Source organism: Streptomyces sp. NK15101 (assembly GCF_020400725.1).
GTDB lineage: Bacteria > Actinomycetota > Actinomycetes > Streptomycetales > Streptomycetaceae > Streptomyces.
This window is the reverse complement of record NZ_JAINVG010000042.1, coordinates 1-57,671: the sequence shown is the minus strand read 5'-3', so window position 1 is coordinate 57,671 and position 57,671 is coordinate 1. Positions and strand designations below refer to the sequence as shown.

Genomic DNA, 57,671 nt, shown 5'->3' with positions numbered 1-57,671 from the left:
CCGACGACGGACCACCGACCGGGGGAGGACGAGGTGCACAGGAGATGACGAAGAACGTCAGGATAGGCGCGGCCCTGGTAGGGGGATACCTGCTGGGAAGGACCAGAAAGGCCAGACTGGCCCTGGGATTCGGTCTGTTCCTCGCCGGCAGACGACTCGACCTCGACCCCCGTCGGATCGGCCGGGCCCTGGCCGCGTCGCCGCTCGTCGGCGGCCTGAACGACCAGGTGCGCAAGGAGCTGGTGGAGGCCACGAAGTCCGCGGCGACGGAGGCGCTCACCAAGCGGGCGGAAGGTCTCGCCGACTCCCTGAACCGGCGCACACGGGCTCTCGGCGGGTCCGGCGAGGCCCTCGGGGACGAGCGGGACGAGGAGGCCCCTGAGGACGACCCGGAGGAGCGGGACGAGCCTGATGCGTCGGACGAGCGTGACGACGGCGAAAAGGGGAAGCCGAGGCGGGCCGCCCGGAGCCAGGCACCCGCCAAGAAGGCCACGGGGCGGGCGAAGCCCGCCGACGGCACGGGCAAGCCGGCCGCCACGGCCCGCAAACGGACCGCCGCCAAGAAGACCGCGACCCCGGCCGGCCGCAGGACCCGAGGCGGTGGTGACCGTGGGTGACTCGGCACTGGGCAGGCTGAAGGGCGAGTTGGCCGACCACCCCGCCACCGACCGGCTCAAGGAAGAGCTCCACGCTTATCTGCGCGCCCGGGCCGAGCGCACCGTGACACGGTTCGGAGAGCGCCTGGGCGAGGGCGTCGCCAAGCTGGCGGAGCCCGGAGCGGGCACGGGCGGTGCGGTCGAGAGCCTGGCCAAGGGCGGCCAGGCCCTCCGCGAGGGCAGGTCGCCCGCGCAGGCGGCCGTGACCGCCGGCGTCTCCCACCTCAAGGACACCGTGAAGGACAAGGTCAAGGGCCTGTTCGGCAAGGGCCGCAAGTCGGGTGGCGGCAAGGCCCGGAGCGTGACGATCGTCGAGGACATCGACGTCGGCGTGCCCGTGCGCGAGGCGTACGACCAGTGGACGCAGTTCCAGGAGTTCAGCACCTTCGCCAAGGGCGTCGTGAGCGTCGAGAAGGCCGACGACACGACGAGCAACTGGAAGGTGAAGGTCGCCAAGTCCACGCGGAGCTGGCAGGCGAACGTCACGGAGCAGGTGCCGGACGAGCGCATCATGTGGACCACGGAGGGCGCCAAGGGCACCGTCAAGGGGGTGGTGACCTTCCACCCCCTCACCGACGACCTCACACGAGTGCTGTTGGTGCTCGAATACTTCCCGAAAGGGCTCTTCGAGAAGACCGGCAACATCTGGCGCGCCCAGGGGCGTCGGGCGCGACTCGACCTCAAGCTCTACCGCAAGTTCATCATGATGCGCGGCGAGGCCACGGACGGCTGGCGCGGGGAGATCCGCGACGGCGAGGTCGTGGTCGGGCACGACGAGGCGATCGAGGAGGAGCGGGAAGCCGCCGAAGAGCAGGAGGAGACCGGCGCCGAGGACGGCCTCGAGGACGACTTCGAGGACGACTTCGAGGACGCCGACGACCCGGACGACCCCGATGAATCGGGCGAGTCCGGTGACGCCGACGAGGACGCGGCGGACGAGTACGAGACGGGTGACGACGCGGCGGCCGAGTACGAAGAGCCCGAAGGCGAAGAGCCCGACGACGAAGAGCCCGACGACGAAGAGCCCGAAGGCGACGAGCCCGACGACGAAGAGCCCGAAGGCGACGAGCCCGACGACGAAGAGCCCGACGACGAGTACATCGACGAGAGCGAGGCCGAGGAGGACGACGAGCTCCCCGACGAGCCTGACGAGGAGCCCGGGCCCGCCCGTCGCTCCCGGCGTCGCACCGCGGCCTCCGCTCGCTGACCGACACCGCAGCACAGGACAGGGGAGACATCGTGTCCGATTCACTGGCCGGCCGCATGCCGGGCTCTCCGCGAGCCGCACCGGCTTACGGGGCGCAGGGCCCGTCCGCGAACCTCGCGGACATCCTCGAGAGGGTGCTCGACAAGGGCATCGTCATCGCGGGCGACATCCAGATCAACCTGCTCGACATCGAACTGCTGACGATCAAGCTGCGCCTCCTGGTCGCGTCCGTCGACAAGGCGAAGGAGATGGGCATCGACTGGTGGGAGCACGATCCCTCGCTCTCCTCCCGGGCCAGACCCGCCGGGTCCGTGGCGGGCGCTCCGGCCGCCGGGGGCGAGTCACCGGCCGAGGAGAACGAGCGGCTGCGGGCCGAGCTGGCCCAGCTGAAGGCGGCGGCCGGAATATCCGGCCACTCGTCCGACGCGGCGCATGCTCCCCGGCAGGAGGAAGAGGAGGAGACACGGTGAACCCCGACTCGCGGCCCCGCCGGACGGACGAGCCCCTCGACGCCGCTGAGGAGATGTCGTACGTCTACGCCCTCGGCCGTGTCGACGAGCCCGCCCTGCGGGATGCCGTCGCCCGCCTCGCCGGTGTCGACGGAGGGGCTCTGCGGCTGGTCGAATCCGCCGGCCTCGCGGCGGTGGTGTCCTCCGTTCCGTCCGATGCGTTCGGGGAACAGGGGCTGCGCACGCAGCTGGAGGACATGGCCAGACTGGAGGCGGTCGCACGGGCTCACCACGCGGTGGTCGACGCCGTGTTCGCGGGGGCGACCGTCCTGCCCCTGCGGCTGGCGACCGTGTACCTGGACGATGCCCGGGTGGCCGGGATGCTCACCGCAGGACGCGTCCGCTTCCTGGACCTGCTGGCCCGCCTGGACGGCCATGTGGAACTCGGCGTGAAGGTGTACGCGGACGCGGGCGTGGCGGCACCGCCGGAGGCGGAGGTGGTTGCGGAGAGCCCCGGGCGCGCCTACCTCCAGCGGCGCCGGGCTCAGCGCCGCAGCACCCAGGATCTCTACCGTGCCGCCGCGGGTGTCGCCGAGGAGGCGGCCCGGGTGGCGGAGGGGCTCTCCCGCGCGCGGGTCGTCCACCGGCCGCAGCAGGGCGGACTGGCCCCCGCCCGGGGGGAGAACATCGCGAACGAGGCGTATCTCGTGCCCGTGGGCGAAGCCGGCCGGTTCATGACCGCGCTCGGTGGGTCCGCCGACGCCACCCCGGGCGTGCGCGTCGAGGTGACGGGCCCGTGGGCCCCGTACTCGTTCGCCACGGTGACCGAGGGGGACCGGTACGGGACGGAGGAGGGTGGGGAGCGATGAACGGCACGCGGATCGCAGGCGGCGACGTCACCGCCGCCGATTCCCTCACCGGACCGCCCGTCGCCCTGATCGACCTCCTGGACCGGCTTCTGAACGGGGGAGCGGTGCTCACCGGCGACCTCGTCCTGTCCGTCGCGGACATCGACCTGGTCCACATCAACCTGCGCGCGGTGATCCGGTCCGTCACGGGAGAGGAGCCGGCGCCGTGGTGAGCCGGGACAGCGAGGTCTCCGCGGTGGCCCGGCGTCTGGGGACGGACCCGGACACGGTGGAACGGGACCTCGTCAAACTCGTCCTGACCATCGTCGAGCTGCTCCGGCAGCTGATGGAGCGCACCGCCGTGCACCGGGTCGACCGAGGAGACCTGACGGAGGACCAGGAGGAGCGCATCGGGCTGACCTTGATGATCCTGCAGGAGCGCATGGAGGAACTCTGCGACAGGTACGGCCTGTCGATGGACGACCTCAATCTGGATCTGGGGCCCCTGGGATCCCTGCTCCCCCGGAACGGCGACTGAGTCGGCCAGGGACCTGTGTCATTTCACACGGAACGGCAAGGAGGAATGTCATGACTGACGAGAGCGACAACACCAAGAATTCCGATACCGCGAACGCCAAGAAGACGGCCGGAGGCAAGACCGTCACCGCGGCCCGGCGGCGGACCGCGAAGCGCGCCTCCGCCGCGGAGAAGGCGAGCGGATCGGCAGGGGCGCGGAGCGCCGGGAAGTCGGCCGGCGAGGCCACGGAGCGCGCCGGCCGGGCGGTGGCCGGCGGACTCCAGAGCGGCCGGGAGCTGGTGACGGCCAACGTCGGCAAGGCGGCCACCGTGGCCGCCACGGCCTGGACGACCGTCAAGCACCGCAAGGCCGTGGCCGCCGGTGCGGCGGCCGGCGTCGCCGGTGTCGCCGGCGCCGCGTTCGCCATCGGCCGGTCCACGGCCAAGCCCCTGACCGGTCCGCTGACGGGTCCCCTGACCCGTCTCGCACGCGGCCGGATCTGAGTCGACAGGCGGCGCGGGCGGCAGCGCCCGCGCGGCCGTGGGGCACGGTGGTCCGCCCGGCAGGACCGGGCGGACCACCGTGCCCGCCGATCGCCTCGGGAATCCGGCCCGATGGGCTCGCCGCTCGGGACCTGCCGAGCGGGAGAAGGGGAAGAGGCTCCGGTCCTGGTCCTCGGACCATCGCCGGGCGCCGTGTGCCACGGTTGCAAGGCCGGTCCAGGAGCGTCCACCAGATCCACCGCAGGCGCGTTTTCCCATCGGGGCGGAGGTCGCGGGCGCGGCTGTCAGCGGTGCGGGTTCTCGGTGCCGGTGTCGTCGTTCGTGGCGGCGTCGAGCAGTTCGGGGAGGTCGGTGCCTTCGGGTCGCGCTGGTCGATCCACCACCCTGCGCGGGTGATCGTGCGGACCTTGTCCTCCAGGACGGTCCGGTCCGCCTCGTCCCAGGTGCCCTCGCCGACCAGGAGGCAGATGATCGCGGCGCACGGCGTCTCATCAGACGTGTCCTGTGTCCCGCCGCGCTGCGGCCGCACCCGAGAGAGCGGGATCAACGGCTTCGCGATCTTCCGCGGCCCGTCCGGAACAATCGCACTCCACGTGCCCGCTCCATGACGACCCCAAGGATCGCCTCACCACATAGGACATGGTCCAAGTTGCTGATTCCCAGCTGCTACGCCCGCCGGGAGGACCTCCTACTCGTATGTTTCCTTCCAGCGCACCCGATGCCGTCGGTCTCCTTGTCCCAGGCCGTTCACCGCACCGAGTGACAGCAGCGATGCCCCGTTGTTCCACAGCCCGAGATGATCGCGGTGGACAGCGAGGATGTCGTTCTCCATGGCGAACTTCTCAGCCGGCCCGCTGAAGTACGTCGTGGCCACGAAGATCGCCACGTCGACCTTGAAGTGCACCCTCGCGCCGAGCAGGTCCCGGATCTCCCTGCTGGGGATCTTGCTCTTGGGCGTGTACCGCTTGCACTGGATCACCATGCTCCGCCCATCGGGAAGGACCCCCAGGACGTCGGCCCCGTTGTCGTGAGAGCCGCCGACCCGCCGAACCCCGGTGCATCCGTCTCGCCGGCACAGGTCCACGACGAAGTCCTCGAACTCCGTCCCCGTCATCGCGTCGACCTCGGCCGGCGTCCGGTGGCCGGCCTTCACGGCCTCGTCATGCCGCCACTGCCGATCACCGCCCCGGACGGACCGATCGGTGCGCCACAACCACCACCCACCGCCGGCGACGCCTCCGAGAACGAGCGCACTCACGAGACAGGGCCAGATCACACTCCAGAAGGCCACCACCAGCACGACGACGCTCACGACCCCGGCGATGACGCCGACCCGGAGTCGTCTCTCTCGACGCTTCCGAGCCGCTGTTCCTCGACGCTTCCGTGCCGCTGCCATGGCGCCCCTCCCTCGTCCGAAGCAGCAGTCTCAGGAAGAGTGAGGTGCCCGAGGAGGGCGCGGTTCGGCCAATGGCCGGTCTCGTTGCCTGAGCTCCCAACCGGTGGATGACCGGCGGATGTCGTACGGCGCTGACTGGGACACGACACAATCGGATCGCACGCCTACCGGCTCGCACGCCTACCGGCTCGCACGCCTACCGGCTCGCAAGGACTACGGCATACCCGAGCTGCGGAAATGGCTCCGCGGTAGACGTGTGGGCGTCCCTGTCGCACGCAAGGGCATCGAGTCCAGTCAACGGCTCGGGCGCCGCAGGTGGGTGATCGGGCGGACCTGCCAGAGCTGCGGGTCCAGGGCTTCGACCCGCGGCAGATCCGTGGTGCGCGCGCGGTAGTGTCCTGATCGGCCGGTGCCAAGCACCGCGTCGGCAACGAGCGAACGAGCGTTCGAGGACTCGGCGGTTGAGCTGAGGTGGGGGGTTCACGTGAAGCGGGCCATCGTCATGGGCGGGAGCTACGCCGGACTCTTCGCCGCCCGGGTGCTGAGCGACTACGCCGAGGACGTCGTGGTGATGGAGCCCGACCTCATAGGGGACGACGGGCTCGGTCGTCGGACCCCGCAGCGGCACCAGCTCCATGCCCTGCTGGCCATGGGGCACACGCAGCTGGAGCGGTGGTTCCCCGGGATCACCGACGAGCTGGTGAAGGGCGGCGCCCTCCTCGGCGAGGGAGACGACGTGCGGTTCTATCTGGACGGGCGGCTGAAGGCCCCGGTGGCAGAGGCGCGCATGTTCGGGGCCACCCGGCCGTTTTTGGAGAGCCACCTGCGGCGCCGGGTCGCCGCCGTCGAGAACGTGCGGTTCTGTCAGGCGCAGGCCACCGGCCTCGTGCTCCGGGGTGACGGTGTGGCCGGCGTGACCACGGCGGCCCCCGAGGCCGAGGGCGGTGAGACGTTCGACGCCGAGTTCGTGGTCGACGCGATGGGACGGAACAGCCCGCTGGAGGACTGGCTCGCCGAGCACGGCTGGGACACGGCGCCTGTCGACCGCATGAGGATCGACCTCGGATACGCCACCGCAGCCTTCCGCCGCGGCGACGAGCTGGGCAGCACGGTCATCGCCCACTCCAGCCCGGGGCCCGCCAGCGACTACCAGCCCACGCTCACGGAGCCCGGTGCCCTGGCCGCGGTGGAGGGCGACCGCTGGTCGGTCGTCCTGGCCGGCTACGCCGACCACCGTCCCGGGCCCGACCGCGAGGAGTTCCTCCGGCGGATGCGCCGCTGCGTCGACCCCATCCGGACGGTGGCGGACGTCTCCGAGATGATCGGCGAGGTCAAGACGTACCGCTTCGTCGAAAGCCGCCGACGGGTGCACTCCCGCCTGAACCGCTTCCCGGGCGGCCTCGTCGTCGTGGGAGACGCGCTGGCCAGCGTCAATCCGGTCTACGGCCAGGGCCTGACGCTGTCGGCGCTGGCGGCCAACGCCCTCGGCGCCTACCTGCGCTCCGCCCCCTCTCCGCGGGATCCGGCCTGGGCCTATTTCCGCCTCGCCGAAGCCGTCGTGGAAGGCGCCTGGCAGCTCTCCACGGCCGCCGACCTCGCGCAGCCCCACGTCACCGGCCCGTACCCCCGCGGCTACCGCGTACAGAAATGGGTCGCCGACCGGCTCGCCGAGGCGTCCGTCCGCGATTCCGCCGTGAACGCCCAGTACATGGGAGTCGTGAACATGCAACTGCCGCCGAAGGCCCTGACCAACCCCCGATTCCTTGCCCGGGCCGCCCGCGTGCTGCTCAGCAGCTGAGGAGGCCGAGCATGTGGCAACGCGTCCTCGACCGCGCGGGCATCCGGAAGCCTGCCGGGGGTACACGGCGCAGCGCCGTCCGGCGCTGCGGTTCGCCCCGGCCGAGTACCTGACGGCACGGCTGCTGTTGCCCGCACCGCTCCAGCCCGATGTCATCGCCCTGGTCGCCTTCATGCACGAGACCGGCGACCGGTTCGACCGCGGGCGCCGCCTTGAGCGCGAGGAAGCGTTGCAGCGATGACAGGAACTCACGCAGGCCGGCCGGGAATGCCGCGATGGGCCAGTGCGGTACTTCCAGGCGATGGCCTCCAATGTTCGGCAGTGATCGGCCCACCGCCGACCGCGGACCGGATCGGCCGGCATCGGCGGCTCGATCCGGTCCCACACCGCATCAGCGATCACCGATCGGACGGACACAACTGATCAACGGCCAGCTGCTGAAAAGCGACGGGGGTCTTGCCGGCTGACGAGTCGGCTCGACTACGCGGCCTCCGGCCGCTCAGAGGTCCTGACAAGGGCGTTGGGCGTGTCGGTGGGTGATGAGGCAGCTGGCGAGGCCGAGGAAGGCTTCGTGGATGTCGTCGCGTCGTTCCCATCGGACGCGCAGGCGCCGGAAGCCGTGCAGCCAGGCGATGGTCCGCTCGACGACCCGGCGGTGAACACCCAGGCCGGAGCCGTGCGGGATGCCTCAGCGGACGATCACCGGTTTGATGCCCTGGGCCCGGACCAGGCGGCGGTACTTGTCGTGGTCGTGGCTCCGGTCGGCCGACCAGGCCGGCGACGGCGGGGACCTCGGCGAGCAGGGGCATCAGTTGGGTGATGTCGTTGTGGTTTCCGCCGGTCAGCGACACCGCGAGCGGAATGCCCTGTCCGTCGACCAGGACGTGGTGTTTGCTGCCCGGCCGTGCGCGGTCGACCGGGCTGGGCCCGCTTCGGGGCCTCTGCGGGCGGCCCGGACGTGGCTGGAGTCGATCACCGCCCGCGACCAGTCGAGCTGCTAGGCCGAGCGCAGCTTCTTGAGCAGGACCAGGTGCACCGAGCTCCTGGGGCAGGTACTCCCACGGGATGCCGGTGTGGAGCACGAACAGGATCCCGCACAGAGCCTGTCGGTCAGGAACCCGCGGCCGCCCCGTCACCGGCTTCGGCGCCGGGACCGGCAACAACGGCTCGACGAGCAGCCACAATTCGTCCGGCACGATCCACGGCCGAGCGTCCCTCTCCGCCGCGAACCGGCCGACGCCCACCCAAGCCGACAGTCGCGTGATCAACAGTTTCTGTTGGGACCTCTTACCACAGCGGTTCTCGCTCAACGCCGGCGATGACTGCGGTGACGACTTTGCGGACGTCTCCGTCTCCTGGTGGGGTGCCTTGTCGGTCGGCGAACAGCATGTGCGCGGCTCCGATGAGAGTGGGAGCGAGCGTGTCGACGTCAGCGTCCGCAGCGATGCGGCCGAGCTCACGCTCGGCAGCGAGGTAGGAGGCGATCGCGGTCGCGGCATCGGTCAGGATCGGGACGCCTGCGGGCCTGACCTCGCGCAGTCGGGCGCGCAAGGCGTCCCGGGAGGTGACGAGGCTGACGGCGGCCACCGCAACCGATTCGAACAGCTCCAGCAATGCCTGGGTCAGGTTGTGGGTGATGGTGCCGGTTCCGGCGGACTTGCGCAGGACGGCGGCCTGGTCGTCGATCCGGGCGATGCGGTCCAGGACGAGCTCGGCGAGGAAGGCGTCGAAATCGGCGAAGTGTCGGTGCAGGACCCCCTTGGCGCAGCCCGCCTCCGTGGTGACCGCCCGGCTGGTGAGCGCGCTCGGCCCGTCCCGGAGCAGAACACGCTCGGCGGCGTCGAACAGTTGGCCGCGCACGTCGCGGATGGCTACTCCCGTGGGCACCGTGCATCTCCTTGTTCTAGGTCAGCCCATTCGGGTTGACGAGTGGGCATGTGCCCACTAATAGTGGGCACATGCCCACTCTACCGCCGGGGCGAGCTCCTCGCCCCGAACGCGCATCCCATGAAAACCGACAGGTGGCAGAGTCGTTCGGCTCGGACGCCGAGCGCTACGACCGGGCTCGGCCCAGCTATCCCCAAGCACTGGTGGACCGGATCGTCGCCGCCAGCCCCGGCCCCGATGTCCTCGACGTCGGCTGTGGCACCGGCATCGTGGCCCGGCAGTTGGAAGCGGCCGGATTCCGGGCGCTGGGCGTCGACGTCGACGCCCGGATGGCCGACCTGGCACGCCGGCGCGGACTCGACGTCGAGGTGGCGGCGTTCGAGGCCTGGGATCCGGCAGGCCGAAAGTTCGACGCCGTCGTTTCCGGACAGACCTGGCACTGGGTGGACCCGGTCGCCGGAGCCGCCAAAGCGGCACAGGTCCTGCGTCCCCGCGGTCTGCTGGCCCTCTTTTGGAACGCGGGCCAACCCTTGCCCCAAGTGGCGGAAGCCTTCGCCGAGGTCTACCGCCGGGTGATGCCCGACTCGCTCGCCGAACGTCAATGGACGGTGCCGGCCGTGGACGGCTACACGGCACTGTGCGCCAAGGCGGCCGACGGCATACGGCAGGTGGGCGGGTTCGTCGCCCCCGAGCAGTGGCGGTTCGACTGGGAACGGGCCTATACGCGGGACGAGTGGCTGGATCAGCTACCCACCCAGGGCGCCTTCACCCGGCTTCCGCCGGCCAAGCTGGAGAAGGTGCTGGCCGGCGTCGGCGCCGCCATCGACGCCGCAGGAGGAAGCTTCAGGATGCGTTACGCCACCGTGGCAGTCACCACGATGCGAACCGACACCCCCTGACCCGCATCCACGGTCCGTCCCTTGCTCCCTGATAAGGACCTCCGCAGTCGACCCCAAAGCTCTGCCCTTCGGCGTGGGGCTTGAGGCCGCAGCCGTCGACGAAGCGGGCGCTGCCGTCGCCGACCTCGGCCAGGTCGTGTTCAAGACCGTGTCCCATGTGGTCAGGCGCAGGAGCCGCTTGTAGCGGCAGATGGCTGCGGCGAGGCCGAGAAACGCCAGGTAGCTGCGAGGGTTGTGCTCGTAGCGGTGGGCGAGCCGGCGTTATCCGGTCAGCCAGGAGATGGTCCCCTCGATCACCCGCCGGTGCCGGCCCAGGCACTCCTTCGACTCGGTGCCTCTGCGGGCGATGCGGGGCGTGATACGCGTGCGGCGGAGCCGTCGACGCAGGTCAGGGACGGCGTAGGCCTTGTCGGCGTGGAGTTTGCCCGGGTGGAAGTAATGGTCGCGGTTGCCTGGACATCTCCTGCTGAATTCGGATCCTTTTGTGGCGAGCATCGATTACCCGTCGAGTCGAAGCGCGGTAGGGGTCACAAAGGCGGGCTCGTTGTCGCAAAGAGCGGTAGCGTCCTCCCGTCGTGCGAGGCAGGTGTAGCCGTGGAAAGTCCCGCCTGGGACCTTCAGCGTTTGACGAGGAGATCAGATGGTCTACACAGAACCCATGGCTCGAGCCGTCGTGGAACCGGCCGTACGCGAGCTGATGCACCAGTGCGCTGACGGCCAGGAGCCCTCCACGACGGTCACCTTCCGCGGAGACGGCTTCAACATGTGTGCCCACGTCCGGGCACGTCTGACGGCACCCGGACGGATCAAGGTCGCGCTGGCCTGCTGGGTCGTCAACATGGACACAGCCCGCTACTTCGGCAGCAACCCACCGAGTGAGGACGAAACGCACCTGCCTCCAGAGGGCACAGCCGCACCGGACGAGTCACTCACCAGCCGCGTGATCGGCCACCTGGCCACCCGTATGAACGCTCTCGATATGCCGCAACCCGACTACGACGGACATCTCGCGATCACCGTCCCCCTCACCTCCCCGTAGCAGCCGATCAGAGACGGCTGCGTCTGGGACAACAACCCTGCTGTCCGGACCGCTGGTGCCGAACAGCCTGCCGGTTCGGCGACAACTGCGGTGCCTTGCCGCCACGGAGGCACAGTTCGGTCATCCCTGCCGATGACAAGCAGCGTGCCGGCTTTCTCCACGAGAACGGGTTCTGGCACGACTTCCGTACAGCGGACGCGGTGAGTGACGGATGCGCACGTCCACATCCGAGTCGGCCACGGTGTCGCCCGGCCCGCCGGGCGGCGCACTCGGGCTATGGCTGGAACGCGATCACTCATCCGCAGGACTTCGGCATACACGGCCGGTAGCCGGACAAGCCTTGCCTCGGCCGACGACGTCGGCCGAGCGATCCCCTAGATCAGGAAGTCAGCGATGAGCTTCATTCAGACCGGCAAGATCGACCTGAAGTCCGACAACGCGATCGAGACGGCCGGCGGCAACACGTCGACCTTCACCCGCGTCACGTTCCCCACCCCGTTCCCGCCCGGCTCCAGCGTCGTCGTTCTGCCCCTGACCCAGACCTTCAACGGTCCGGAGACGCCCGGCATCCGCATCCACGACGTCACCACCACCGGCTTCTTGATCCGTCTGAACGAGGTGTACGCCGGCGCCACCAAGAGCGACGGGAAGCACACCACCGAGACCATCGGCTGGCTCGCCGCAACCGTCTGATCCCGCTCCCGTCGGCCGGGCACCCCCGGCCGACGGGGCCGCGGTCGGCCACGGACCGCATCTGCGACGAACGCCGCATGCCTGAAAGGCCGTAAGAACCGGCCGTCGCGGATGGCGGGCGCTGCCGGTACGACGCATCGGGCGGACACCTGGTTTCATCGGTGGCCGCCCCCACGCGACGGCCCGGCGGCGCAGCCCGTAAATTCCTTCACGGCGCCTCACCGACGCCGCCACCGGGCTCCAGTCGGCCACTGCCGAAGTGAGCCGCACAGCGGCTGGACAGGCCCCTGGCCGGGCTGGGACCCGAACACGCGCAGTCGTTACTCACCGTGGCTGCTGAACGGAAGCTGTGCCAGAACCCGTCCTCGTGGACGAAGCCAGGCGGCGGCGAACGCGAGCAGGTTCGTCAAGTTCGACACCAACAGGAGCGGTTCGACACCAACAGGAGCAGCGAGGCGGTGTTCGACAGGTGGGCGCTCGCGTAGACGTGGGGCTTCGCCGGATGCCCATCCGGACGACGGTGGTGAAGACCACCGGGGTCAGCAGGACCACGGTGACGTCCAGGCTCTCAGTGCCGCCGTGACCGTGGAGGCGAGCACGAAGACCGCTCTGAGCGGGCGCCGTAGCCACTGCGCCGGCCGGGTCCCGTAGGCGTGGAAGAGCCCCTCGTCGTCGTACAGATTGGCGAGCACCACGACCGCGGCCAGGAAACCGATCACCGGCCCGAGCCGAGCGGCCTCGTCCCGTACGACGGCCATCGGGATTGCCCCGACGGCGACACGACAGCGGCGGGCCCCGCGAAGGCGGCCTCCGGCCGGCGGAAGGGACGAACCACGGCGCACACCAGCCCCACGACCAGAGCGGCGACGGACAGGAACTCCAACAGCATGGCCCCGATCATCCCGGCGGGTCATCGCGAGGAAGCGGCGCCCCTTGCGGGGACAGCGCGGAGGCAGGCCGTGCCCTCCAGCCGTTCATGTGGCGTGCGTCATGTTCCGCTCTCACCGTCTGGGCAAGACGCAAGCGAGAAGTAAGGTTAGCCTTACCTCATTCGGAGGGGCGTGGGCGCGCCGACGGATGGAGGCCGCCGATTCAGTCTGTCCCGCATGGAGGCCCGTTGAGTACCCACGTCACCGTCGCCGCTCCCCGGCCGACCGCAGCGGAGCATGTGCGCACCGTTCTCTCGCGCGCGATCTCACTGTCCCTCACGACCGCCGGACGGGACTACGACCTGATCGGCATGCACTCCGTCGGCACCGACGGCACCATCACGCTCCACCCTCAAGCCGGCAGCCTGCTGGCCCAGCAGATCGCCGAGGCGTCGGACGGCGGTCTGGCCGCCCTGCTGGAGTTCACCGACATCGCCCCGACCGCGGTCCGCAACCGCGTACGGGCGAGGGTCACGGTCTCCGGGCGGCTCACCCCGACGGACGGCGACGAGCTGCGGCTGGACTCCGCGCGCGTCCGGCTGGGCACTCCGGGGGGAACGGTGGACATCGACCCGGAGGAGTTCGCCTTCACGCAGGCCGATCCCCTCGCCGTCGAGGAAGCCGCCGTGCTGACCCATCTCGTCGACTCGCACGGCGAATTGACGGAGCAGCTGCTGGACCTTGCCGGGTCCCAGGTCCCCGGCGGTATCGTCCGGGCCGTCCCGTACGCCCTGGACCGACACTCGATCACGCTTCGCTGCGAGTACGCGGTCGGCCACTGCGACGTCCGTCTGCTGTTCCCGGCGCCGGCCCGCGACGCTGCCGAGGCGGGCGAGCGGATCCGGCAGTTGCTCACCGAGCCGTGTCACTGCCCGAACCACTCCCGCACAGACCCCCGCTCCTGACAGCGGCACCACCCATCCACTCCACGACCCCCTGGGGGAATCGACATGGGGCACGGCTGGCAGGGTGCACTGTTCCACGTGAGCTACACCGTGGAGGGCACGTGGCTGCTGCTGAAGCGGCACGGCTGGTCCTGGCAGCAGCCGGCTCGGCGGGCGATCGAGCGTGACGACGCGGCGGTCGAGGTCTGGAAGAAGGAGACCTGGCCGCGGGTAAGGGCACCGCGGCGGCGTGTGACGGCTGGATCGTCTTCGAGGACGAAGCCGGGCAGTCGATGACGCCGCCGCGCGCGAGAAGCCGGGGACGCAAGGGCTCAACGCCAGTGGTCCGGGTCCGCGGCCGGGGCTCGGGCCGGGTGTCCATGGCCGGGTTGACCTGCTACAGGCCGGGGAAGCGGTCCCGGATGTTCTACTCGGTCCGCGAGTACCGGGGCCGCAAGGGTGAGCCGAAGGACATCGGCTGGCGCGACCTGTGCGGCCTGATGGTCACAGCGCACATCCAGCTCGGCGGCCCGATCGTGCTGGTCTGGGACGACCTGCGCATGCACCTGGTCGAGGCGATGCGCCGATTCATCGCCGACCACGCGGACTGGCGCACCGTCTTCCGACTTCCGGGTTACGCACCGGACCTGAGCCCGCAAGAGGGCATCTGGTCGCTGGTCAAACGCGACATCGGCAACCTCGCCGCAGCCGGGCCTCGGCCAGATCACTCGCGCCGTCGAACGCAGGCTCAAGCAGATCCAGTACCGTCCGGACCTGGCCGACGGCCTCCCGCCCGGTCATCCTGACCCAATGGGAGAGAGAGCCAACGTCATCGTGGTCCGCGAGAACGGGACACACGAGTTGTACCGGACCGGCTGGGCGGTCGGAATCGACCTCGATCTGCTGGAAGGGCCGACGCCGGTTCTCGCCATGCTTCCCGGGCTCCGCCAGGACGGCTGGTGGTTGGACGACACCATGGCCCAGGGCGGGATACTGCTCGACCTCGGCCGGAAGGTGCTCCTGTTCTTCGCCTGGGAGGGGCCCAGCACTGAACTCCGCCACCGCGCGGCCGTGTTCGGGCTGATCCGAGCCGCGTGGCCGGGCTGGGAGGTCCGCTGGCTGTACGACGGCTCGGCCGAACTGCGTGAGTACGTCGGGCTGGACCCGGAGTACGTCCGCTGCCGCGATTCGGAGCCCTCTTTGGCCCCGCTCCTCGCCCCCGACGAAGAGGACTTGGCCGGGCCGGACCCGGGCGGTGTGGTGATCACGGTCAGCACCGGCCGCTGCCACGTCGCCTCTGACGCCTTCGACCACCCTGTCCGCGAGGGCGCCGCCCTGCTCGACCGCCTGGCAGACGCCCCCGGGCACGGAGGCTGCCGCCTGCACGTCAACTCCGGCATCCACCTCGACCCGGAACGTCGCCATCTGGGCTGGTGGTCCCTCTACTCCTCGCCGCGGGCCTACCAAGTACCAGAGTTGTGGCCGGGCTGGACGGTGGAGTTCTGGCAGGACGACTGGGAACGGCACGTCAGAGCCAGCGACCGCTTCTCTCCGGCGGCGTTCGACGCCGGAGAGGAAGCCAGAGCCGCGGTGCTCGCCGAGGCCGGGGAGCGCCGGGCTCTCCGGGCCCGCAACCGCGCCCGGGCCACCCGTCTACGGACCGCACCGGCTCGACCCCGGGTGGGATGACCGCAACCGGCCTGATCATGGACGACCGGCCGACATCACGCATTCAAGCTCAGCAGCGGACGAAGCCGGGGGCAAGGTCAAAACTGTGTCCGGCCCGGACCTGGGCGGCTGTGAGGAGCCCGGCTCGAAGAGCCGTCGCGCCTTCATCCGACCCGAAGAAGCCTGCTTCGGGCCGGTGACCGTGAGGCCCTGGCCGCGATCATCTTCGCGACGACGTCGGGCCGCACCTGGTGCCGGCTCCTGTCGGCATGCGGACCGGCCCACGGTGTCGGCGCACACGTGAATGTACTCAGTCAGGTAAGCGACTTCGTGCCCGCCTGTCCCTGGAGGACGCACGGGAACGGCACGACCGCGGAAGGCTAAGGGATGATCGGGTTCACGGCGACGGGTGGTCGGCGCGCAACGGCCAGCAGGTGCAGGCTGGACACCACGAGCTCCGGGTGGCCGTCGGTGAACCGCGCGGCGGCAAGGGCGGTTTCGAGCGCCTTCACGCCCAGGTTCTTTGTCCCGGTCCGGCGCTCCTCCGCTCTCAAGGCTTCGTAGGCGGGCCCGTGCAGCCCGTAGAGCGTCAGGTCGCCGAGGCCGGCTTGCCGGGCCTCGGCGCAGAGCTCCGAGGGGGCGTGGTAGTACGTGGTGGGGCCGTCCCGGCGGACGCGAAGCCCCGTCGCCGCGATGTCCAGGGCACGAGGCGAGTTCAGGTCCAGGAGCTTGGCGTACCGGTTGAGGGCGGCCGCGGCGACCAGACCACCGGGCTTGACCACACGATGGGCTTCCCGCCACGCACGAGCACGCCCGGTTCCGTCCGGCAGGTGATAGAGGGGACCGAGCATCAGCACGGCGTCGAACGACAGGTCTGCCTGCTCGAGCTGCCGCGCGTCACCGACGAGGGCAGCCAGCCCCTGCCGACGGGCCTGCCGTACGTGCTTCTCCACCGGGTCGACGACGAGAACCTGATAACCGCTGTCGGTGAGCCAGCGCGCGTGCACCCCAGGCCCGCCGCCGACATCCAGCACGGACGCGGGCGAGGGCGGCAGGTGCGCACGCAGGAGTTCCTGCGTCCGAACCAGCTCCACCGTCCCGATGGTGCGCCCGGAAACGAGACGGCCGGCCTCGTCGCCGGCCTCGTAGAAAGCGGTGATGTCGGGAAGGAGCGCCATGTCGACCTCCGGCGGGAAGAGCAGGGCTACCGATCGGAGGATGACATGACCGGCCGCACGGCCGCCACAACCGACCGGCTCAAGGGCCGGATCTGCTGCTGGATCATGCAGAAGCCGATGTCGACGTCGACAGACCTGGACAGCCGGCGGAGTGCCCGCGGCGTCCGGCTGGGCCTTCGGACGATGCTTGAGCCGCATACGTGCGTCCACTACCCCGGCCCCGGCTCCAGGCTGTCCCAGAACGGATGGGTAGAGACCCGGATCGACAACTCGCGGACGAGCGCCCACAAGCGAGCCTCCTCGGCAACCTGTTCAGGCGTGTAGCCCGGGGAGGCATCGTGGCCGCCGGTGACCTCATCGGTACGGGGATGCTTCGTGCCGGCCCAGCCGGGCAACGGCTCAACTGGAGAGGGAGGCCTGACGTGCGACCCTCAGCTACGGTCACCTCGACAGCGCACAAGATCAGGGCTGGGAAGCTTCCGGACCCCGGCAGCGGGGCGAGGCTGCCAAGAGACGCAGCCAGAGGCCTCGGGACGCGACTGGCATGGCAACAGCTGGTGCTTCATCGATGACCTGCCCAGATTCCTCGGCCTCCTGCTCGAGTCCGCCGACTACTCGGGCACCGGTATCCGAGGCGTCACGGACCGCGGCCCATGAGAGCATCCACCGTCTGGATGCGGTCGATCCCCCTTTGCGCCTGCGCCTGCGCCTGCGCCTATCGCCGGGGGTCTCGTTCGACCAAGACGCCTGACGCGTGGATGCCGGTGGCGGCGTTCCATGAGGAGGCAAGTGTGGTTGTGCCGCGGCCGGCGGGGTTGATCTCGATTCTGCTGGACGGCACTGCTCGTATCGACGAGCGTGACGATGCCGCGATGGACCTTGAGGCGTACTCGGGTGAGCACGTGGTGCAGGCGCTCGTCGATGTGGCCGGTTCGCCGGTCGAGGACGAGCTCGTGCTTGCCTCGGCAGCGGAGTCATTGGGGCGGATCCCGGCCCGGGACGGCGGGTGTCCTGAGGATCTGCTTCTGTCCCTTCGCCCTGACGCGAAGCGCATTGCGGAGGAAGTGCTGCGGGCGAGTCGCCAAGTGGAGTAGACGGCGGTGTCACTCGGGTCTCGGGGGCTTGTCGGCAAGGGATCCTGGTCAGAGCCATTCGCCGATGGCGGCGATGGCCACGGTGGCCTGGTAGCGGACGGCGAGCCTGTCGTACCGAATCGCGACCGCGCGGTTTCTCTTCAGCGGTTGATGCCGCATTCGACGGCGCGCCGGGCCTTGTAGTCCTCGCGATCGAAGGCCGGTGGACGTCCGCCGACAGGCCCGCGCAGTTTGCGGTTGCGGATTTGGTCGGCAGGCGCGGGGATGGTGCAAGCGATACCGCGCCGTCATAGCAGCGCGCGGTTCGCAGGTTCGCAGGTCCGCACGGGAGGAGTAGGTCTGGTCGCCGCGCACCGCCTCGTGCGGCTGCGCGGCCTTCCCGGACCGATCCTCAAGAGGCGGGTCGCATCAAGAAGGTATGTGAACATACGAGCTGGTGTGTGATAGCGGGTGAGGCGTCCGTGCTGGTGGGTGACACGATCCGGCTGTGGCGATCATGTTCAGTCGGACGGTTCTTGCCCATCGATTGTTCACGGGCATCTCCCGGCGTCGTCTCGCCAGACTGGTGACGGAGTTGGGAGAGCCGTGGCATGCCGGTGTCGAGGGGCGCCGTCACGAAGTACGTGGCGGGCCCAGGAAACGGGCCGCAGGCGCCGGTGCCCGGCACCAGTTGGTCTTCGTCGACCGGCTGACCGCCATTCTGATCCATCTGCGGCACGATCTCCCGCACACGGTCCTCGCCCTGCTGTTCGGTGTCGACCGTTCCACTGTCACCCGCGCGATCGGGGAGATACGCGGGCTCCTGGCCGAGCGGGGATGCGCGGTCCCCGACCGTCCGGGGCTGCGGCTGCGGACCCTGGCCGATCTGTTCGCCTGTGCCCGGGCCGAGGCGTGGAGCTGCGGCTGGCCGCCACCGAGGTCCAGGTCCGCCGACCCTTGGCCGGCCACGGCGGACGCCGCGCGTTCGTCTCGGGCAAGAAGAGGCAGAACACGATGAAGGCCACCGTCATCGCCGATGCCCGGGGCCGCACGCTGTAAGCCGATGCCCTGCGACCTGGCCGGATGCACGATGCGACCGCCGCACGCAACGAAACCCATCACCGTCGAGCACGCCCTGGCCGACCACAAGCGCTGGAAGCAGCCGCCCCGTTGGACCCACCGGCGCGAGGTCCTGCCCGACACCTACCGGGCCATCGTCGGCCTCGTCTCCGACCGCACCGCCAACGCGTGACCACGGCCCCGGCCAGGCAAACACAAATCCACCGCTGCCGCACACCAGCTCGTAAGTGTTACCGATGTGTCAGCGGGGCTGAGGTCGTGGCGCGAATTTTGAGACCCTGCATCTCCTTTCAGGTCCGGGTCATGTCGATGAACCGGGAGTAGCGGCCCTGGAGGCGGCAGTGATGGTGGCAGTGGGCCCTGGCACCGCTCGCCGAGCGGGGGCGCGCGACAGCCCCGGCGTCCGGCTGCGAACACTGGCCGAAGTCATCGACCATCCCGGAACCAGCGGGCAGACCGGGATCATCGACCGCACCGAGATCCGGGTCCGCCGACCGGCCGCCGGCCCGCCACCTCGGCCGTCGCGAGCGCATGAGCGACATGCTCCATTCCGTCGCCGGCTTGCTGTCTCACCAGCAGACCGCGAGCCTGGGACCTCGACGACAGAGGTGAACACCGATCCCCCGAAGCCCTCGACGGCACACCGCTTGCCGTGCACGAGGTCGTCAGCGCGCCACCCGGTGGCGGAGATAGACGACTCCCGAGTCGAAGGTGCGGGTCTCGACGAGTTCGAGATCCACCCGGCGCTCGTCCCGGGGGAAGAACGGGATGCCGCCGCCGACGAGTACCGGGTAGACCATGGCCCGGTACTCGTCGATCAGACCCGACGCGGCTGCCTCGGCGGCGAGCCTCGCGCCGCCGATGGCGATGTCGCTCTCGGCCGGCTCGGCCCGCAGACGTTTGATCTCCTCCGCCGGGCTGTCGGAGGCCAGGCGGGCATGGCCCTGCACCGCTGACAGGGTGGTGGAGAACACCACTTTGGGAAGCGGTTTCCAGAGTGCGGCCCATTCGAGTTCCGCGTCGTTGAGTGAGGGGTCCTGGTCAGCGGTCTCCCAGTACAGCATCGTCTCGTACAGCCGTCGTCCCAGCAGGTGGACGCCGACCTCTTGGATCTCGTCGATCCAGAAGCGAAAGACCTCCTCATCGGGCACCGTCCAGTCGAAGCTGCCGTCGGGCCCGACGATGTAGCCGTCAAGCGAGACGCTCATCGAATAGGTCACCTTGCGCATCAGCAGCCCTCCTCGGTACCGGGTTCGACAGTACGACGCCGAATGCCGCAGGATTCATCGCGGCTCGCGGGATCTTCCGGGTTACGGCGGTTCCTTCCGGACACGGCTGTTCCGGCGGGGCACCGTGGGCTGTCCCCGCCCCTGTGGGGTCGGTTGCCGGGAGTGAGACGCAGGCGCGAGTACGGAAGAGGACTCGGTTGCCGTCCGAGGAGTACCGCGCACCGTGTCGACGGCCGGTCCGTGGCCTGCGGTGATGTGTTTCGGAGCGTGGGGGTGGGGGAGACGCGCCCGGATGTGCCGGCTCGCCGGCCGGGGCCGCGTCCGAGGTGCCCGTCGGGGCGTTGCCGTCGCTCTCCACCAGAGGTTTCGCTCTAGGTTTCTGTGGGGTGTGGTGGGTGACGTGTGTGAGGTGGTGCGGGCGGGGCCGGGGGTCATTGCTCGGGAGGGGTGGTGGTGGAGGGTTGCCCGGGCGAGGGTGGATGTTCCGGGCGGCGTATGGCGCCGCTGCCGAGCAGGACGCGGGCCCGGATCCGCATCGGTTCGTCGCCGTGCCGGGAGAGCACGACCAGCTCGTCGACCCGGGCCGTCATGGGGGCGAGGAGGGCTTCTGCCTTGCGGGCGAGGTGGTGCGGGTCCGGGGTACGGCCCAGGGACAGGTGCGGGGTGTAGCCGCGCGAGCGTGATCCGCACAGCGGGAAGCGGAGCTCCAGGGATTCCCGCAGCCGCGCCCAGGGTTCGTGGCCGGCGGCGGCCGGGTCGAGCCAGACGGTGGCGTCCTGGCGGTGGCCGAAGCTGTGGATGCCCGCCAGGCGGGCGGTAAACGGCGGCGTCTCGGCGAGTGCCGCGGCGACCAGCGGCAGGGCCTGGGCGAACTCGGCCTCGGGGACGAAACCGAAGAGTACGTTGACGTGCGGCGGCCAGCGGTGGATCTGCCGGTCGTGTTCGCGGCGGATGTGCTGGATGGGCGGCCACAGCTCTGCCGGCGGCAGCCAGGCGAGGGCGCTGCGGTTGGTCGGCGGGACGGCGAGGACGTCGCCGGGTGTGGGGGCGGGGATGGGACGGACCTGTCCGAGGAGGGTCTCGTCGAGTCTGTCGATGCCGAAGGCGCGGTCCCAGACGACCTGACCGTCCGCCTCGAAGAACACCACGCGGTGCCAGGGGATCTCCCCGCCCGGCACGAAGTCGCCGAGCAGGACGCGCTTGGGCGGGGCCCCGCGCTCGGCGATCCCCATCACGAACCGTTCGGGGTCGAAGCGCGGGTCCCAGAGCACCCGGTGGTAGATCTCGTCGCTGGTGTGCACGTCAGCACCTGCTCTCGCCTATCAGGGTGCCGCGCGCCCGGTCGGCTCCGCAAGCCGGTGCCCGGCCCGCCCCCTTCGGTCCTCGCATGTGTGGGATGGCCTTCGGGTTCTTCAGCGCGGCGCCCGACTCGATCGCTGCTTTTGCGTCGTGGGTGTCGGCGACGGTCTCCAGCGGGTTTTGGCGCGGTTTCCGTGAAACCGTGCCGGCCGGGCTCGTGCCCGCTTGTGGACGAGCCACTGACTTGCCGGTTCACCATCGCCACAGGCCTCGGGGCACCGGGGGTCGGTTCGACTTCACGGAAGATGTGCCAGGACCCGCGGGCCGTGACAGTACCGGTTGTGGCGGTTGCCGGTGCTCAGTGACGGTACGCGGCTGTCGCGATCTCGATGAAAGATCGGATCAAGGGGTTGCTGTCACCCTCGTTCCACACCGCCACCACTCGGCTCGGCGGCATGTCGATCAGCGGGATCCTGGCCACCTGGGCGGGCAGGTCGTGTCCGAGGGGGCAGGCCGACCGTGCCGTTCCGCAGCACGGTCTGCAGGCATTCCTGGACGGCGCGGACCACTGGGCCCTGGCGTGGCCTGCCGCCGTTCCAGTACGACTGCCAGATGGGGTCGGTGCCCTGGGGAACTGGAACCAGCGGCGGTCGCTCAGCTCGGCCAGCCGCAGCCCGTCGCGGCGGGCCGGCGGATCGTCGGCGCGCAGGACCACGCCGACCGGATCGGCTCGCAGGGCGCGCACCGTCAGGGCAGTCTCGTCGAACGGCGCCCGGGTCAGTGCGACGTCGACCAGTCCGGCGCGCAGCTCGCAGGTCGGGCCGGTCAGATCGGTGTCAAGGATGCGGATGTCGGTGCCGGGGCGGCTTCGGCGGTGGGCGGCGGCCAGCCTGGCCACGCCCGGGCCGGTGCCGTCGCCCAGGATGCCGATGATGAGGGTCGAGGCGCCGGCCGCGGTGCTCACGCACACCCGGACGCGGTCGGCGTGGTCGAGCAGGGCCCGCGCTTCGTGGAGCAGTACCGAGCCCACCGTGGTGAGCGTGCCCCGTTGTCGGCGTCCACGTGAACGTGCCCAGTCACGTACGGATGAACGTGCCCACTTCATGACGTACCAAGGATTGATCGTGGGCAGTCTGCTGCCGGCCTGTGAAGGGTGGCGGAGGGCGGCTGACCGTGGTCTTGGACCCGCAACGACGGATGGAGCTTCGACGCTTTCGCGGGCTGTTCGAGTCCGGGGCAATGAGTCTGTCGGAGATCGCGAAGGACACGGGGCTCAACCGCCGCACCGTCCGCAAGTACCTGTCCCCTGAAGGCCCGGTTGCCCCGCCTCGTCGGGCTGCGCCCGGACATGGCCGTCGGCGGAAGGTGGACGAGGTCGCGCCCCTGATCGACGCGATGCTGCGGTCCGAGGTTCTGATCAAGGGGGCTGTGGTTCACGAGCGGCTGGTGGCCGAGTACGGCTTCACCGGCACCTACCAGCGGGTCAAGCTCTACATGCAGGAGGCCCGGCCTCGGATCGCGGAGGAACTGGGCACCAGTCCGGGCGAGCCGGCCGGTCTGCACCGCAGGTTCGAGGTCGTGCCCGGGGCACAGGCCCAGGTCGATTGGGGAGACGAAGGGCAGATCCTCGCCCACGTCGGTGTCCCGAAGGTCTACTCGTTCCACATGACCTTGCCCTATTCGCGGGATCCGTTCTGCTGCTTCACCACCGGCCAGGACCTGGCCACCTTCTTCGACTGCCACCGGCAGGCGTTCGCCCACTTCGGCGGGGTGCCGATGCCGATCGTCTACGACCGCACCAAGACCGCCGTCCGACGCCACGTCGCACCGGGCGAGGCCGTTCCGCCGCACCCGGAGGCGGTCGGGTCGCCGGGCGCTACGACTTCGACGTGCTGGCGGCCTACCGCCCCACCGGGAAGGGCCGGGTCGAGCGGCAAGTTCTGATCGTCCGCGACCACGTCCTGGCCGGACGGTCCTCCTCCTCCATCGAGGAGCTGGACTCCGCTTTCGACGCCTGGGTTCCGTTGCGCCGGGCGAAGTCCCACGGCATCCAGGGCGAGGTGATCGGGCACCGCGCGATCCGCGACCACATGGCCCTCAGGCCCCTGCCGGCGACACCCTACGTGGTCACTCAGCGGCACCTTCGCTACGTCGGCAAAGACTGTCTGGTCGCCTTTGACGCGAACCTCTACTCGGTGCCGGCCCGCAAGGTCCGCCCGCGCCAACTGGTGGAAGTCAGGGCCATGAAGTCCCAGATCATCCTGCACTCCACCGTCCCCGACGCCAACGGCGACACCCTGCTGGCTATCCACCCAAGGGCCGTCGGCCGCGGAGCCTGCGTCGTCGACGAGAAGCACTGGGACGGTCTTCCCGACAGTGGAGCGAGCCGGTCAGCACCCGCATCCGCACCACGGCCGCAGAGCTCGGCCTGCCTCACCTGGCCGAGAGCCTGAACCAGTACGCCGGCCGGGCAGACGAGGCCAGGATGGGCTACCTCGACTTCCTCGACCTGGTCCTGGCCGGGGAACTCGCCATTCGTGACGACCGGCGCTTCCGACAGGGCCTGCGGCTGTCCAAGCTGCCGCACCGCAAAACGCTCGACGAGTAGGACTTCGCCTTCCAGCCCGAACTCGACCCCCGCAAGATCAAAGACCTCGCCACCCTCGCCTTCGTCGAGGCCAAGGCCAACGCGGCCTTGCTGGGCCCGCCCGGGGTCGGGAAGACACACATCGCCGTCGCGCTCTCGGTCGCCGCCTGCCGGGCCGGATTCTCCGTCTACTTCACGACCCTCGACGACATGGTCCGCCGGCTCAAGGTCGCCGAGGCTGCCGGACGCCTCAACAGCAGACTCCGCACCTACCTTCGCCCCGGCGTTCTCGTCGTCGATGAAGTCGGCCACCAGCCGCTGGACCGGGCTGAGGCGAACCTGGTGTTCCAGGTGATCTCGAAGTGCTACGAGAAGGGCTCGATCATCCTGACCTCGAACAAGACCTTCAGCGAATGGGGGCAGGCGTTCGATGACGAAGCCCTCGCCGCGGCCATCCTCGACCGGCTCCTGCACCACTGCGACGTCGTTTCCACCAACGGCCCGAGCCACCGGCTGAAGAACCGGCTCGCCGCCATCGAGCGCGACACCAACGTCGCTTGATCGATCACCTCGCCCGGGAACTCAGGCCGCTGCCCACGGCTCAGCACGCCAGCCCGGCAGTTCCTTGTCCAGCCACTCCTCGACGGTCCGCCGCCAAGGGTCGGTGGAGTCACTGTCGACGACATCGGCCCAGGTGTCTTCAGCGACGTCCGGATCGACGACGAGGCTGTCGAGGTAGGCGTCGAAGTCGTCAGCGACTTTGGTGAAGACCCCCTTCGACAGGTGTCCCGGGTGAGGGATGCCACGCACGAAGGCATGGAGCCGGCCATGGGTCGCCGGGTTCAGGTCCAGGAACAGGCTGTCGCTCCCGCCGTTGCGGGCGATCGGGAGAAGGCCGGCCAGTGAGACCTCATGGGCGAGCCGCCCATCACGGCTGCGGCGGTACTCGCCCAGCAGGGTGCCCCAGCCGTATTCACCGTCGTTGTCACGGCCGAGCTGATAGAGGTCGTCGAAACTCTGGAGCGGCTCCGGGTCGCAAGCCGGCAGTCGGACCGAGTACGTGAGGCTCTCCCCGCCCGCCGCCTCCAGGAACGAGCGGTAGGAACGCGGCAGTGGCAGCCCGATCTCCCGTTCGAGACGTTCAACTTCACCGACCTCGAACGGCCTGAACGGCCCCACGACCAGACGGCCTCGATACCAGCGCGACAGTTCCTCAGACACGGCCAGATTGTCGCACTCCGTGCCGTCCCGAAATCCTCCAAGCCCCGCGTTCCTGAACGTCGAGCTGAGCACGTTCATCCGTACCTGGCTGAGCACTCCGACGAGTACGCGGACACCCGTAGGCGAGCGGGCGAACAGCAGGGCCCCGACATCGGCCTCCAACTGCTTGATCGCCCGGCTCAGCGGCGGCTGGCTCATGTGCAGGCGGGTGGCGGCCCGGCCGAAGCGGAGTTCCTCGGCGACCGCCACGAAGTAGCGCAGGGCCCGTAGCTCCACGCTGCCGCCGTACCCACGGGGTATCGGCGCCGCGGGACGGGTCTTGGACGGCTCTGGAGCCCTGAGGGTGCACTGGCGGGCATGACCGAAGAGACGAAGACCGACGAGCCGCAGAGCGCCCCCGCCGTATCGGGGGTGGGTCCCGGCGAAGGCGAGACGATCGTTCTGGGCACCACGCGCATGCGCGTTCTGGAGGACGGCAGCCACACCGGGCACCGTCTCGCAATCGCCGAGTCCGTCCTCGCCCCGCACCCAGGGATCGCCGCAGCCGACACGACAAGGGCTTCTGCGTCCTCTCCGGCACCGTGCGGTTCACCGTCGGGGACGAGGACTACGACGCCACGACGGGCACGCTCGTGATGGTTCCGCCCGGTACCCCGCACACCTTCGCCAACCTGACCGATTACGCGACCGAGCCCGCCACCGGCCTCACCTGAAGCCGACAGCACGGCACGGCACAGCGCGGCACGGCCCTGCCTCCCTCCTTCCGACCGGCAGGACGACGGCGCCGCCACCTTTCGACGCCCGACGCCCGACGCCCGACGCCCGACGCCCGGGCCCTCGCACGACGGCCCGGGCCTTCACCAGGGCTCTTTCGACGAGCGACGCGATCGACGGGCCCGGTGAACCGGTGGCCCAGGAACGGCAACGATGAACATCGCCTATGGGATCACCGCAGTACTGCTCGCGCTCTTCTACTTCTACGCGGGCGCACTGAAGATGATCGCAGCCGGGATCGGCTCCGACCGATGATGGCCTGGGTCGACCAGGTACCCCCGCCCGCCTCAGAGTGCTGGGGCGGTCGAGATACTGGGCGCGACCGGCCTGATCCTGCCGCCGCTGACCGACGTCGCTCCCTTGCCGGCGCCGGCCGCGGCCGGCGGCTTCACCCTCCTGCAGACCGGCGCGATCGCCGTCCACCTGAGGGGCGAAGACCGCCGGATCGCGCTCAGCACCGGGCTCACCATCACCGCGGCGGTGACTGCCTGGCTGGCCACCCGGCTGTGATCCAGCACCGCCCTGGAGCAGTGGATGCCACGAAAAGCTCCCGCCCCCCAGCCGCTGTCATTTCTCAGGTTCTGGCACAACTTCTGTGACTGCGTACCCTGAGCAACGGCTGGAGCGCCTCTGGATGTCGAAGAAATCCGTGAGAGAAGAAGCAGGATGGGGCCGACCGGATTCGAACCGGTGTCCTCCCACATGCGGTGAAGGCGCGACAACCACTGCGCTACGAGCCCCATCCCGTTCGGGATCATATGAGCCTCAGCACTCTGCCGCCTCGAATATTCACCGGTCGGCGGACTACTCGGTGTGACAACTTCCGTGACGCGCGTACGTTGAGTGACGCACTGCGCCGAGTGGGCTGCTGTCCCGCTGGGAGGTGCCATGAGCGGCGTCGCGGAGTGGTTGAAGCGAACCTGGCTGGACTGGGCGGTCTTCGTCTGCATGGTCGTGATCGCGGCCAGGTGCAAGAGCCCCATTGCGGCTGGCCTCTTCACAGCGCTCGCAGCCGCGGTGGCGCTCGTCGCCGCCCGCCAGAGCTGGAAGCTAGTACGTCGTGCTCATGTCGGGCTGACACCCTCTGCCACCGAGGCGGATGCCCACCACAGAAGTTGAGCCATTTCTCACGAACATCGAACACGCGCCTGCCTCCCACGCTGCTCGGTGAGCGGTGCGTCTGCTGTCGGCAACTGACGAACAGAGCCGGCCGTCTGCTTCCTGCACCCGCGGGATGCCCCTGGAGCGTGCGACACGCCCTGGTGTTCTGACCGGAAACCATCATCGGAGTGAAGTGAAGTGAAGTGAAGTGAAGTGATGGCTCGGCCTCCACGGCGGTGGATGCCGGGCAGGCCGGCTCAAGGCCGTGACACGGCCTGCCGGTTCTCTGCACCAGGGGCGCGCGCATGGCCGGGCCTTCCCTTCTGGCCGCTGTGCGAGAGTGGTACGACACGGTCGCCGCCGATTACGTCGAACGCGTGCCGCCCCCGGCCGCGAGGGACCCGCTGTCACGCGCGATACCCGTCGGGGTTCGCCGAGCTCGTGCGGACGGCTCCTCCGGGGCCGGTCGCGGACCTGGGATGCGGCCGCGGCCGTGTGACGGCGTATCTGGCCGGCCTGGAGGTGTCCGCCTCCGGCGTCGATCTGTCACCGAAGACGATCGGGTCGACTCGGCACGCCGGTCGGGACCTGCGGTTCACCGAGGGCTCGATGACCGCGCCGGAGATCAGGGACGACGAGCTCGGCGGCATCCTGGCCTGGTCCTCCACCCACCACCCACCCGCCCACCCGCAGTGGCTGCCGGCGGTGTTCGCCGAGTTCTGCCGCACGCTCACGCCCGACGGCTGTCCGCTCTGAGGAGACTGCGTCGGCGATGAACGGCTGCAGCCGGCCCACGGCCATGGCCGTCCGGTGGCCTGCGAGTCGTACCTCCTGCCCCTGGACCGTGTGGCCGGCCTGCTGGAGCAGGCCGGACTCGCCGTCACCGCGAGACTGGAGCAGGAGCTCGGCAAACTCGTGAACAGACCACATGCCTGCCTGCCGGCCCGCGAGCCCGGGCTCTGATGTTCGGGATGTCAGTCCCCGAACCCAGGCTGAGCGCATGGCGTCATCGACAGCGTCCCGCACCGAGTCCGACCGGACGCCGGCTGTGCCGTCCGGGCAGGAGTGGGGCGGCGTCGTGGACCGGCTTCACGCGGTGCCGACTCCGTTCGGAGCCGGTCGTCCCTCGGACCGGGCACGCGCGCGGTGCACAGCCCCGCCCGGGTGGGCCGCAATCACCCGCTGCCGGTGTCGGGACCAGCGGTACGAGGCGGGTCCTGAGAGCCATGAGGGGATCGGAAAGCGGCCCGGTAGGCCTGGGGGGAGACACCGGTGTGGCGGGCGAAGTGCCGGCGGAACGTCGAGGGGGCACCGAACCCCGTTTCGACGGCGATGCGTTCGATGGGGACCGCCGTGGTTTCGAGGAGTTCCTGGGCGCGAAGGACCCGGGCTCGCAGCAGCCATTGGAGCGGGGTGGTGCCGGTCTGAGCGCGGAAGTGACGGTTGAGGCTGCGGACACTCGTCGCACCGTGCCGGGCGATGGCCCCCAGCGTCAGCTGTTCATGCAGGTGGGCCTCCATCCAGTGCAGGACGGGCTGGAGAGCGGTGCCCCGACCACCAGGGTCGGGATGCTCGATGAACTGCCCCTGACCGCCGTCGCGCTGGAGAGGCATGACGGCACGGCGGGCGGTGGTGGCGGCGAGGGCCGATCCCAGGTCGCGGCGGACGAGGTGGAGGCACAGGTCGAGGGCGGCGGCGACTCCCGCGGAGGTGATCAGCGGGCCGTTGTCGATGTAGAGGCTGCGGCCGTCGACGTCGACGGCCGGGTGACGGCCGGCGAGTTCGGCTGCGTACTGCCAGTGTGTGGTGGCGCGGTGGCCGTCGAGCAGGCCGGTGGCCGCAAGGGTGAAGGCGCCGACGCACACGGACGCGAGCCGGGCACCGTTCCCGGCCGCCGCACGCAGGGCCGCCACCACCGCGGCGGGCGGGTCGTCCAGGAAGCCCGCGTGCCCGGGTATGACGACGGTGTCCGCCTCGGCCAGAGCTTCCAGCCCCCAGTCGGTGGAAAGGCAAAAGCCGCCGTACTCGGCGGAGGTCGCCACCCGCCGACCGGGAGCGCAGACCCTGACCTGGTAGTGGGTGCGGCCGATGGACTCGTTGGCCGTGCCGAAGATCTGGCCGGGAACGGACAGCTCGAACGGCACGACACCCTCGAGCGCGAGTACCGCCACAACAGTCATGGCCAGAACCTAGCGGACAGCGGCATTCCAGCCGCTGGTGGGGGTCCGCACGAGGCAACAAGATCGACACATCCGCCACGGTGCGTGCCGTGGACCGATGACCTGTGAGGAGCCGACCCCCGTGACACCCCGTACTGCCCAGACATACGCCGGCTTCGACCTCCCGGCCACCGAACTCGCCGTAGCCGCGCTGCGGTACGCCGAGAAGCTGACCGAGCCGTACGTCTTCCGGCACAGCGTGCGCGGCTACCTGTTCGGCCGTGCCCTCGCCACGCAGCGGGGACTGCGCCCGGATGCCGACTACAACGACGAACTGGTCTTCGTCGCGAGTGTGCTCCACGACATCGGGCTGTCGCACGAGGGCAACGGTGACCAGCGCTTCGAGGTGGACGGCGCGGATCTGGCCGCCCGGTTCCTGCGCGAGCGCGGGCTGCCCGAGGACGATGTCGCGATCGTGTGGGACGCCATCGCCCTGCACACCTCGGACCAGATCGCCGCGCGCAAAGGACCGGAAGTCGCACTCTGCCAGGCCGGCATCGCCGTGGACATCCTCGGCCAGGGCCGCACGGAACTGCCCGAGGGCTTCGCCGACCGTCTGCACACCGCCCTCCCGCGCGAGAACCTCGCCTACGCCCTGACCGACGCGATCGTGGCGCAGGCCCGGAGCAACCCGCTCAAGGCAGGCCCGCTGTCCTTCCCCGGAGCGCTGCTCCGCCACCGTCTGCCGCCTCGCGCCCTGCCCGACTGGTACGACCTCATCGCCGGCGCGGGCTGGGGAGACCGCTGCCCGAACGGCGGGCAGGACACGGCGCGCAGCCCGCGGGAACTGGCCGAACTGTTCGTCCGCCACCTGGCGGCCGGCGACCTGGACCGGCTCGCCGGGCTCTACGAGCCCGGCGCCGTGTTCACTCCCCACCCCGGCACGACGAGCACCGGCGCCGAGTCCGTGGACAACAGCCTGCGGCAGTACGTCAAGGACGGTGTACGGATCGGCCTCGAGCTCCGACGCGTCCACGAAACCGGGGACCTCGCGCTGCTGTCGTCCCTCGCGACCATCGATGCCCCGGACGCCCACACAGGACGACGCTCACCATCCAGGTCGCCCGTCGGCAGCCCGACGGACGCTGGCTGTACGCCGTTGACGACCTGGCGTTCAACGCCTGAGACCCCTTCCATCTCCTCCGGCCGGGGCCCGGCACGCTCGCCAGGCCCCGGCCCGACGAAGCAGCGCCCTCAACCATCCGTCCAGCGGCAGAACCGCAGCGCGGTACCGGCCAAGACCCATCCGCCTGACAAGACATACGACGAGCCCCCACAGACCGCTTCGCAGCAGGGCATGTCCACCGGCGCCCGTCCCATCACCGGCCCGAAGGCGCGCGAGGACTTCTCCACTCTCATCCCCTCCGCTCCACCCTCCACACCTGGCGGATACTCGTGCCCCAGGCCGATCCGACTCCCACGCCGACCGCCCCCGGCCGCGCCCAAGCCATCACCCGCGGCCGCGCCCAGGAGACACGGGCGCTCACCCCCCACGCAAAGGCCCGCGCGTGGGCGATGCCGGCGCCCACGCGAAGAACACCACCCATCCGGACCTGCACCAGCCGCCCACCTAGCCCCGGCCGCCGACCCCCTACGCCGATATCTGGAGCACCAGCCCCACCCTGTCCCACTCCCGCCCGCCACCGAACCGGCAGGACTTCCTCGTCGACACCTGAAACCCCACACCACCGACCCCTGCCCCCAACGCCACCGCAGTCACCCCCCCTTGCGAGGCCACCGGCGGATCGCACCCCGCCAGTCCCGGCCCCGGCCGGGACCCGGCCGCCACCGCGACCAGACCGTGCAAAACCCAGCAGGACCACCTGCCGGAGCACACCCTCGCCACCCAGCGCTGGACCCGCACCAGCGACGCAGACCCCGCCCCAACTGGCAAACGCGGCACCGAACCCCTCCACCGCATCGGCGACCTCGAAAGCAGGCCCGAAACCGGCCCCGCGCCACAGCCGGTGCTACCGGCCTCGACCGACCACCCGGCCCCCCGACGGCCGGACATCGATCCTGCCCGCCCTGACCGCCACGATCCCGCCCCCCGGCGAGCACCCCGTCCAACTCCTCACCGCGCCGCGTCGGGAAGCCCCTTCGTCTTCGCGTCGACCTTCGCACCCACCAGACGGGACCCGGACAGCCGCGCGCCCCGCAGGTCCGCGCCCCGCAGATCGGCACCGGCGAAATCGACGCCCCGCAGGTCCGCGCCGCGAAGGTCGGCAGACCTGAAAGAAGCCCGCGCCAGCTTCACGTCCGCAGTGATGAAAGAGGCGCCGACCCTGCTGAGCGTCGCACCGCTCAGGTCGGCACCGCCGAAGTCGGCACGGGTCAAGTCGGACCCGGCCAGGAACGCCCTGGCAAGTTTCACGCCCCGCAGATCGGCCCCGACCAGTTTCGTGTCCGACACATCCGCCTCGACCAGGATGGCGTCCTTCGTGCTGCCCGTGCTCTCATCGATATGACTGAGAACCGCCCCCGACAGGTCGGCACCGCTGAGCTGCGCTTGAGTGAGGTCCGCCCCGACCAGAATCGTCCGTGTCATCTTCGCCAGGTTGAACACCGTCTCACGCAGGTCCGACTCGGTCAGCTGCGCATCGGTCAGGTTCGCCTCCTCGAAGAACGACCGACGGAAGTCGTACCAGGAGACGTTGGCGTCGGAGAGATCGGCGCCCGCCAGATTCGCGTACTGGAAATTCCGCTTGGAGGCGAAGGGATCACCGAGGAGCGGTACCGCATCGCCCTCCAGCCCGCGCAGGTCGACCTGCCTGAGGTCGATCGTCAAGGGCCGGGCCGGTTCCTGCCGGTTGGCCAGGACGGTCAGTGCCGCGGCCACATCGGCGGGCGGCGTGGGCGTCCTGTCGCTCGGCGCCGGCTTCTTCGCAGGAAGCGGCGCCCGGTCACGGACATAGGCGGACAGCACGGAGGTGACGGCAGGATCGTCACGCGGGGAGTCCTGCACGATGCGCCCGAGAGCATAGATGCCACCGAGCCTGACGTGCAGCGACGCCGACCCCAGATTGCCGACCGCGGTGTTGAACCGGTCGGTGATCTGTCCGGCCTCGGCGATGCCCAGTTCCCTGCTCGCCTGGCCCACCTGCATCCAGGTGAACAACACGGCGGCGAGCGCGGCCAGACCCGGCAACGCAGAAGCGACCAGGGCCCAACCCTGATACCGCTTCCCGCCAGATCCTGAGCCCTGCTCCGCGGCCGCGCCCTGCTCCGCGGCCGCGCCCTGCTCCGCGGCCGCGCCCTGCTCCGCGGCCGCGCCCTGCTCCGCGGCCGCGCCCCGCTCCATACCACCGCCTGATCCCGGCCCACCGACAGCAGCTCCCGCCGACCCGGCTGCCGCACGGCGCCGGACGAGAACCCTCAACCGTCCCAGATCCCATTTCCACCGCACGTGGCCATGCCGTGCCACAAAACACGACCACGCCGCTCGATTGACAGGCCCAAACGAAAACCTCAATAGGTTTAGAGAGCAGCCGATGTCGGGGGAAGACGTGGGTCATGGGGACCCGGAGCAGAGGTGCGCCTCTGGGCCGGTCCGTCGTCGGGGCTTGAGGTTGCGGCGGCAAGGGTGCCTCTGACGAAGCGCGTGGCGTAGGCACCCACGGTTGCCGCGGAAAGACCGAGGCCTACTCCAATGAGGCATTTCGCGGAGAGGCCGGCGTTGGAGGCGATGGTCATGGCGAGGATCATCGACAGCTGTCCGAAGACGCCGAGGACGGTGAGTGCCGCGGAGGCGACGATGCCCCAGCCGTGCCCTGTGGCCTTGAGCCTTCGCGTCCCGGAGGTGTCGGTTTCCAGTGTGTGGATGCAGGAGGCGGAGTAGGCCACGGGGGCGATGAGGATGAGGCCGCCGAAGAGCAGGTTCATCGTCAAGAAATGCGAAAGGGAAATTCCGGGTAGCCATTCCTGGATGACGCCTGTTGCGGCCAGGAGTGTTCCCAGGAGCGCCCCGAGTGCCGTGATGTTGGTGACCCAGCTGTCCTTGGCGGCCCAGGGCACGTCGATCGCAAGCTCTTTCGCGTGCCAGCCCGGTTTGACCTCGGCCCACAGCCACCTGCCTGGAACGACCATGAGGAACAGCACGAGCAGGGTGAGAAGGGCTGCTCCGCCAAGGGCGTTCTCGTACTCGGGATCTTCCTCCACGCCCCGGACCAGCGAGAACCGGATGGTGGCCGGGGCGACTGCTGTCGCAGCACCCGTCGCCGACGTCGACAGGACGAGGGTTCCCTGCCGGTCGGCGCACTTGCGGTCGACCATGAGGTCCACGGTGACGACGGCAGGGGAGGAAACCCGCAGGGAAGCGGGGGAGCCGTGCAGCGTAGCCGTCGCTGCACTGCACGCGGCATCGGTGGTGTCGTTCACGGTGTCGAGTGGGGCTGTCGCCACGAGCCCCGTGGCAAGGTCGGCCGGAGTGGTGACAACCAGGCGGACGGTTCCCGTCATGAGGCCGGTGTCTTCATTCCTGTCCAGTTCGACCTCGACCGTGTCGTCCGGGCCGGTCACCGACAGACCGTCCGCAGCGTCGGCGGAGCCACTCGACAACGCACCGAAGGCCACCACGGCCAGGCAGAGACAGATGAGGCGAGGAGCGGTCATGGGCTCAGTCAAACATCTGGCGTCTCGTCTCCCCACGCGCCGTTCTGCGGATTGCCCGATTAGGACCACGCACTGTAGTGACGGGGCCTTCGCAACCGAAGTCTGGTGCACGGTGCGTGTGAATGGCGGCGGGACGTTCTCAAGTCGGTTGCGGAATGGTCGATATGCGTCACCCCTCCCTTCCCGGCCCCCGGTTATCGCACCGACTACCGCACTGCCCCGCCCGGACGCGAGGGGGGAAGCGCCGACGGGACTGGTGCCGGCCTCGACGCGGCACCTGCGGCCGGAAAACGCCGTCTGGACCATGGCCCGACGCCTGCTCCTGCTGTGCCGGGTCGTGCGCGCCGACCGCCATGCCTATGCCGTCGAACTTGACCACCTGCGCGCCGCCACTGCCACCCAGGCCGATCTCGTCCTGGACGAGGCCGAGGCGGCCGCCGCGCCACTGCGCACTCTCGACACGGACACCGACGGCGTCCATCGGCGCCGGGGTGTGCACACTGTAATCCCGCAGCCTTCCGATCAGACCGCCAACCGAAAGCGCCGCGGGAGTGCTGGAGGCAGGCCGCCCGTCTTCGACCGCGACGCCTGCAAGCAGCGCAACACGGTCGAGCGGTGCATCAACCGCCTCAAGCAATGGCGCGGCCCCGTCACCCGATACGACAAGACCGCCACCATCTACCTCGCCGCACTCCACATCGCTGGAATCTTCATCTGGTCCACGAGGTGACTCAACGCCTCAGGCAACCGCTCGAACAACCGCCAAGGCCAGGGCGATACCGGCCGTTGCACCCAACACCAGAGCGGTGATCGCCCCCGTTCGGCCGACGCCCTGCTCGAACGGGACACTCGGCACAACCTTGTGCAGCACAGGCGCAACTACCGCCATGAGACTGAAGCCGACACCAAGACGCCAGTACGTCCCGCCTGAGCACGAAGCGTGAAAGCGACCTCCGCAACCACTCGGTTCCACGGTGAAGCCCGTCACGACGAGGAACAACGCGCTGGCGTACACCGCGCCAAACAGCATCGTCACGCCGAAGTCGATACGCCTCGCTCTCGCAGAGCTGATGCCGTCACCTGCCACGTCGCCCCCAAGCTCGCTGAACCAAGAGCGCGGAGTCTACCGAGTGGGTGCTGCGGCCCGTCAGCGACGGAAGGTCCTCTGATCCGAAGGAAACGCCCCAGTCGTCATCGGGGTGCGCGCGGACGGCACCAAGGAGCTGGTCGCGATGGCCGATGGCTACCGCGAATCGTCCGAGGCCTGGGCCGGCCTGCTGAGCGACTGCGCTCGCCGTGGCATGCGCGCCCCGGTCCTGGCCGTGGGCGACGGCGCGCTCGGCTTCTGGAAGGCCCTGCACGAGGTCTTCCCCGCCACCCGCGAGCAGAGGTGCTGGGCTCACAAAAGCGGTCAATGTCCTCGCTCCCACGCCCAAGTCCGCGCAGCCGGCGGCGAAGAAGGACCTGCAGGAGACCTACAATGCCGAGGACCGCGAGCACGCGGCCCGGGCCCTCAAGGCGTTCGCCAGGCAGTACGGGGCGAAGTTCCCCAAGGCCGTTGCGAAGATCATCGATGATGAGGACGAGTTGCCGGCGTTCTACGACTTTCCGGCCGAGCACTGGATCCACCCGCGCACGACCAACCCGATCGAGTCGACGTTCGCCACCGTCCGGCTGCGGACGAAGGTCACCAAGGGAGCGGGCAGCCGGGCCGCCGGTCTGGGCATGGTGTTCAAGCTGGTCGAGTCCGCCCAGCACCGGTGGCGGGCGGTGAACGCGCCCCACTTGGTCGCCCAGGTCCGGGCCGGTGCCCGCTTCGAGCGCGGCCTGCTGGCCGAACCGGCCCCGGTGGTGGCGGCATGACCCGGCCGATCAGCGGAATGCTGCACCATGTTGAGATCTGGGTGCCCGACCTGGAGCGGGCCGTCGTCTCCTTCGGCTGGCTGCTGGAGGCCCTGGGCTACACGCTCTTCCAGAGCTGGAACAACGGCCGCAGCTGGCGACTCGCAGCGACCTATCTGGTCATCGAGCAGTCCCCCGCCCTCACCGCCGACCGGCACGACAGGTGCCGGCCTGGCCTCAACCATCTGGCGTTCCACGTCGAAGACCACCACACCGTGGAGACGCTGGCCTCCGAGGCACCGCGGCACGGCTGGAGCCTGATGTTCCCCGACCGCCACCCGCACGCCGGCGGCGCACAAACCTACGCCGCCTACCTGGAGAACACCGACGGCTTCGAGGTCGAACTCGTCGCCATCAACCCATCCGAACCAGACTGACGACGATCACCCATCCACAGGTCTTGAGGCCTTGACGATAGCTCCTGAACGCCGATGGCACCTTCGACCGCCTTCTGGTCGCAATCAGACCCGGGCGGAGATCGACTGGCTCGTCGCGACCGACTCCACGATTGTGCGAGCCCACCAGCACACGGCTGCCGAAGAGGGCCGGCCGGCATGCTGATGACCACGGAACGAGAACCTAGACCCGTTCCAGCGGGCGGTGGGGGAGGGGCGGGGGTTCGACCCGGATGGAATCGTCGGGGCGGACGGTCCCTCCACGCCGGACCACGGCCATGACGCCACACTTGAAGGTGAACTCGCCGGACAAGGGGTCCATGGCGAAGACCTCACCGAGCAGCCCCTTGCGGAAGTCGTTGATCTTCGAGCACGGGTTGCGCAGTCCGGTCACCTCAAGCATCGCCTGCTCCCCAAGATGGAGCAGAGCGCCGGTGGGCAGGCTCAACAGGTTCACTCCGCGCGTGGTGATGTTCTCGCCGAGCTGGCCTGCAGAGACGTTGAAGCCCTTGAGCGCGAGTTCGTCGAAGAGTTCCTCGTGCATCAGGTGGACCTGGCGCAGGTTGGGCAGGTCCGGCTCGTAGGTCATGCGGAACTGGTGGCGGATCGTCTCACCTGCGTGAACGTCTCCTTCCACTCCGATCCCCGTGAGCAGCGTGATGGAATCGCGATTGGGCTTGCTGAACGAGTACACCTCGTTGCGGCTCACCGCGGCGACCTGACCAGACATCACGCCCTCCACCCGTTGTCGTTCTGTGACCGGTCGATCATAAAGGCGGTGCAACCAGCCTTGTGAGGGCGGCGGGCGGAGAGCGGTCTTCATCGGACGGATGCGTCAGGTCCGGCACCCGACCGGCATCGTCCCGTCACTGAGCACCAAGGAGACAACTCCTAGCTCGAGGACTGTGGCGGGGCTCGGTCGGTTTTGGGCGGCAAGGACGATGCCGTCGTCGGCGAGGAGCGGGCGTTGCGACGCCTGGAGTGTGCGCTGCTCGTCGTAGGCCTTCCCGGTCGCCGGGACTGGGGCTGGGGCGGCGAGTGCGGGGCCGGAGTCCGGCCCGGTACCCGAGAAGGCGGGGTGTGGATCACGGAGCCGGGGGGCATGCGGGTCTTGAGCGCTTGGGGGCGCTCTGGATATGCGGGACCGGCCGGCCTTCCCCCTCCGGCTGGTCCTTGGGTGGAGGAACGGCCCGCACCGAGTCGGTGCGGGCCGTTCGGCGTGTGCCGGTGCGTGTAACCGCCGGAGAGGGCACCCGGTGATGCGTGCGGGGTCGGGAGAAGGGACAGAAACGGCAGGGGGCGGAGCGGCCGTTGCGCGGGTTCCCGTCGTAGACCCAGCCACTGCCACGGACGTACGACCAGGTGCTGCCGTAGCTGTTGGTGATGTAGCAGTTCGCTCCGGCACGATCGGTGGCTGTTCCAGTTGGGCGTGCCCGGGAGACTTTCCTTCGCGGCTTGTCACGGCGGTCAGGTCACGGAGTAGAAGCGGATGGCGACTTCAGAGTCGTTGCTGCGGGCGAGGCCGATGAAGACGGTGCGGGCGAGCCAGAGATGGGCGGGGGCGTCGGTGCGGAAGACGGGGGAGGTGCGGTAGTACACGCCTGCCTCGGACACCTGCAGGGCGCCGTCGTGCTGGGCGGGGGCGGTGGGGTCGTCCTCGTGGTAGTAACCGCGGTTGGTGATGTCGATGACCGCGCCGTCATCGGCTTGAAGGAGGTATCGGGCATCGAGCTGGTAGACCCCGCGGCGCCTGTCGCACCAGTCGCCGCCGCCGGCCAGGACAGTGCCGCGCAGGCGGGGGCCGTCGACAGTGCCGCCGGTGATGGGCACGTACTCGGTGATCTCGCCGCCCCCGTGCCCGATGTGCAGGGAGGGAGCGAGGAAGAGACGGACTTCGAAGGCGAAGTTGAGGGCAGGGGTGAAACCCGGCCCGACGGCGGTCTGCGGCTCTGGGGCGATCACGGCACTCCGTAGGGCTGCGGGGCTGGCGTGGCGGTAGGGCAGATCCTAGGCAAGCCACGCCCAGCCCGGTCAACGGCGTTGACATAACGCGGCTGACGGGCGTGCCGTGCGGCTGCGGGGGCGCCTCGCGCGGGGCACCCCCGAGAGGGCGCCTCGTATCAGCGGTTGTCGTGGAGTTCCTGGTACATCTGACGCTGGTCGTCCTGGCCCTGGGTGAGAGCAGCCTTCTCCATGTCGCGGAAGGCGGTGGAGGCGATGCCGAGGATCTCCTTGTACGGGTTGACACCGGTGGCCTTCTCCGCGCTGCCGCCGAGCAGCCCGCCGCCGAGGCCGCTGACGAGCTTGTGGCCGGCGGCGGCCAGGGCGCTCTTGGGGACGCCGGCCATGTCGGCGTACTTCCCGGTGAGCGCAGTGCGGATCATGGCGATGAACGCGTCGTGGGACGGGCCGGGGAAGAACTTCTTGTAGTAGTCCAGCGCCCGCTTGGTCATGGAGACGCCGTACTCGCTCTTCTGCCACTCCATGCCCCGCTCGGTGTTCCACACCTTCTCCACCGTAGCCGCGTCCTTGGCAGAAGCCACTTCTCAGGCATGCCGAGGTAGTGGTTGACGTAGTGCCAGGCGCAGATGAACTCCTCCGCGTCGTCCTTGGAGACGTCCCGACCCAGGTTGCGCATGCCCTGCAGGATCTGGGTGCTGAAGATGCAGGCCGCGCCGGTGGTGTACTTCCGCGAGACCGGCTCACCCCACTTGTCGTACTCCCACACGCCGGACTTCTTGTGGAGCTGACGCACCGAGGCGTGCACGAGGCGCACCTTGGTGACGTTGGCGGCCAGGGTGCCGTCGGTCATCGCTCCTTCCTTGTCCATGTCGACGAACAGCCGCGAGTGACCTTGTCCACGAGAACGGGTTCTGGCTCACTTTCCGTGATCCGCGCACGGTGAGTGATTTCTCTCTGGGAGACCAGTGGGACGGAAGGTGGGTCTCAGCTGCAGACGATGGGGCAGCTACGTCGGATCGAGTGCTGGGCAGCGCGCAGGAACAGTGCGACGTAGAAGGCTGTGTCCAGGCCCTTGCTCCACGGTCCTGGACGAGCGGTGGTCGGTTCCTCTGCTTGGTGCCTGAACCACGCGCTCAGGTCGAGGTTGTCGCATGTTGCCGGGATTTCGGGTGGCAGAGCGATGACTGTCGCCAGCTTCTCGGCGAGCAGTAGTACCTGGGGGGCGCCGGCGACCATGGAGTGGTAATCGCTGGATTCGATGGGCAACCAGATCTCCTCATCGAGCGAGACGGGCACGAGCACGGTCCAGCCGCAGAGGATCTCCGATTCCTCTTGTGACAGGTGCGTCTCGCACAAGGCGAGGAACCCGGTCATGGACGGGGTCAGCTTCTCCTCGAAGGCTTGCCCTGAGCCAGACGTGAAGCCCGTCTCCGGGGGCACGTCCTCGTAGGGCGGCAGGCCCCGCTGCCTGAGTTCAGCGTTGAGAGCCGAGGCGACCTCGCCCCACCCGTCTTCCTCGTCGCCGAACCATTCCTCCGCACCGACGCTCACCATGTACACACCCATGTGGGGAAGCTATCGCGCGCCTCTGACATCGCTCAGTCTTCACCGGCCCCCAGAGCGAGAGGTGCGTCGGACCTGGTCACGGGGCGTCGAAAACGGTCACGGCCAGCGCCTCGTCCCATCGAGCGGCGGCCAGGTCGTCGTGACGGATCACGAATTTCGTGTAGTACTCCGCGCAGCCCCGGGCTTCATTGGCGAGCGGTATCCATTCGCTCGCCAGCCGGAGCGCGTCCTCGTCCAGATAGGAAAGCCATTCTCCCTTCGCGAGGGTCTTCGCCGTAATGCTGCCGACCGTCGCCTCGTCATCGGCGTACCCGCCGAGGGCGAGGTAAGCCCCGGACGACCAGAGGCCGTGGGTCAAAGATCGAAGCTCGTCCAGGTGCGGCAGTTCACGCTCCATGTACCGGGCCAACTGCTGCTGGAAGGGTGACATGTCGTCCCACTCGAGATCCTCCCAGAACTCGTGCCAGCCCTCGTCCTCGTCGCCCTCCTCGAGCCAAAGGGGCAGATCGGCCCTGAGCTCGGCGCAGACGTCGATCCGCTCGCCGACACACGCGGAGTCGGGGGGTTTCGCGACCGCGGTTTCGGTTCCCTCCGGCACATACACAACTCGTGCGTACCGGCCTGGATCGGCCCGCGATTCGCCGAAGTCCATCTCTTGGTGAACGAAGAAGAGCAGCGTCCCGTCTGTCGGCAGGTCGAAGCCCTCGATCCTCGGCAGTGCTCCACAATCGACGGAAAGGAGCAACGGCAACGGAATGTTCCCGGCAGACGGCCACTTCATGCCCGCCGGCAGTCGGGGCAATCCACCGATGTGCCCGACCGGAGAACCCCCGCCACCCCCGGACAGTCCGATCGCCAAACGAAGGTGTTGGCTGAACCTGCTGATCTCGTCGTCCGGGATGCCCAACTCAAGCGCTGCCCGACGAAACTCTCCCTGGTGATCCATGTCCGAGAAGGTAAACCCTATCCAACCCACCTGATGCATTGGGGCGTTGGTGGGCATGGGTTGTACGTGACGGAGGCGAGCAGTCGGTCACCTTGGATCGACCCGGCGGCTCCGCTTCCAGAAAGCTGCGCAGCTCCAAGGCGAGGTCCCAACAAGGAACGACTCCGCCAAGTACCGCACCCGGCCACCAAACGGTCCCCACCCCACCCGCACGGCTTGACGATCGATAGGAGCATCAGCACGTATCGAGCGTTTCCGCGCCAGCCCCCGGCGTGCATTCGTACGACGAGGTGGCCTGGGAACCGCCGGCCAGTCCGCCTTGCCCGCTGACCGCACGTCGGCGGCCGGTGTGCGGTGGCGGATACGAAGGAGCCCCGACCGTATGGGGCCGGGGCTCCTCATAGGTCCGCACGCGACCACCATCGGTGCGGGCCGGTGTGGCACCGTGCCGGGCATGTGGGCAGGGGAGTCCCACAGTCCGGCGAGTGAGCGGGTCCCCTCCGCTCCACCTCTGTGTGCCCTCGAGGCCGGCCGTCACACCCCCGTGCCCTTCTCAGGAAAGCCTGGTGTGAGGAGTGGCTTTGCGGGCAGACGGAAGGCAGCGCCGTCGTCTGCGGATATCCCCCGCGAGTCGCGGGCGGTGGCGGCGATCGTGCACGCCCTGCCCGCGGTCTTCCCCTTCCCGCGGGCAGGGATGCATGAGGGGTACGGCACGTACGGGTGGCCATGGCCCGGAGTTGGACTACCGCCCTGAGCGTGACGCCGGCCGCCGAACCGGAGGAACCGTCCCTCCAGGGCAACCCCCAGCACAATCGCGCGAAGACGGTGCACACCGGCTGCCCGGTGCACATCGAGCACCAGGCAGAGGCATGGGACCACCGGATCGGGCTCAGCGTGGGGCGGCATGACCGGACGCGAGTGCCGCGCCCTGCTGCGCCGCAGGACTGAGGTCATCTCCTGGCGGCAGATCCTCGACGACGCCCGCCGCGCCCAAGGGCAGCCTTGCGCGAGCTGAGCCCCCACCACCTGTGCGTAGGACGGCCTCATGCCACGAGGTCGCTGGCCAGATGCAGGCGACGGACCGGGTGAGGTCTTCCGTGAAGCGGATAAAGGTGGGCTTCCTCTGTCCGTGAAGCGAGCGGGACGAGGAAGAGGACCGGATTCGGGCGGTTTGCCGGTTTCGGCGAAACTGGTTCAGCTGAAGCCGTATGTACGGTAGAACTGCAGGTCACAGAGTCTGCTCCCCGCACCCGCGGGGATGGCCCCGCGCGCTGCACCTCAGCGATCCAGTTGTACGCCTGCTCCCCGCACCCGCGGGGATGGCCCCGGGTCGGCCCGAGCTACTGCAGCCCGGGCGGTCTGCTCCCCGCACCCGCGGGGATGGCCCCACGCACATCGGCATCTACGCGGGCGACGGCATCTGCTCCCCGCACCCGCGGGGATGGTCCCGAGTACGAGAAGCTGCTGACCGTGCTGGACATTGTGACTGGACGACCTCATGGGGATCCCCGGGGCGGGCCGTCTCCCGCCCCGGGATGCTGCCTCGTTCAGAAGAGGCGGTTGTACGTGTTCCAGCCGCCGCCGACCTTCGTGCGGGTGGCGAACGAGGCGGCCGCGCTGCCGGTGCCCCGGTACAGCCACAGCACCCCGGCCCTGTCGCGGGCCAGCAGGTCGGCCCTCCCGTCACCGGTGACGTCGGCGCCCCCGGCGAGCCGGTCGTACACGCCCCAGCCGCCGCCGACCTTCACCCGGGTCTTGAACCGCGCACTGGTGAAGCTGCCGGTGCCCTTGTACAGCCACAGCACCCCGGCCTTGTCCCGCGCCAGCAGGTCCACGTACCCGTCCCGGTCGAGGTCCCCGGCGCCGTCGATCCGGTCGTAGACGTTCCAGCCGGCGCCGACCTTGACGCGGGGCGCGAAGGGGCTTTCGGAGCCGAGCCGGCGGTCGTAGTACCAGAGGGTGCCCGACGCGTCCCGGGCGACGAGGTCGCCGAGACCGCGCGTGACGGCGGACGGCTTCATGCCGGCCCAGTAGTAGGGGCCCTGCTTGTGCGGGGAGAGAGCGGTGAGGGTGTTGTAGGTCTGCCAGCCGGTGCCGATGCGGTAGGGATTGGCCAGGGGCGCCCCGGCTGCGCCGGTGCCGCTGTAGTCGAAGAGCGTGCCGGTGGTGTCGCGGGCCAGGAGGCCGTGGCGGGGAAGGACGGGCTTGCCCAGTGCGGTGAACGGGGCGCTCGTCTGGCGGACGTCGGAGTACTGGGTGCTGAAGTCGTAGATGTCGTACCTGGTGAGGGCCACGAGTTTCACCATGTACGCCCCTGAGGGTGTGGTGAGTTCGTAGCCGATGGTGTGGTCGCCGGGCTCGAGGCGGCAGTCGAGGTTCACCGAAGAGCTCAGGAGCGTAGTAGAGGGCTGGGTGCAGGTGGCTCCGGCCTCTGTGGTGAGCCCGCCGATGCGGATGTCGCCCGGATTGCGCCAGAGGTATCCGTCGGCCGGCCGGAACCGGAGGGTCAGGTTGCCGGCGTCGTTGGCGTGGACCCGGAGCTGCTGACGCGCCGTTCCACCGGCGGGGATGTCGGGCAGGTCGAAGGTGACGGTGTTCAGCGCGGCGCTCGCGGCGGTCTTGATGACCACCTTCGCGCTGCCGTGGGTGGCGTCGGCCGGTGTGGCACCGGCGGTGCGGGCGGTCTCGATGCCGGCGGTCAGGTCACCGCCCTTGGGGACGTAGGCGAAGCCCCAGTGGACCGCGGTGTCCGGCGCGTCCGTGGGCACGGTGAAGCCGGGGCGCAGGCCGGAGGGGCCGCACACGTAGACGGCGACGAGACCGGCCAGCTCCGTGCAGTCGTTGGCCTGCGTGGTGAATCCCGTCGGGACTCCCGCTCCGTCTCCGGCCGGTCCGGTCAGCGGCTTGGTGGAGAAGGCGATGACCGTCTTGCCGTCAGGGGTGCCGGACTCCACCCGGGGCGAGAGGCGCGGCGCGGTACCGGGAGCGGCGACCTGGTCGTGTACGGACAGCCGCAGGACATCGTCCTCGGCCATGGCCGTGCCCGGGCTCGCGAGAGTCGCGAGGGTCAGGAGGCCGGCGGCGGCGCTGAGGGCTGCGATACGACGTGCTGCTTGGTTCATGAGGCCCTTTTGTGTGCAGTACTGGATCGAGTCCTGCCGCCCCTTGGCGGGAGGCGCGCAGAGGGGGACCGTACCGGGGACGGCGATGGGTGTGGGTGCCGGCTCGGCCGGCGTGCCGGGGCAGGTTCTGGAGGAAAGGGGGCGACCGTGGTGTGGCCCCCCCCTTTCCTCTTCTCGTGCTTTGTGTTGGCTGGTCAGCCGATGGCGCGGTTGGTTGTCCAGCCGACGTCGCTGGCCATGAAGCGGGTGCCGTGCGTGTCGGGGGCGCCGGGGTAGAAGTAGAGCTTTCCGTCGGATGCGGCTGCCCACATGTCGGGGATGGTGTCGCCGTTGGCGGAGGGGGTGCCCATCAGCAGGGGCATGGAGTCCTTGTTCCAGCCGCCGGTGCCGTAGACCTCGTCCTGGCCGGTTTTGGAGTTTGCGCCGATGGCCAGGGAGGTGAGGTCGACACCCCCCTTCGCGCCGGGCTTTCCATGCCGAAGGAGCAGACCGCGTCCGGTTTCCTCGGTGCGGAAGAGGAGGTCGGGTACGCCGTCTCCGCCGATGTCCGCGACGCTGACGAGGTCGCGGGTGGCCCAGGGGGCGCTGGTGAGCATGCGGGCTTCGGTGAAGGAGGCTCCGTTGTAGCCGGTGAAGGCCCACAGTGCGTCGCCGGCGGTGGCGAACAGGTCCGGCAGGCCGTCGCCGGTGACGTCTCCGGTGGCCAGGATCTGGGTGTAGGCGAAGGTGGAGGGGGAGGGGGCGTTGGGGGGCAGCAGGATTTCACGGCGCTTGGTGGTATTGACGGCGCCGTAGCCGTCTCCGGGGTAGACCCACCACTTTCCGTCGACGCCCGCGACGATGTCCTGCAGGCCGTCGCCTCCGTAGAAGTCTCCGTTGTGGGTGATTTGGGCGCCGCCGAAGTGGTTGTTGAGGGGGCCGATGAACGTCTGTTCCTTGTCGCCGCCGTTGGGGTCCTTCGCGGGGTTCTCCCGGTAGGCGCCGGACATGGAGTAGTCGATGTCGCCGGTGCCCTTGAGAAGGTCTTTGTCCGCTTGCGAGGGGTAGAGGCGCAGGTTGCCGCCGGCGGTGATGGTCAGCATGTCGGGCAGCTTGTCGCCGGTGAAGTCTCCTGCGGCGTCGGCCTGGTCGCGGGGGGTGACGTAGAAGAAGTATTTCCTGGGTTCGGAGACGTGGTTGGCGCCGTCGACGACCCGCACATACAGCACGTTGGGGCCGGCGGCGGGGGGCTTGACGTTGCTGATGGTGGCCGTGAGGGAGGTCCCGGCGGCACGGGTCAGGGAGTGGGGGTAGCTGTTGGCGTTGAAGCCGTATTCGTAGCGGACGACGTCCGTGTTGAAGGCCTGGAAGGTGAAGGAGCCGGTGGCGCCGAACTTCTTCTTCGACCAGTTGGAGTCTTCGGGGGCGTTGCCGAAGGAGTTATCGTTGTCGGTGCCGTCGGCGTTGGGGAAGTCGGTGGAGGTGACCTTGGGGGTCCTGGGCGCGACATTGTCGAAGATGAAGCGGCAGGGCACCTTGGGCGTGTAGGCCGAGGAGGAGCCGGCGGCGTCGATGGCCCGCACGTTCCACGAGTAGGTGACGTTGTTGGTCAGGCCGCTGGTGGAGAAGGCGGATGTGGTGCGTGTGGCGTCGGAGGTGTTCGCGCCGACGGAGACGGTGCCGGTGGACTTGAGCATGTTGCCGGTGGTGGACCACTTGCCGGTGGGCCACATGGCGAAGTTGAGGGAGGCGAGGTTGTCGTCTTTGTCGGTGGAGCGGGCGGTGAAGGTGATGCTGGAGGCGCCGACCCGGACGTAAGGGGGAGTGGTGGTGCACCTGAAGTCGGGATCGAGGTCGTGGCTCGTCGGAGGCGTCGGGGGGCGGTTGTAGGTGAGTTCGAGGACCGGGGCGTTGTCGCCGTCGGCCGTGAACTTCTTCCACGCGTACTGGGTCTTCTCGTCCCTGGCACGCATGCCGAAGGTGATCAGGTTCTTGCCCTTGTCGGCCGTCTTCTGGGCCGCCGCCTTCACATCGAAGGTCTCGTAGGCGTCCTTGCAGCCGGTCTTGTAGCCGTGGGCGAAGCTCCGCGGTGAGGCGGCCAGGTTCGCGTCGGTCAGGGCGGGGGCGTTGTTCCAGTTGGTGCGTGCGTCGATCGCACTGGTGAGGTGCACGGACATGGACCGCGCGTCACAGGACCAGGAGTAGGTCTCCAGCAGCCGCAGAGTCGCCTTCTGGATCTTGACGCCCTGGAGGTTCTTGTCGAACGCGATGTTGAAGTACGAGCGAGAGGTGCCCCAGGTGTCGGACTCGAATCCGACACGGGCCTCGTGGGTGCCGCCCTTGTTGAAGTCCTTGCCGTTGAAGAACGTGGCCTTCGGGTGACGGCTGTAGGCGGTGGTCCAGTCCTGGGTGTGCTTCTTGACCGTCGGGTCGATGAAGACCGGGTAGACGGTGGCAGGGTCGTTCAGAAAGTCCTGGTCCGGTGTCAGAAGCCAGGTTCCGTCCCCGAGGTCGCTTGTGACCACGTCGCCGCGGGATTCGGGCGAGGGGCCGTTGAGCAGCGGCAGGCTCAGCGTGGCGGCGGACCCGGTCTGGGAGGGCTCCGGCGTGGGCTCGGCCGGAGCCGTGGGCAGCGGTGGATCGGTGAGCGTGGGCGCTGGCTCGTCCGTGGCGGTGGGCAGCACCTCGGCCTCGGGATCGACGTTGTCGTCGGCCAGCTCCTCGGCGCTCGCACTGGAGCTGGGCTCCGGGGCGGTGCTCGTACTGACCGGTTCGACGGACTCGGACGCGGTCGGCTGCGACGACGCGCCGAGCTGGCCGTCGGTGACGGCCGGGGGGCCGCTGCTGTCCCACATCACCGGGGTCGGCGACAGGGCCACTTCCTGACCGTCGGCGTCCTCGGCCCCCACGATGCCCGAGGCCTCGTCGAGACGGAAGGACAGTGTGGGCGAGGACAGCCCGTACGACAGCTGCGCGACGTGCGGGTCCGCCGCGGCCTGCCGGTTCTTCAGAACAAGCAGCTGCGCGAAGCCGTCGTCCTCGGCCGTCAGCACCAGATCGGCCCCCGGGAAGATCTCCGGATACAGCGCCCGCGATCCGTCGATGATCGGCGCGGGCACGGGCCCGGGCCAGGTCAGCTGGATCTCGTGGAACTCGGGAATCTCGGCCGTACCGCCGACAGTGAGCGTGACCAGCGCACTTCCCGTGTCCGCCTCGGTCTTGTAACCCTTCACCAGCGAGATACGGCTCACGCGTGCGCGTGACGCCCGCTCCGTGCCGCCGGCCTTGCTGCCGCCGGAGAACACCATGCGGGTGTTCGTGGCCGCGGGCGCCCAGCCCTTGCCCGTCCTCCGCAGCGTGGTGTCGATCGCCTTCCACTCCTGGCCGACCTTGGCCCAGATCGGAGAGGCGTACAGCTTCTGCGTCATCAGCCCGTCCGGACGCGCCCACGTCGTCGAACGGATCGTCCGCAGCGCCGTGACCTCCACCGGCTTGCCCGTCTTACGCGCCAGCGAGGCCGCGGACGCCTGGCTTACCGTCCGAGGACCGCTTTTCCCGTCCCGGCCGCCTTCCTGCCCCGTGGACGCGCCATCGGGAGAGACGGCCTGGAAGCCCGCGTACGCGATACCGCCCGCAGCGAGTGCTGCCGCGGTCACCAAGGCGCTCACGCGCCGGGTCGCGGGCCGTTGCCATGTCTGTCTCATCAGGAGAGAACCCCTTACTTCCCAGGATCCGGGGCTCTCAGGGCACCGGCTGAAACCACGAAGCCGGCCATGACGTCATAGCGGGGGAGTCCGGGGCGGAGCACCTTGCGCGCGGGCATGGCTGGGCGAGCCGATGATGTCCCATCAGCCGCGCGCCGTCACCTGCCTCCTCGGGGGACGGGCGGGCACCGTGCCGCGTCTCGCGGTTCGTGGCAGCCCGGTCCCTGGCCTCTTCATGTCGGATCCGCTCGTGTCTGTGCCGGGTGCAGAAGCTGTGAAATCGGCCGGAAGTGAAGCCGGGACCGGGTGTTTCACTGCTTGATGTAATGATCACGCAGTTTGCCAGGCTTGCTGCTCTGACCAGTGGCTTTGCCGGAAGAAGCCCCTTACCGATGAGCTTGACCGTAGCTGGATGATTACGTTCCGTGAACATAATCACATCAGTGTCATAACCTCTGGCTTTCCTTCACGATCCGACCGCAGAATCTGCCGATCTGAACTGTCATCACCTGCGGTCCGACTCCGGTTCCCGCTCCAAGTGGTCCGGAGGGCCCTCGCCTTGTTCGCTCCTCACCGCCGCACCCGCCGCCGGGCCCGCCGCACCGTCATACCCGCGATCGGGGTCGCGCTGCTGGTGGGCCTGCTGCCTGCCCAGTCCCTGGCCATGCCGCCCGACCCGGCGAACGTCGAAACCGGCCGCGAGACCATCGTCGACACCGACCCGCTCGCCCTGGAAAAGGTCGAGATCGACAAGCCCGTCGACGGCCAGACGTTCGAAAAAGACCTCAACACCCTCAAGGTCGAGGTCCCCACCGATCTGCAGCAGGCACCCGCCGGCACCACGACCACCCCGGCCCCTGACACCGAGTCGTTCACCTTCGGCTCTACCGTCAGTCCCGCCTCGATGACCACCGAGACGACGACGGCCGAAGAAGGCCCGCTCACCCAGATCTCCGACCTGCCCATCCTTGCCGGAAAGGCGGCCGATCAGCCCGCCCCGACCGGCACCTGGCAGTTCAGCGTCCTCGACCGCAGCACCGTCGACCGCAGCACCGACACCAGCAAGAACGTCGAAGAAGCCCTCAAGGTCGGCACCCTCGTCACGGTCCAGGCACCCGCCAGCGGCTCCGTGCCCATCAACGTCGCACTCAACTACAAATCCTTCGAGCTCCTCCACGGAGCCGACTGGGCCTCACGCCTGCGCCTGGTGCAGTTCCCCGAGTGCTACCTCACCACGCCCCTCGACGAGGCGTGCCAGGCCTACGAGGAACTCGAGACCGTCAACGACCCCGTCACCCACACGGTGAAGGCGACGGTCGACACCGCCGCCGACGGAACCGTCACCCCCGCCTCCACCACCGGCACCGCCCAGTCCGGCCCCGCGGTCATGCAGGCCTCCTACACCCCCGCCACTCCCATCGCCACGGGCGGCGACAAGGCCGTCATCGGCGCGGTGGACTCCGGTGCCGGCGCCGGCGGCTCCTTCAAGGCCACCCCGCTCGCCTCCAGCGGCACGTGGAGCGCGGGCGGCTCCTCCGGAGCGTTCACCTGGTCCTACCCGATGGCCATGCCGCCCGCACCGGCCGGCCCCGCACCGAACGTCACGCTCTCCTACAACTCGCAGACCGTCGACGGCAAGACCGCCGTCTCCTCGCCCCAGGCATCCTGGATCGGCGAGGGCTGGGACTACAGCCCCGGCTTCATCGAACGCCGCTACCGCACCTGCAAGGACGACACCCACAAGCTGGGCGAGGACCTCCCCAACAACACCGCCAAGGCCGACAAGACCAGCGACCTGTGCTGGGTGTCCTACAACGCCGTCATGTCCCTGGGCGGAAGCACCACCGAACTCGTCCGTGACGCCAGCAGCACTCCGGAAACCGGTACCGAGACCTACCACCCCCAGCGCGACGACGGCACCCGCATCCAGCACCACACCCGTGCTATCGAAGGCAGTACCGCCAACGGCGACAACAACGGCGAGTACTGGACCGTCACTACCACCGACGGCACCAAGTACCACTTCGGCCTCAACAAGGTGGGCGGCGGTCACGCCGACACCAACTCGGTCTCCACCGTCCCCGTCTTCGGCAACCACCCCGGCGAACCCTGCCACGACCCCGCCTTCGACAACTCCCGCTGCGGCACGGATCCAGCCACGAATAAGCCCAGGCAGCAGGCGTGGCGCTGGGGCCTGGACAAGGTCGAGGACGTCCACGGCAATGTCATGGTCGTCAACTGGAAGCAGGAGACGAACTACTACGCCGTCAGGGACAAGCGCGACTCACCCGAGCAGTACGAGCGCGCCGCCTACCCCACCAAGATCGAGTACGGCATGCGTGCCGCCGACCTGACCAAGGCGTCCGCCACGGTCGAGTTCGGCGTCCAGCAGCGCTGCCTGAAGTCCGGCACCGTCTGTGACGAGGCCAACTTCGCCAAGACCGGCGACCCCGGTGCGTACCGCCCCTGGTGGGACACCCCCGGCTCCCTGAACTGCAAGAGCACGTCCAAGCTCTGCCCCGGCTTCCCCTCGTTCTGGACCCAGCTCCGTCTCGACACCGTCACCACCAAGGCAGCCCGCGCAAACCAGACCGGCCTGGGGTACGTCGACGTCTACACCCTGCACCAGTCCTTCCCCGAAGACTGGTACGACACCGCCCCCGGCCTCTGGCTCAACTCCATCACCCGCAAGGGCTACGGTCCCGGCGACTCTCTGAACGGCGGCACCGTCCAGTCCAAGGACGGCGTCAGTTTCGCCCACTACCAGGTGAAGCCCACCTCCCCGCTCAAGGGCTACCTCCGCGACAAGCAGCTGCCCAACCTCGTCCCCACCGGCTCCAGTGACAAGCGCCCCGCCTTCACCCGGCCCCGCATCGGCGTCATCGCCACCGAAGCCGGAGCCGACATCGAAGTCGAATACACCGGCGGCTGCCAGTTCCAGCCGACCACCGACGCAGGCAAGGCCAACGGCACCTGCTACCCGGTCCGCTGGTCCCCCGACGGCGAGGAGAAGACCCCCGCCAAGGCCTGGTTCAACAAGTACGTCGTCGCCTCGGTCACCCAGACCGACAAGGTAGCCACCCTGTTCAACGCTCCCATCAGGACCGCCTACAGCTACTCCGGCCCCGCCTGGGCCAAGAGCGACGACGAATTCCTCCGCCCCGCCCTGCGCACCTACAGCGACTGGCGCGGATACCGCCAAGTCGCGGTTACCAAGGGTAACGCGAGGATGTTCGCCAGCGCATCGTGGAGAACAGGAGAGGTCCCCCCGCCTCCCTCGCAGTCGCGCTCTGTAACCCGCTACTTCCAGGGTGTCGGAGGCGATGTTACGGACTCCATCGACGGCACCGTCCTGCTCGCCGACGACGCCCCGCAGTACGCCGGCATGACCGCCGAAACCCTCACCTACCTGAACTCCTACAAAAAGCCGAACGAGTTCACCAGCCGCACCCGCACCTTCCCCGACAAGTCATTCGAGACGGCCTCGCGCACCAGGCAGGCCGAGGACGGCACCGCCCTCACCGTCCTGAGCGCCTACCGGACCAGCGTCAAGAGGACCGACACCATCCAGACCGTCGGCACCAGCTGGCGAGGCGCCCGCAGCACCACCCTCGACCGCGACGCGACCTACGGCCTGCCCACCGCAGTCGAGACCGCGGTCGTCACCCCGGACGGCACCGGCGGAGAAACCCTCTCCGAACGCACCTGCACCAAGACCGACTACGTCCACAACACCACCACGTGGCTGATCGGACTGCCCTCCACTCTCAGCACCACCGCCACCACCTGCGCCGGCCACGCCACCGCCGACCCCACCACCGAACTCAAGGGCTCGGTCCACACCCGCTACGACAACCTCACCCACGGCGCCACCCCCACCAAGGGCCTCGTCACCGCCATCGACCAGATCGACGGCACCGGCACCACCCACTCCATCACCACGACCACCACCTACGACCCCCTCGGCCGCCCCCGCACCATCACCGCACCGGGAACCGGCACAACGGAGACCCAATACCTCCCCGGCGGCGACAACGGCGGACCGGTCACCTCGACCAAGACCCTCAAGACGGTCGACGCCAAGGCCCACATCACCACCACCACCTACGACCCGGGCCGCGCCCTTCCGCTGACGGTCACCGATCCCAACGGGCGCGTCACCCGCACCGAATACGACGACCTCGGCCGCCTCACCAAGGGATGGTCCGCCTCCCGCTCGGCCGGCACCCAGACGTCCAACGTCGACATCACCTACCAGGCCGCAACCGCCACGCCCAGCGAGACCCGGCCGGCGGCCGTCACCGTCAAGACACTCAAGGACGACGGCACCTACGCCAGCCAGGTCACGATCTACGACGGCCTGATGCGCCAGGTCCAGACCCAGTCCGAAGCCCACGGCCCCGGGCGCATCGTCACCGACACCCACTACAACGACCACGGCCTGGTCTCCGAACAGACCGGCGGCTACCTTGCCAAGGGCGACCCCACCCCCGAACTGTTCAAGGTCCAGTCCCCCACCCTCGTCCCGAACTCGGTCAAGACCACCTACGACGGCCTGGAACGCCCGGTCAGGCAGACGCCGTACCACGGGATGGCACGGCAGACCGCGAGCGTCACGACCTACAACGCCGACACCAGTGTCACCGTCGACCCCGCGGGCTCCACCAGTCCCACCGTCACCACGGTGACCGACGCCCTCGGCCGAGTCACTCAGATCAAGCACCACACCGGCTCCGGCAACGTCCGCACCACCACCTACGCCTACGACAAGCGCGGCAACCGCGACAAGGTCACCGACTCCGCCGGCAACGCCTGGACGTACACCTACGACGCACGGGGCCGGGTCACCACCACCACCGACCCCGACACCGGCACCACCAAAACGCAGTACGACGAAGCCGACCGCCCCAACCGCGTCACGGACGAACTCCAGCAGTCGATCTACACGACCTACGACACCCTCGGCCGAGTCACCGCGGTCAGCGCGGGCACCACCACCGCCACGCCCATCAAAAAATTCACCTACGACCAGGACGGGGCGCTCGGCCTGCCCTACGAGGCCAAGCGGATCACCCCCTCCGGCGACGAGTACATCGACCGGGTCACCGGCTACGACACCGAATACCGGCCGACCGGGCGCCAGACCGTCATCCCGCAAAACGCGATGACCACCGGCCTCCACGGCACGTACACCTACAGCTACACCTACACGCTCACCGGTAAGCCGCTGTCCGTCACCCTCCCCGCCAAGGGCGGCCTTGCCGCCGAGAAGGTCATCACCCGCTACAACGAGGACGGCCTGCCCGAATCCACCTCCGGCCTCGCCTGGTACACCTCCGACGTCACCTACTCGCCCTACGGCGAAGTCCTGCGCGCAGTCTCCAGCGCACAGCCCTACCGCGTCTGGACGACCAACTTCATCGACGAACACACCGGCCGCCTGATGCGCACCGTGACCGACCGCGAGACCGCCGGCCCCCACCGCATCTCCGACACCGGATACGCCTACGACGCCTCCGGCATGATCACCGCGAGCGCACGGCAGAACGCGGAAACCCCCACCCTCACGACCTGGGACAACCAGTGCTTCACCTATGACGCCATGGGTGAACTGGTCCACGCCTGGACCTCCAACATCAAGCCCAACGGAACCGGCATCGGCTGCAAGGCCGCCACAGGAACCACCTGGGGCTACAACAGCACCGGCACACCCTCCAGCGGCCCCGTCGTCGACGCCGCCCATGCCGCGAACACCACGCCCGCCAACCTGGACAACGCCGCACCCGCTACCGGCACCATCGCCACCAACACCGGCACCTCCACCGCAACGCTCACCGGCGCCGTCACCGGCCAGGCCGCCTACCGCCAGTCCTTCACCTACGACTGGCTCGGCAACCGCGCCACCATGACCGAGCACGACCCGGCCGGCGACACCACCAAGAACACCAAGTACGACCACACCTACAGCACCACCCAGCCCCACACCCTTACCTCCGTCGTCTCCACACCCACGGGCAAGGGCAGCAGCTACACCTACAACCCGACTGGCACCACCAAGACCCGCGATCTGCCCGACGGGCTCGCCCCGGACCAAAACCTCCAGTGGATGCCCGAGCAGAAGCTCGAATCGAACACCGTCAGCTACGACGACGGCACCAACTCCATCAAGTCCAGTAAGACCACCTACGTCTATGACGCCGCCGGCAACCGCATCCTCGAGAACTCACCCGCCGGCAGCACGCTGTACCTCGGCGAGACTGAACTGACCACCGACTCCGTCGGCCTCATTACCCGAGCCTCTCGCACCTACAGCCACGCAGGCGCCCCCACCGTGGTGCGCTCCACCACCAACCAGTCCACCACCGTCCACACCCTCGACATCCTGCTCACCGACCACCTCGGGACCGCCCACACCACAGTCGAAGCCGGCGGCACCCAGCCCGTCACCCGCCGCAACTTCAAGCCCTACGGCGAGCCCCGTGGCGCCAAACCCGCCGATTGGCCCAACAAGCGCAGCTACCTCGGCGTCGGCATCGACGACACCGCCACCGGCCTCACCCACATCGGCGCCCGCGAATACGACCAGAACACCGGCCGCTTCCTCTCCGCCGACCCCCTCATCGACCTCACCGACCCGCTCCAGATGAACGGGTACACCTACGCCAACGGCAACCCCGTCTCCAACAGCGACCCCACCGGCCTCGCACCCGACGACTGCGCCAACAACGGAGTCAGCTGCTCACCCAACGCTGACGGTTCGTGGAACACCACGCCGACCAGCGAGTACGCGAAGTACAACGGGACGACTGTTTCGGAACTTGACGACAAGGACGACCCGGATCTCCTTTTCAATCAAGAAAGCGCCGCAACGGGAGATGCGATAGCCGCGGCAGCGGCCGCCTACCTTGGCGGGGAGGCTTATGAAAAGTTCATGAACGCCTTCCAGGCTCAGATAAATGCTCGCGTAACTTCCTCGTACTCTCGCTATCAGGCTACCTCGGACGACAAAATATCCGATGCGGTAAACCTTTGCATGGGGAAGAATGCCCTGGGCTGCTCCGAGGAAATGAAAAATTTCCTGAACAGCCTGGAAATAGAGAAGTCGGTAAGGGCCGGGGCCTTCGAGGACGGAGGTCGTCCGAGTGGCGTTCAGGGTTCCCGAAACTTCACGGCGAAGGTCAAGTCTCTGACCCCCTGTAACAGTTTCGTTCCGGGGACCATGGTTCTCATGGCCGACGGTTCCGTGAAACCCATCGAAGAAGTAGAGGCGGGGGACCAGGTCCTCGCCGGCGACCCGAAGGATGGGTCCTCGCATGCGGAGACCGTCACTGCGGAGATAAAGGGCGAAGGGCGGAAGCAGCTTGTAGAGATCAACGCCGATGCTGGTGATCGACCCGTGCAGATAACCGCCACGGCGGGGCACCCGTTCTGGCTTCCGGAAGCAGGAGAATGGGTCGAGGCCGGTGAGCTCAAGTCAGGCCAGTGGCTCCGCACCAACACGGGCGGGCATGTCAAGGTTGTAGAGGTCAAGCGCTGGGTTAGCCTGAAAGCTAAGGTCTACAACCTGTCCGTCAGTAACCTCCACACGTACTATGTGCTGGCGGGCGTGACTCCAATACTTGTTCACAATGCAAGCTGCAAGACCGTGGCAGAGAATGATGCTGGGCGCTTTGGCGACCTCAGTCCAGGGAAGGTGGGTGACGGCCTGGAGGCCCATCACATGCCGCAGGATGGCCTTGGATTCCTCGCTAGGAACGAGGGCGGGGCGATCGTGATGAAGCAGGCTGATCACGCGCTGACAAGGACGTATAAGAACTTGGGCCGCGCTACCAAGGCGGCTGAGAGTGGTCTACCATTCCGTACTGTCCTTGCTCGCGATATTTGGGACCTGCGCCGAATAGGTCAGCAGCAGTACGGGGATCCGGGCTACTTTAATTCGGGAATTCAAGGACTGTTTGCATACTATCGAAGGATAGGAATGCTGTAGTAGTGTGGCCGGGGTGTGGTACAGGGAGATGTCTGCACCACACCCCGCTTTATTGGTCTGGGTTGGCGCGTTCCGTGAGTGATATTACTGGGCTCTGGTAGGGTGGCGTGATGCGAGATTCTACTGATTTGCTGCAGCGCATAGAGGAAGATGTAAAGGTCGCGGCCCTTCTGGCGGATGTGTTCGAATTTGATGTCCGGCGTAAGGTGGGTGACGAGTCTGCCCGGCTGGCTTCCGGGCTCATGGTCGAACCCATCGCCGGAGATTTTACGGGCGGAGTGTTCTACCTGTGTGGAACCGTTGGATCTGCTCGCCCGGTATTGTATGCGAGTTCGGAGGGCGACGCTGGAATTATTGCGACAGATTTGAGTGAGGCCCTCGGGGTGGTGGTGGGATTTCCCTATTGGAGAGACTGTTTGAAGTATTCTGCGGGTGGGGATCTGGCCGCCATGGAATTGGCAGCGGATTTTCTCTGTCGTGATTTGGTAGCGAATCGGCCTGCGATAGGTGCTGAGCAATCCCGTGTTGCTGAGGCGCTCGGTCTGACTCTCGAATCACCCCTGGTCCTGACGGCTCGACTTCATATGGCCGTCAAGAGTGCGGGTCCAGATTTTGATTTTAGCGATGATACGGGTGAATATGGCAGCCTATTTGGCCCGTTTCCGCCCAGTCGCAATCGATCTTGGCAGTAGATTGCCGATTCCCGGACGGTGACGTTAATCGCTGTGGTCGTCCCCCTTCTTTGGTGTTTGAGGTGCCCCGGCGACCCCTGATGTAAAAGTTTTGAGGCCTCGCTGTGATTTTCTTCTGGTGGGGCCTCTAGCTTTCTTTAACGCTGCAGGAATAAAGGGGCACAGTGTGGCATTTTCGGGTGCACTCACGAGCTGGCAAAATTCTGCTGAACTGCGAAAACTTAGATGGTAGTGCCTCGATGCGTACATTCACTATGCGCTGGCCGGCAAGATGTCCTTCCTCGTCTATAAAGCCAGTAAGTGTTACGGCTGTTGCGTCGGTATAAATATCGCCTTCCGTGCTGAATTCGACTAGTACTGCAACGGTGCTTGCCGTGACTGATGGCCAGGTTGGTCGTTGGTGTGGTCATGGGTGGGGACCTTGCTGATGTCAGGTTGTGGACAGGCGAACTGGAAGCTGTGCATGGGCGATTCATGCACCGTTTCAGCAGGTCAGAACCCCGGGAGTCGGCACTGGCTTATATGCGGGGCCTGATCGCTCCGCTGCAGCGGAAGAACGGCTGGACGCTGGCGGAGGAAGCCGGCCACGCAGGCCCGGACCGCCTCCACCGGATGCTGAACCGGATCGAGTGGGATGCGGAGGAGGTCCTGGACGACGTGCGCGAATACGTCGTCGAGCACCTCGGCGACCGGGAGGCAGTGCTGATCGTGGACGACACCGGCTTCCTGAAGAAAGGGGTCCGTTCGGCCGGGGTCCAGCGCCAGTACTCCGGCACGGCCGGGGCTCGTATTTCAATTACTGCTCGGTGTCGGGGTGTTGGCGGGACAATGAGCTGTGACTGCGGGTACGTCCGCTCGAGCCTCGGTTGTGGCGTTGAGAGCGAAGTTCGATCAGTTCCTTCCTCATCTCGATGAACGGCGTCGGCGGATCTACCTGGCCAGCGATCCCGCCGCGCTTGGCCACGGCGGGATCGCCCTGGTGGCCGTGGCTTCTGGCATCAGCTCGGCCACCATCACACGCGGGATCTCCGACCTGTCTGGAAGCCCTTTGCCGGCCGGCAGGATCCGGGCTCCAGGGGCCGGCCGCAAGCCAGTGACGGTCACCGACCCGGGTCTGCTGCCCGCGCTGGAGGCTCTGATCGAGCCGACGACCCGGGGCGATCCGGTCTCGCCGTTGCGCTGGACCACCCTCTCGCTGCGGTCTTTGGCCGCGACGCTGACCACCCAGGGCCACCCCGTCAGCGCGGCGACCGTCGGGCGCCTGCTGCACACCCTGGGATACAGCCTGCAGGGCACCGCCAAGACCACAGAAGGCGCCAGCCACCCGGACCGGGACGCCCAGTTCACGCACATCAACGCCACCGCCGCAGCCTTCCTCGATGGCGGCCAGCCGCTGATCAGCGTGGACACCAAAGCCAAGGAATGGCTCGGCCACCGCGACCGCCCCGGCCGCACCTGGCGGCCGAGCAAGAACCCCATCCGTGTTGACTGCCACACCTTCATCACCAGCGACCAGCCCGTGGTCATCCCCTACGGAATCTACGACATCGCCCGCAACACCGGCTGGGTCAACGTCGGGACCGACCACGACACGGGCGAGTTCGCGGTGGAATCCATCCGCCGCTGGTGGCGGCAGCGCGGCCGGGACGACTACCCGGACGCCAGCCGGCT

Annotated in this window: 41 protein-coding genes, 1 tRNA gene and 16 pseudogenes; 33 read left to right on the top strand and 25 right to left on the bottom strand. The window is 68.6% G+C overall.

All coding sequences use genetic code 11. The annotated features are described in order from the left end of the window. Positions 1–44 precede the first annotated feature (44 nt). The 7 genes from K7G60_RS22610 to K7G60_RS22580 are packed head-to-tail and all read left to right on the top strand — an operon-like array spanning position 45 to position 4,180. Complete coding sequence (locus tag K7G60_RS22610) at positions 45–617, top strand: hypothetical protein (protein ID WP_225802749.1); 573 nt, start codon at positions 45–47, stop codon at positions 615–617. Next, entirely contained in the window at positions 610–1,863 is a 1,254-nt protein-coding gene (locus K7G60_RS22605; RefSeq protein WP_225802748.1) for an SRPBCC family protein, read from the top strand. The genes K7G60_RS22610 and K7G60_RS22605 overlap by 8 nt, the downstream gene beginning before the upstream one ends. Positions 1,864–1,895: 32 nt before the next feature. Then, complete coding sequence (locus K7G60_RS22600) at positions 1,896–2,333, top strand: gas vesicle protein (protein WP_225802747.1); 438 nt, start codon at positions 1,896–1,898, stop codon at positions 2,331–2,333. After that, positions 2,330–3,181, top strand: a complete 852-nt coding sequence (locus K7G60_RS22595) for a GvpL/GvpF family gas vesicle protein (protein WP_225802746.1) — start codon at positions 2,330–2,332, stop codon at positions 3,179–3,181. The genes K7G60_RS22600 and K7G60_RS22595 overlap by 4 nt, the downstream gene beginning before the upstream one ends. After that, positions 3,178–3,393, top strand: coding sequence for a gas vesicle protein (locus K7G60_RS22590; RefSeq protein ID WP_225802745.1), 216 nt, complete (start codon positions 3,178–3,180; stop codon positions 3,391–3,393). Before K7G60_RS22595 ends, K7G60_RS22590 begins: the two co-directional genes overlap by 4 nt. Next, positions 3,390–3,698, top strand: a complete 309-nt coding sequence (locus K7G60_RS22585; RefSeq protein ID WP_374115664.1) for a gas vesicle protein K — start codon at positions 3,390–3,392, stop codon at positions 3,696–3,698. The genes K7G60_RS22590 and K7G60_RS22585 overlap by 4 nt, the downstream gene beginning before the upstream one ends. A 50-nt stretch (positions 3,699–3,748) precedes the next feature. Then, complete coding sequence (locus tag K7G60_RS22580) at positions 3,749–4,180, top strand: hypothetical protein (protein ID WP_225802743.1); 432 nt, start codon at positions 3,749–3,751, stop codon at positions 4,178–4,180. A 439-nt stretch (positions 4,181–4,619) separates the two neighbouring features. On the opposite strand, the pseudogene K7G60_RS22575 reads toward K7G60_RS22580, so the two are convergent. After that, positions 4,620–4,763, bottom strand: a pseudogene (locus tag K7G60_RS22575) (IS5/IS1182 family transposase); the annotation flags it as partial. 105 nt (positions 4,764–4,868) lie between these two features. After that, positions 4,869–5,576 carry a restriction endonuclease gene (locus tag K7G60_RS22570; RefSeq protein WP_225802742.1) on the bottom strand — a complete coding sequence of 236 codons (708 nt, stop codon included), beginning with the start codon at positions 5,574–5,576 and terminating at the stop codon, positions 4,869–4,871. A gap of 214 nt (positions 5,577–5,790) precedes the next feature. On the opposite strand from K7G60_RS22570, the pseudogene K7G60_RS22565 reads away from it, so the two are divergent. From K7G60_RS22565 to K7G60_RS22555, 3 genes and pseudogenes are all read left to right on the top strand, one after another. Further along, a pseudogene (locus K7G60_RS22565) lies at positions 5,791–5,910 on the top strand (IS5/IS1182 family transposase); the annotation flags it as partial. A gap of 150 nt (positions 5,911–6,060) precedes the next feature. Next, positions 6,061–7,374 (top strand): FAD-dependent monooxygenase, encoded by a 1,314-nt coding sequence (locus K7G60_RS22560; protein WP_225802741.1) that lies wholly within the window; start codon positions 6,061–6,063, stop codon positions 7,372–7,374. A gap of 13 nt (positions 7,375–7,387) precedes the next feature. Further along, positions 7,388–7,615: a hypothetical protein gene (locus K7G60_RS22555; protein ID WP_225802740.1), complete on the top strand. Its 228-nt coding sequence runs from the start codon at positions 7,388–7,390 to the stop codon at positions 7,613–7,615. A gap of 34 nt (positions 7,616–7,649) precedes the next feature. Here K7G60_RS22555 and K7G60_RS22550 read toward each other — a convergent pair. The 3 genes and pseudogenes from K7G60_RS22550 to K7G60_RS22540 all read right to left on the bottom strand — a co-directional run. Continuing rightward, positions 7,650–7,791: pseudogene (locus K7G60_RS22550) on the bottom strand (IS5/IS1182 family transposase); the annotation flags it as partial. Between the two features lie 82 nt (positions 7,792–7,873). Then, positions 7,874–8,573: pseudogene (locus K7G60_RS22545) on the bottom strand (IS5 family transposase). An 88-nt stretch (positions 8,574–8,661) separates the two neighbouring features. Further along, entirely contained in the window at positions 8,662–9,261 is a 600-nt protein-coding gene (locus K7G60_RS22540; protein ID WP_225802739.1) for a TetR/AcrR family transcriptional regulator, read from the bottom strand. Positions 9,262–9,332: 71 nt separating this feature from the next. On the opposite strand from K7G60_RS22540, the gene K7G60_RS22535 reads away from it, so the two are divergent. After that, positions 9,333–10,160 carry a class I SAM-dependent methyltransferase gene (locus K7G60_RS22535; protein ID WP_263986191.1) on the top strand — a complete coding sequence of 276 codons (828 nt, stop codon included), beginning with the start codon at positions 9,333–9,335 and terminating at the stop codon, positions 10,158–10,160. Positions 10,161–10,316: 156 nt separating this feature from the next. On the opposite strand, the pseudogene K7G60_RS39455 reads toward K7G60_RS22535, so the two are convergent. Continuing rightward, positions 10,317–10,610 (bottom strand): annotated as a pseudogene (locus K7G60_RS39455) (IS5/IS1182 family transposase); the annotation flags it as partial. Between the two features lie 208 nt (positions 10,611–10,818). On the opposite strand from K7G60_RS39455, the gene K7G60_RS22525 reads away from it, so the two are divergent. Both K7G60_RS22525 and K7G60_RS22520 read left to right on the top strand, forming a co-directional pair. After that, a complete protein-coding gene (locus K7G60_RS22525) occupies positions 10,819–11,199 on the top strand; it encodes a hypothetical protein (RefSeq protein ID WP_225802737.1) in 381 nt (126 codons plus the stop codon). A gap of 393 nt (positions 11,200–11,592) precedes the next feature. Next, a complete protein-coding gene (locus K7G60_RS22520) occupies positions 11,593–11,892 on the top strand; it encodes a hypothetical protein (protein ID WP_225802736.1) in 300 nt (99 codons plus the stop codon). A 338-nt stretch (positions 11,893–12,230) separates the two neighbouring features. Here the strand turns inward: K7G60_RS22520 and K7G60_RS22515 are convergent. Beyond that, positions 12,231–12,793 (bottom strand): annotated as a pseudogene (locus K7G60_RS22515) (SLC13 family permease); the annotation flags it as partial. Positions 12,794–13,009: 216 nt separating this feature from the next. Between K7G60_RS22515 and K7G60_RS22510 the strand changes: the two are divergent. The 4 genes and pseudogenes from K7G60_RS22510 to K7G60_RS22495 all read left to right on the top strand — a co-directional run bounded on the left by K7G60_RS22510 (position 13,010) and on the right by K7G60_RS22495 (position 15,394). Continuing rightward, positions 13,010–13,726, top strand: a complete 717-nt coding sequence (locus tag K7G60_RS22510) for a DUF2470 domain-containing protein (RefSeq protein ID WP_225802735.1) — start codon at positions 13,010–13,012, stop codon at positions 13,724–13,726. Between the two features lie 63 nt (positions 13,727–13,789). Further along, positions 13,790–14,002, top strand: a pseudogene (locus K7G60_RS22505) (winged helix-turn-helix domain-containing protein); the annotation flags it as partial. Positions 14,003–14,127: 125 nt separating this feature from the next. Then, a complete protein-coding gene (locus K7G60_RS22500) occupies positions 14,128–14,511 on the top strand; it encodes a transposase (RefSeq protein ID WP_374115663.1) in 384 nt (127 codons plus the stop codon). A gap of 4 nt (positions 14,512–14,515) precedes the next feature. After that, the gene (locus K7G60_RS22495) at positions 14,516–15,394 is read left to right on the top strand and encodes a hypothetical protein (RefSeq protein ID WP_225802734.1); all 879 of its coding nucleotides are present in this window, start codon (positions 14,516–14,518) and stop codon (positions 15,392–15,394) included. Positions 15,395–15,753: 359 nt separating this feature from the next. On the opposite strand, the gene K7G60_RS22490 is transcribed toward K7G60_RS22495, so the two are convergent. Further along, the gene (locus K7G60_RS22490) at positions 15,754–16,551 is read right to left on the bottom strand and encodes a bifunctional 2-polyprenyl-6-hydroxyphenol methylase/3-demethylubiquinol 3-O-methyltransferase UbiG (RefSeq protein WP_225802733.1); all 798 of its coding nucleotides are present in this window, start codon (positions 16,549–16,551) and stop codon (positions 15,754–15,756) included. A gap of 653 nt (positions 16,552–17,204) precedes the next feature. Between K7G60_RS22490 and K7G60_RS22485 the strand changes: the two genes are divergently transcribed. Continuing rightward, on the top strand, positions 17,205–17,645 hold the full coding sequence (locus tag K7G60_RS22485) for a hypothetical protein (protein ID WP_225802732.1): 441 nt from the start codon (positions 17,205–17,207) through the stop codon (positions 17,643–17,645). 496 nt (positions 17,646–18,141) lie between these two features. After that, positions 18,142–18,876: pseudogene (locus K7G60_RS22480) on the top strand (transposase family protein). A gap of 493 nt (positions 18,877–19,369) precedes the next feature. Here the strand turns inward: K7G60_RS22480 and K7G60_RS22475 are convergent. The 3 genes from K7G60_RS22475 to K7G60_RS22465 form a co-directional block, all read right to left on the bottom strand. Further along, positions 19,370–19,933 (bottom strand): dihydrofolate reductase family protein, encoded by a 564-nt coding sequence (locus K7G60_RS22475; protein WP_225802731.1) that lies wholly within the window; start codon positions 19,931–19,933, stop codon positions 19,370–19,372. Positions 19,934–20,364: 431 nt separating this feature from the next. Next, positions 20,365–21,234 carry an RNA repair domain-containing protein gene (locus K7G60_RS22470; RefSeq protein WP_374115662.1) on the bottom strand — a complete coding sequence of 290 codons (870 nt, stop codon included), beginning with the start codon at positions 21,232–21,234 and terminating at the stop codon, positions 20,365–20,367. A 356-nt stretch (positions 21,235–21,590) separates the two neighbouring features. Then, on the bottom strand, positions 21,591–22,262 hold the full coding sequence (locus K7G60_RS22465) for a LysR substrate-binding domain-containing protein (protein ID WP_225802730.1): 672 nt from the start codon (positions 22,260–22,262) through the stop codon (positions 21,591–21,593). Positions 22,263–22,429: 167 nt separating this feature from the next. Between K7G60_RS22465 and istA the strand changes: the two are divergent. Together istA and istB are read left to right on the top strand one after the other, a co-directional pair. After that, positions 22,430–23,685 (top strand): annotated as a pseudogene (istA, locus tag K7G60_RS22460) (IS21 family transposase). Beyond that, positions 23,589–24,380: pseudogene (gene istB / locus K7G60_RS22455) on the top strand (IS21-like element helper ATPase IstB). The pseudogenes istA and istB overlap by 97 nt, the downstream one beginning before the upstream one ends. A 21-nt stretch (positions 24,381–24,401) precedes the next feature. Here the strand turns inward: istB and K7G60_RS22450 are convergent. Beyond that, positions 24,402–25,316 carry a LysR family transcriptional regulator gene (locus K7G60_RS22450; protein ID WP_308081868.1) on the bottom strand — a complete coding sequence of 305 codons (915 nt, stop codon included), beginning with the start codon at positions 25,314–25,316 and terminating at the stop codon, positions 24,402–24,404. Positions 25,317–25,397: 81 nt separating this feature from the next. Here K7G60_RS22450 and K7G60_RS22440 point away from each other — a divergent pair. Further along, positions 25,398–25,720 (top strand): annotated as a pseudogene (locus K7G60_RS22440) (cupin domain-containing protein); the annotation flags it as partial. 247 nt (positions 25,721–25,967) lie between these two features. Next, positions 25,968–26,324, top strand: a pseudogene (locus K7G60_RS22435) (DoxX family protein). Between the two features lie 157 nt (positions 26,325–26,481). On the opposite strand, the gene K7G60_RS22430 reads toward K7G60_RS22435, so the two are convergent. Next, positions 26,482–26,555 (bottom strand) — tRNA-Ala (locus K7G60_RS22430). A gap of 147 nt (positions 26,556–26,702) precedes the next feature. Between K7G60_RS22430 and K7G60_RS22425 the strand changes: the two genes are divergently transcribed. Further along, a complete protein-coding gene (locus K7G60_RS22425) occupies positions 26,703–26,933 on the top strand; it encodes a hypothetical protein (RefSeq protein WP_225802729.1) in 231 nt (76 codons plus the stop codon). Between the two features lie 287 nt (positions 26,934–27,220). Further along, positions 27,221–27,878, top strand: a pseudogene (locus K7G60_RS39450) (class I SAM-dependent methyltransferase). Between the two features lie 212 nt (positions 27,879–28,090). On the opposite strand, the gene K7G60_RS22415 reads toward K7G60_RS39450, so the two are convergent. Further along, a complete protein-coding gene (locus K7G60_RS22415) occupies positions 28,091–29,095 on the bottom strand; it encodes a GlxA family transcriptional regulator (protein ID WP_225802728.1) in 1,005 nt (334 codons plus the stop codon). A gap of 121 nt (positions 29,096–29,216) precedes the next feature. Between K7G60_RS22415 and K7G60_RS22410 the strand changes: the two genes are divergently transcribed. Beyond that, positions 29,217–31,166, top strand: coding sequence for an HD domain-containing protein (locus tag K7G60_RS22410; protein WP_225802727.1), 1,950 nt, complete (start codon positions 29,217–29,219; stop codon positions 31,164–31,166). Positions 31,167–31,208: 42 nt separating this feature from the next. Here the strand turns inward: K7G60_RS22410 and K7G60_RS22405 are convergent, their stop codons facing one another. Then, positions 31,209–32,435, bottom strand: coding sequence for a pentapeptide repeat-containing protein (locus K7G60_RS22405; protein ID WP_225802726.1), 1,227 nt, complete (start codon positions 32,433–32,435; stop codon positions 31,209–31,211). A 176-nt stretch (positions 32,436–32,611) separates the two neighbouring features. Next, positions 32,612–33,745 carry a hypothetical protein gene (locus K7G60_RS22400; protein ID WP_225802725.1) on the bottom strand — a complete coding sequence of 378 codons (1,134 nt, stop codon included), beginning with the start codon at positions 33,743–33,745 and terminating at the stop codon, positions 32,612–32,614. A gap of 397 nt (positions 33,746–34,142) precedes the next feature. Between K7G60_RS22400 and K7G60_RS22395 the strand changes: the two are divergent. Beyond that, a pseudogene (locus K7G60_RS22395) lies at positions 34,143–34,475 on the top strand (IS5/IS1182 family transposase); the annotation flags it as partial. Positions 34,476–34,484: 9 nt separating this feature from the next. Here K7G60_RS22395 and K7G60_RS22390 read toward each other — a convergent pair. Then, positions 34,485–34,781, bottom strand: a complete 297-nt coding sequence (locus tag K7G60_RS22390) for a hypothetical protein (protein ID WP_225802724.1) — start codon at positions 34,779–34,781, stop codon at positions 34,485–34,487. A 151-nt stretch (positions 34,782–34,932) separates the two neighbouring features. On the opposite strand from K7G60_RS22390, the pseudogene K7G60_RS22385 reads away from it, so the two are divergent. Further along, positions 34,933–35,608, top strand: a pseudogene (locus K7G60_RS22385) (IS256 family transposase); the annotation flags it as partial. Next, positions 35,605–36,024 carry a VOC family protein gene (locus tag K7G60_RS22380; RefSeq protein ID WP_225802723.1) on the top strand — a complete coding sequence of 140 codons (420 nt, stop codon included), beginning with the start codon at positions 35,605–35,607 and terminating at the stop codon, positions 36,022–36,024. The pseudogene K7G60_RS22385 and the gene K7G60_RS22380, both read left to right, overlap by 4 nt. Before the next feature lie 202 nt (positions 36,025–36,226). Here the strand turns inward: K7G60_RS22380 and K7G60_RS22375 are convergent, their stop codons facing one another. From K7G60_RS22375 to K7G60_RS22340, 8 genes are all read right to left on the bottom strand, one after another. Further along, on the bottom strand, positions 36,227–36,772 hold the full coding sequence (locus K7G60_RS22375) for an MOSC domain-containing protein (protein ID WP_225802759.1): 546 nt from the start codon (positions 36,770–36,772) through the stop codon (positions 36,227–36,229). A gap of 737 nt (positions 36,773–37,509) precedes the next feature. After that, positions 37,510–38,004, bottom strand: a complete 495-nt coding sequence (locus K7G60_RS22370; RefSeq protein WP_225802722.1) for a DUF3237 domain-containing protein — start codon at positions 38,002–38,004, stop codon at positions 37,510–37,512. Positions 38,005–38,162: 158 nt separating this feature from the next. Then, a complete protein-coding gene (locus tag K7G60_RS22365) occupies positions 38,163–38,549 on the bottom strand; it encodes a hypothetical protein (RefSeq protein ID WP_225802721.1) in 387 nt (128 codons plus the stop codon). Then, the gene (locus K7G60_RS22360; protein WP_225802720.1) at positions 38,492–38,854 is read right to left on the bottom strand and encodes an oxygenase MpaB family protein; all 363 of its coding nucleotides are present in this window, start codon (positions 38,852–38,854) and stop codon (positions 38,492–38,494) included. The genes K7G60_RS22365 and K7G60_RS22360 overlap by 58 nt, the downstream gene beginning before the upstream one ends. 134 nt (positions 38,855–38,988) lie before the next feature. Further along, the gene (locus K7G60_RS22355) at positions 38,989–39,570 is read right to left on the bottom strand and encodes a hypothetical protein (protein WP_225802719.1); all 582 of its coding nucleotides are present in this window, start codon (positions 39,568–39,570) and stop codon (positions 38,989–38,991) included. 76 nt (positions 39,571–39,646) lie between these two features. After that, on the bottom strand, positions 39,647–40,516 hold the full coding sequence (locus tag K7G60_RS22350) for a DUF1963 domain-containing protein (protein WP_225802718.1): 870 nt from the start codon (positions 40,514–40,516) through the stop codon (positions 39,647–39,649). Positions 40,517–42,063: 1,547 nt separating this feature from the next. After that, positions 42,064–43,638 (bottom strand): VCBS repeat-containing protein, encoded by a 1,575-nt coding sequence (locus K7G60_RS22345; RefSeq protein ID WP_225802717.1) that lies wholly within the window; start codon positions 43,636–43,638, stop codon positions 42,064–42,066. 194 nt (positions 43,639–43,832) lie between these two features. After that, a complete protein-coding gene (locus tag K7G60_RS22340; protein ID WP_225802716.1) occupies positions 43,833–47,321 on the bottom strand; it encodes a DNRLRE domain-containing protein in 3,489 nt (1,162 codons plus the stop codon). A 664-nt stretch (positions 47,322–47,985) separates the two neighbouring features. On the opposite strand from K7G60_RS22340, the gene K7G60_RS22335 reads away from it, so the two are divergent. The 4 genes and pseudogenes from K7G60_RS22335 to K7G60_RS22320 all read left to right on the top strand — a co-directional run. Next, the gene (locus K7G60_RS22335) at positions 47,986–55,308 is read left to right on the top strand and encodes a polymorphic toxin-type HINT domain-containing protein (RefSeq protein WP_225802758.1); all 7,323 of its coding nucleotides are present in this window, start codon (positions 47,986–47,988) and stop codon (positions 55,306–55,308) included. 110 nt (positions 55,309–55,418) lie between these two features. Further along, a complete protein-coding gene (locus tag K7G60_RS22330; protein ID WP_225802715.1) occupies positions 55,419–56,000 on the top strand; it encodes a hypothetical protein in 582 nt (193 codons plus the stop codon). 408 nt (positions 56,001–56,408) lie between these two features. Then, positions 56,409–56,783, top strand: a pseudogene (locus tag K7G60_RS22325) (transposase); the annotation flags it as partial. 52 nt (positions 56,784–56,835) lie between these two features. After that, the coding region (locus K7G60_RS22320) for an ISAzo13 family transposase (protein WP_225802714.1) at positions 56,836–57,671 on the top strand (836 nt) is incomplete at its 3' end.

Excerpts from the sequence above, each read along its gene's own strand:
- K7G60_RS22610 (WP_225802749.1), top strand. The coding sequence starts at position 45 with ATGACGAAGAACGTCAGGATAGGCGCGGCCCTGGTAGGGGGATACCTG.
- K7G60_RS22590 (WP_225802745.1), top strand. The coding sequence starts at position 3,178 with ATGAACGGCACGCGGATCGCAGGCGGCGACGTCACCGCCGCCGATTCC.
- K7G60_RS22580 (WP_225802743.1), top strand. The coding sequence starts at position 3,749 with ATGACTGACGAGAGCGACAACACCAAGAATTCCGATACCGCGAACGCC.
- K7G60_RS22570 (WP_225802742.1), bottom strand. The coding sequence starts at position 5,576 with ATGGCAGCGGCACGGAAGCGTCGAGGAACAGCGGCTCGGAAGCGTCGA.
- K7G60_RS22535 (WP_263986191.1), top strand. The coding sequence starts at position 9,333 with ATGCCCACTCTACCGCCGGGGCGAGCTCCTCGCCCCGAACGCGCATCC.
- K7G60_RS22525 (WP_225802737.1), top strand. The coding sequence starts at position 10,819 with ATGGCTCGAGCCGTCGTGGAACCGGCCGTACGCGAGCTGATGCACCAG.
- K7G60_RS22520 (WP_225802736.1), top strand. The coding sequence starts at position 11,593 with ATGAGCTTCATTCAGACCGGCAAGATCGACCTGAAGTCCGACAACGCG.
- K7G60_RS22500 (WP_374115663.1), top strand. The coding sequence starts at position 14,128 with ATGTTCTACTCGGTCCGCGAGTACCGGGGCCGCAAGGGTGAGCCGAAG.
- K7G60_RS22495 (WP_225802734.1), top strand. The coding sequence starts at position 14,516 with ATGGGAGAGAGAGCCAACGTCATCGTGGTCCGCGAGAACGGGACACAC.
- K7G60_RS22490 (WP_225802733.1), bottom strand. The coding sequence starts at position 16,551 with ATGGCGCTCCTTCCCGACATCACCGCTTTCTACGAGGCCGGCGACGAG.
- K7G60_RS22485 (WP_225802732.1), top strand. The coding sequence starts at position 17,205 with ATGAGAGCATCCACCGTCTGGATGCGGTCGATCCCCCTTTGCGCCTGC.
- K7G60_RS22475 (WP_225802731.1), bottom strand. The coding sequence starts at position 19,933 with ATGCGCAAGGTGACCTATTCGATGAGCGTCTCGCTTGACGGCTACATC.
- K7G60_RS22425 (WP_225802729.1), top strand. The coding sequence starts at position 26,703 with ATGAGCGGCGTCGCGGAGTGGTTGAAGCGAACCTGGCTGGACTGGGCG.
- K7G60_RS22415 (WP_225802728.1), bottom strand. The coding sequence starts at position 29,095 with ATGACTGTTGTGGCGGTACTCGCGCTCGAGGGTGTCGTGCCGTTCGAG.
- K7G60_RS22405 (WP_225802726.1), bottom strand. The coding sequence starts at position 32,435 with ATGGAGCGGGGCGCGGCCGCGGAGCAGGGCGCGGCCGCGGAGCAGGGC.
- K7G60_RS22400 (WP_225802725.1), bottom strand. The coding sequence starts at position 33,745 with ATGACCGCTCCTCGCCTCATCTGTCTCTGCCTGGCCGTGGTGGCCTTC.
- K7G60_RS22380 (WP_225802723.1), top strand. The coding sequence starts at position 35,605 with ATGACCCGGCCGATCAGCGGAATGCTGCACCATGTTGAGATCTGGGTG.
- K7G60_RS22375 (WP_225802759.1), bottom strand. The coding sequence starts at position 36,772 with ATGTCTGGTCAGGTCGCCGCGGTGAGCCGCAACGAGGTGTACTCGTTC.
- K7G60_RS22360 (WP_225802720.1), bottom strand. The coding sequence starts at position 38,854 with ATGACCGACGGCACCCTGGCCGCCAACGTCACCAAGGTGCGCCTCGTG.
- K7G60_RS22355 (WP_225802719.1), bottom strand. The coding sequence starts at position 39,570 with ATGGGTGTGTACATGGTGAGCGTCGGTGCGGAGGAATGGTTCGGCGAC.
- K7G60_RS22350 (WP_225802718.1), bottom strand. The coding sequence starts at position 40,516 with ATGGATCACCAGGGAGAGTTTCGTCGGGCAGCGCTTGAGTTGGGCATC.
- K7G60_RS22345 (WP_225802717.1), bottom strand. The coding sequence starts at position 43,638 with ATGAACCAAGCAGCACGTCGTATCGCAGCCCTCAGCGCCGCCGCCGGC.
- K7G60_RS22340 (WP_225802716.1), bottom strand. The coding sequence starts at position 47,321 with ATGAGACAGACATGGCAACGGCCCGCGACCCGGCGCGTGAGCGCCTTG.
- K7G60_RS22335 (WP_225802758.1), top strand. The coding sequence starts at position 47,986 with ATGCCGCCCGACCCGGCGAACGTCGAAACCGGCCGCGAGACCATCGTC.
- K7G60_RS22330 (WP_225802715.1), top strand. The coding sequence starts at position 55,419 with ATGCGAGATTCTACTGATTTGCTGCAGCGCATAGAGGAAGATGTAAAG.